This is a genomic window from Gracilibacillus sp. YIM 98692 (assembly GCF_010993965.1).
GTDB lineage: Bacteria > Bacillota > Bacilli > Bacillales > Amphibacillaceae > Gracilibacillus.
The window spans coordinates 62,200-119,870 of the sequence record NZ_WIXM01000006.1; the positions used below are offsets into that span (position 1 = coordinate 62,200).

Consider the following 57,671-nt stretch of genomic DNA (forward strand, 5'->3'; position numbering starts at 1 on the left):
AAATAGGTACATTATCAGAGCCAATCTTCTACTTCTTTTAACAATTCCTGCATGGGTGCATACTGAATTGGAATACTTGGAATGGACTGTAAAAAGTAATCTCCATATTTTTTCGTCATCAATCTGTCATCAAATACAAAAACAACCCCTCTATCGCTTTGCTTTCTAATTAGCCTGCCAAAACCTTGTTTAAATTGTAGTACAGCTTTCGGAAGGGATAATTCCATAAACGGATTCCTACCTTTTGCTTTGAGAAAATCACTCTTTTTTTGGAAAAGTGGATTATTGGGTGATTGAAACGGTAATTTAACAATAACTAAACAAGAAAGATCTTCTCCAGGTATATCAATACCTTCCCAATAAGCATTTGTTCCTAATAAGATAGACTTTTCGAAAGACTGAAAATGTTTAATCAACCTATTCCTGCTGCCTGATGTTACCCCTTGACCTATCACTAAATATTCGGATAATTCTTCTTGTTCTTTTAGAATATAATAGCAATTTCTAAGCATTTCATATGAAGTAAATAGTACGAGAATTTTCCCTTTTAATTGAAATGCTAAAGACAAAATGCTTTCACAAATGGCATATATAAACCAATCATTATTAGGGTAGGAAATTTTAGGTAAATCATTAGGAATCATTAATTTTACATTTTGTTCATATGGGAAATGGTTATCCATCTTATAACATTCTATCTCATCTGTTTCAATCCCTAATTGTTTTATTATATACTGAAATGAATTGTTCATCGTTAAGGTAGCACTCATTAATATGACACTTTCTTTAGTATCAAATAAGTATTTTTTTAATTGTTCGTTTACCGAAAAAGGTTCATGGTATAGATAAACAGCATTCTCTGCACCATATTGATCAATTTCTAGCCATGTAATGGCTTGAGGGTCTGATTGAAGCAGTAATGACCTTAAATCTAACGATAATTGTCTTATTTCAACATAAACTCCCTCAAGTTGATTTTGCAAAAATTTATTCTTATTAATTTCTAAGACCTTAGAAATGCTCAAAATTAGTTGATCAAGAATTAAGATTACTCGTCTTGTCATATCTTTAATTGTAATAATTTGTGCATCGTTTTGTTGGCTGTCCCAAACTTTCTGAAGCCTGCCAATATCATTTAATGACCGATTTTGAACAGAATCACGTCGAACATAATGAAATAATTGACGAAACATCTGATCCAACTCAAATTTCATATCTGCTAACTTTTTGTGACCATTCTCTAGCATAGGTTCATCTAATTCTTTTTCGCTTTGTAAAAATAAAAATAACTTTTCTAATCGTTGTAAAAAAGCAGTGCATTGAAAGTAACTAATCGACCTGCCTAAAAAATTAGTTGCGACAGACTCCAAATGATGCGCTTCATCTATAATTAACTTACTGTAAGAAGGGAGTACTTTGTTTTCATTTATCATATCCATACATAATAATGCGTGATTGGTCACAATAATTTGGGATTGACTAGCTTTTTTCTTCATTCGTTGATAAAAACAATATTCAACCCAAGTTGGGGCTGTATATTCTTGATCCACAACAAGTTGCTGCATCATTTGCTGATCCTTTAATGGTAATTGAATCTCATCTAGGTCCCCAGTATTCGTTTCCGTTAACCAGACTAAAATCATTGCTTTTAGTAGTGTATGGTGATAGCCAGATTGTGTCTCATCTTTAAGATATTGTTCAAATTTAGCTAAGCTTAAGTAATGATTTTTCCCCTTTACAATCGTAGCGGTTATCGGTTTACTAAAAAAACGGTTCAATTTCTTAATATCATTAAATAATAGCTGTTCTTGTAAATTTGTACTAGCTGTGCTAATGACAATTGGACGCTGTGATCCTATCACCTCATATATTACAGGAATTAAATAGGCAATAGTTTTACCTATACCTGTTTCTGCTTCTATCATCGCATGTTTATGTAAACGAAAATGGTCATAAATCTTTTCACTAATAGCTTGTTGCGCTTTTCTTCGTTCATAAGTGCGGAACATTTGGGAAAGGTAACCATTTGATTGATAAAATTGTTCGATATAATCTTGAAATGGCATATGTAACATCGATGAGTGAAAATGTTTTTCTGTCTCGTCCAGTTTTTTAATCATAATACCACGATGATACTGTAAGTCATTTCTTTTCTCTTTTATTTTTAATAATGGTATTAATTGAGAAAAGTCCGATTTTAAATGCTCAGAAAGTGGCATTAATGTTTCTATTACTTCTTTTGATAAACTTTGCCATTTTTTTAATATTAATAAAAATAAATCTGCCGTAACAAGTGCATCAGCAATAGCACGATGAGGATCTTCGTGACTAAGCATGAGATAGTCAGCAATGTCACTTAATTTATAGCTAGGAGCTTTTGGGAAGAAAATTCTAGCTAATTCAACAGTGTCAATAACTGGTGGATTTATTTTATCTTTTCCAATGCGCTCTAATTCTTCATTTAAAAAATTTAAATCGAAGGTAATATTATGCGCTACAATGACTGCGTCTTGTAAAATAGGTAAAAACTCGTTCGTTAACTCTTTTAATGTTGGTTCATTCTCTACATCTTTATTTTGAATGGATGTTAATTGAGATATAAATTCAGGAATACGCTGCTCAGGATTAACTAACCTGCTATATTGTTTCGTAATCTGGTGGTTTTGGATGACTACAAGCCCTATTTCGATAATTCGATCCCCTTTTTTCGGAGCATGACCTGTCGTTTCTATATCTATAATGACATACTTGTCCACTTTTTCACCCCCTGTTATATATGAGGCTTACTATATAAAGAAAACTCTTATCAACAGATTGATAAGAGTGTCGAATTAATAAGTTGATAATGGTGGTTCTTGTTCTAAAATTTGCTTTACGTTATTATCTTCATCCATAATGGCTACTTTTGGTTTAAAATTTACCAGTTCTTCATCTGATACCATTGCATAAGAAACAACGATAATAACATCTTCTGGTTGAACCAATCGAGCTGCAGCACCATTAAGACAAAAAACTTTGCTATTTCTCTTGCCGGGAATAACATATGTTTCCAACCTCGCGCCATTATTATTATTTACAATTTGAACTTTTTCATGTGGAAGAATGCCTACCTTTTCTAAAATAGCTTCATCAATCGTAATACTTCCTACATAATTTAAATTTGCTTCTGTTACTCTTGCACGATGAATTTTAGACTTCATCATAGTACGTAACATATGATTTCCCCCTAAAAATAAGCTTCAGGTATATTTCCATTTTTATCTAATATTATATTATCAATAAGCCTTGCACCTTCAAAATGAACAGCAACAGCAATAATTATTTGTTGATTAATTTCATCAACACGCTCTAATTCCGGGTATGATAATAATTCTACATATTCAATGCTACCATCTGTGTTTTGTTTAATAAATTTAGTAACTTCCTCTATTATCATAACAGGATTTTTATTTCCGTCAATAATAAAATGTTGCGCTTGTTGGAGCGCTTTAAAAATATGAGCTGCTTGGTTCCTTTCGCTCTTTGATAAGTACACATTACGACTACTTTTCGCTAAACCACTGCTCTCTCGCACAGTAGGCACTGGGATAATGGATAATGGAAAATTAAAATCATCCACCATACCTTGTACAACGGCAACTTGTTGGGCATCCTTTAGTCCAAAATAAGCATAATCTGCACGCGTAATATGAAACAATTTAACAAGAACAGTAGCTACACCATCAAAATGACCAGGTCTATTTTTCCCGCATAGTACATCTGTTCTTCGTTTCACTGTTAATTCTATATTTGTTTTTTGGGGGTACATATCATGCACATCAGGGAGAAATAAGTAATCAACACCATGTTCTTGTGCTACAGCCGTGTCGTGTTGTTCATCTCTTGGATATCGATCAAAGTCTTCATTCGGGCCAAATTGTAGTGGATTAACGAATATACTCACAACAACATAATCTGCTTCTTTTTTACATTGATCGATTAGACTGGTATGACCTTCATGTAAATACCCCATAGTCGGAACAAATCCAATTGTTTTACCTGATTTCTTTAGTTCAGATGCAATCCCTTCCATATCTGTTATATTCCTTACTATTTGCATCTATATTACTCCTCCAATTTCAACTCTTTTGCAACAGATTCCTCCAAAGAAAAACTATGTGATGCTTCTGGAAAAGAGCCAGATTTCACTTCGTTTGTATATTCTACTAATGCATTAGAAACAAGATTGTTTAAATCACTATAGGATTTCACAAACGACGGTGTGAAATTAACTCCATATTGTAAAATATCGTGATAAACTAATACTTGTCCATCACAGCCTTTACCAGCACCTATACCAATGGTAGATATGTCTAATTTATTAGTTATATATTCTGCTAACTTATCTGGGACACACTCTAATACAACACTAACCGCACCACTTTTTTCCAACTTATAGGCATCTTCAATAAGTTTCATAGCAGTTTCTTTATCTTTTCCTTGAATACGATAACCACCTAGAACGTGCACAGATTGGGGTGTTAAGCCTAAATGGCCTACAACCGGAACTCCAGCATCCGTTAAGCGCTTCACAAGCTCAAGTGTAATATCTGATGCTCCTTCTACTTTGATTGATTGAGCATTTGTTTGTTGTATCATAAGTTGCGCCGTTTTCATCGCATCTTCTAATGAAATATGATAAGACATAAACGGCATATCTACTACAACAAATGTTTCTTTTGCTCCCCGAGTAACAGCTTTTGCATGATGAATCATATCATCAACGGTAACTTCAATAGTAGAATCATACCCTAATACAACGTTTCCTAATGAGTCTCCTACTAGTATCATATCTACCTTTGCTTTTTCAGCTAATTTAGCACTTGGATAGTCATATGCTGTTAACATCGCTATTTTTTCACCTTGTTTTTTCATTTGCTTTAACTTAACGGTATTTAACATAAATATTTCCCCTTACCAATTAATTTCTGCACTATATACCCTAACAAGCTCTTCCTCATCACTAAAAACCAATAACGCTCCGTCTTCTGTTATACCTTTTATCGTAGCATCAAAAGACTGATTGGACATGGTGATATGAACCTTTTCATTTAATTTATATGCATTTTTGGTCCATTTTTGTTTAATTTGAGAAAAACCATTATCCATATATGTTTTATAAGCTTTTTCAAAGTTATCTAAAATAGCTGTAATTAACTGCTTTCTATCCCACTGTTCACCTGTTTCCATCCGAATGGAAGTTGCCTGATGCAATAATTCTTCAGAAAAACTATGAGCGTCTTGGTTAACATTCATTCCGATACCAATAACCATATACTGAATTCCATCTAATTCTGCTTGCATTTCGGTTAAAATACCACAACATTTTTTACCATTTATAAAAAGGTCATTAGGCCATTTTATTTGAACATTCAAATTTGTCAAAGTGTTTAATGTATCAACAAGTGTAACAGCAGTAAATAAGGTCATCTGTGAGGCATTATACGGAGCCAATTTAGGTCTTAAAATAATACTCATCCAAATGCCATCTGAATGATTGGATTCCCATTTTCTATTTAACCTTCCACGACCAGATGTTTGATTATTGGTGATAACGACTGTTCCGTGTGGTGCATCGTCTTGAGCCAACTGGTGAGCTAAAGTCTGCGTTGATCCTAGCTCTTCCTTATATATAAGATTCTTACCCAACCATTTCGTGTGCAAGTCCCATTGTAATGAACTCTCACTAAGGTGTGATGGTGTCTGTATTAACTTATATCCTTTTTTATGCACTGTTTCAAACTGATATCCATCTTTCTTTAGTTCATTTATGTGTTTCCAAACCGCAGTCCTAGAAATATTTAATATTTTGGATAATTCTGGGCCTGAAATATACTCTTGATCCATTGTGGATAAATATTCAATTAACTGATTACGTGAAGAATGCTTCATTTTTTAACCACTCTCTAATTTTTACTTTGTTATTCGTTACTTGTCGTTCTATGACCGCTCGTTCCACTTGTTGCAAGTATTTTGCTATCCAAGGCCCTTTAGGTTTGTCAGGAAATAATGATAGTAGATCATTTCCGGTGATAGCCAACTCCTGTCGATCTTGAATAGGTAATCGTTCTTTCTCCATTCGCAACTGATCTAAATCAAGCTGATCCTTTATATATATACCATATAGTTTTACAAAGTCTGGCAATAGATATGTGGGTGTTTGGTAGATAGTCCATGTTGATTGATTCGGATATTGTTTTACAGAGTCACTTAAAATCATTGCTTCATTTTTTGTCTTATTAGATAATTTCCACGCTTTTATCCAATTTTGAATCGTAATGGATGGTTGGAAAAGGTGGTATAAAGCAATAAAGGAAGCCATGTTAGGTAATGATTCCCTTTGATTTCTCAAATGTTCTTGAATTATTGTGTCTGTACGAATAATTGGTAAATACTTATATAATTCTGTTCGAAAGAGCATATCTAAGCTATATCCTAAAGATTGACCAGCAAGGGTCTTTTCCCACTCCACCGATATACGTTCTATAGCTATATGCTGTAACAGGGAAGCATGTTGATCTATGGCTTTCTGTGTTTGCGTTTCTATGTAAAAGCCTAATTGACTAGCAAAACGAATAGCACGCATCATGCGTAACGGGTCTTCTTGAAATCTGAGATTAGGGTCCCCTACAGTTCGAATAACACTTTGTGATAAGTCGTGTTGCCCTTGATAAAAATCAACCAATTGTAATTGTTTGTTCATTGCCATTGCATTAATCGTAAAATCTCTTCTCGATAAATCACCTTCAAGATTTCCGATAAACTCTACTTGATCAGGTCTTCGAAAGTCACTATAACCTGTTTCTGTTCTAAATGTGGTTACTTCATATGATTGGTGTTCGCAGCGGACCAAAACAGTTCCATGTTCAACCCCGACAGGTATAACCTTTTTAAAAATATTCATAACTTCTTCTGGCTTGGCAGATGTCGCAATATCGACATCGTGTACAGGTTTATTTAAAAGCATATCCCGAACAGCTCCACCTACAATATATGCTTCAAAGCCTGCCTCTTCTATTTTTTCTATCACCTGAAGTGCTGGTTGAAACAGTTTTTCAGTCATTTCCATCACCTAATACGCTGTGATATAGCTTTTCATATTGATTGAGAATTTTGTCTGAGGAAAATCTTTGTTTAGCATAGACCAACGCATTGTCCGAAAATTCCTTCCATAAAGATTCATTTTGCAGAATTTGTATCGTACGCTTAGTAAACGCTCCTATGTCCCCAACTTCTTCGATATAACCATTTTGCTCGTTTGCAATGACCTCAGGTATTCCACCAGTATTAGCTCCAATACATGGCAAACCACAAGCCATGGCTTCTAATAATACAAGGCCAAAACTTTCTTTTTCAGAAAGCAATAATTTCACATCACTAATCGAAAGTAGTTCTGGTATATTTTTCTGTTTACCAAGAAAATGCACATTAGTATCTATTCCTAACTGTTGTACAAGATTATATACTTGGCCATATTCTGGTCCATCTCCAATCAAAAGCAATCTTGAAGGTACTTCCTTATTGACTTCATAAAAGGTTTTGACAACATCTTGCACCCTTTTGACTTTTCTAAAATTAGAAATATGAATGAGAACCTTTTCGTCATTGCTTATGCCATATTTTTCTTTCACATGACAATCTGTAGATTGATGATAGTCCTTTTCATTAATAAAATTATAAATAACTTCAATTTTACGTTCCACATCTACCATTTCATAAGTTTGATTAGCAAGACTGCGAGAAACTGCTGTCACAGCATCAGAAGCTTCAATGCCAAACTGTATCATTTTCTTTAAAACTAAATCAATCCCTAAAACCGTTATATCAGTGCCATGCAATGTAGTCACAATTTTAACAGGGTGTTTGGCCATCTGCTTGGCTAAAATAGCACATATAGCATGTGGAACCGCATAATGTGCATGCATAATGTCTAATTTTTCTGTATCGATAACTTCCGCAATTTTGGTAGCTAGTGCGAGGTCATAGGGTGGATATTGAAATACCGGATAATGATTCATTTCAACTTCATGAAAGAAAATATTTGGATGAAATTTGTCTAATCTAAAAGGCACACTCGAAGTAATAAAATGTATTTCGTGCCCTTTTTCAGCTAACATTTTCCCCAACTCTGTTGCAATAATCCCAGATCCTCCAACAGAAGGATAACAAGCGATCCCAATTTTCAACATAACATTACCTGCCTATTTATATTTTCTTACTTCATTTTTCTCCAGTCAAAAAAGCCTGCATCAAGGGCTCTTATTAACACTTCTGCGCCACCTAAGTTAGTGACTAACGGAATTTGATACACATCACACAAACGAATAAGTGCACTTATATCTGGTTCATGTGGCTGAGCTGTTAAAGGATCACGGAAAAATATCACTAAATCCATTTCATCGTTAGCAATTTTAGCACCTATTTGTTGATCTCCGCCTAACGGACCTGACTGAAATCTTTCTAATGTTAATCCTGTTGCTTCGGAAATTCGTTTTCCGGTAGTTCCCGTTGCAAAAAGTGTATGATTTTTTAAAATATTCGAATAAGCAACCGTAAAATTGACCATATCTTGTTTCTTTTTATCATGTGCGACTAACGCTATATTCATAATTTCACCTACTCCATGATATTTTCTAGTCCGTATACTAAGATATCTAGTTTCACTGCCTGATCTATTGCTAATTTCACACCAGTCATAAAAGATTCTCTGTGAAATGAATCATGTTTAATCGTTAAGTTTTCACCTGCTGAACCAAATACGACTTCTTGATGAGCTACTAAACCTGGCAATCTCATACTGTGGATTTTCATTCCATCTACATCAGCACCTCGAGCACCATCTAAAGTTTCTTTTTCATCTGGATGGCCTTGTTTCTTCGATTCTCTCACTTCTTTTATAAGTGATGCTGTCTTAACGGCAGTACCTGAAGGTGCATCGAGCTTATTATCATGATGCTTTTCAATAATCTCCACATCTGGAAAATATTTAGCCGCCCATTTTGCAAATTGCATCATTAATACAGCGCCTAATGCAAAGTTTGGTGCAATAATGGTACCTATTCCTTTTTCTTCAGATAAATCCGTTAATTCTTGTAATTGCTCATCAGTAAAGCCAGTAGTACCTACAACAGGTCTAACTCCATATTGAATAGCTGTTTTTGTATGTAAATAACCAACTTCAGGGGTTGTTAAGTCAACTAACACATCTGCTTCAACGGTCTCTAAACATTCCACAATATCATTATAAATTGTCACATCGAAGGGTGGAAGTTCATCAAATTCGCTAATTTTCATTCCTTCATATTTGTGATCTAAACAAGCAACCAAGTCTAAATCTGATTGTTTTTCAATCATTCGTAAGGCTTCACTGCCCATTTTACCTCTTGGTCCTGCTACTATTACTTTTATTTTCTCCATACTTACTCCTCCTCTTGCTGTTTTCTTGTCCAACGGTCTTTGTCTCTTGTCTCAATTTTACTCATCGTCTTCTCAAAAGCTTCACTTAAACTAATATTCTGTGAATTAGCAAAACATATCATGACAAATAATAAATCACCAAGTTCATTTTCGATTGTATTATCATCTTCTGTATTCTTTTTAGGCTTTTCCCCATAAGCATGATTCACTTCTCTAGCTAATTCACCAATCTCTTCTGTAAACCTAGCTAACATACTTAATGGTGAAAAATACCCTTCTTTAAATTGTGATATGTATTCATCTACCCTTTTTTGCATATCTTTCATATCTTCTTTATTATACATCGCTAGTCCCCCTCAAATAAAGTAAAAAGACAGATGCTGAATTAAACACCTGTCTTCACATTATAATTATATTAATCATCATTTGCTAGCAAGAACATGGATGCAAAACGGATGAGCTCTGCTAATGCGACTAATGCAGCAGCTACATAAGTTAGTGCAGCAGCATTCAGCACTTTTTTCGTTTGTTTTTCCTCATTGTTTTTTATAATACCAGAGGAAACTAGCTGAGCCATCGCCCGATTAGATGCATCAAATTCAACAGGTAATGTGATCAATTGAAATAGTACAGCGAATGACATGAATATTACACCGACTAATACTAAATTCATTTGTCCTAATAAAAATCCAGCAATAATGAAAATAAACGACATTTTATCTCCAAGACCTGCTACTGGAACTAAAGCATGTCTAAATCGCAAAAATGCATAAGCTTGTGCATCCTGAATAGCATGGCCAACTTCATGTGCAGCAATCGCTGCTGCTGCTGCAGAATAACCATGATAATTATCACTGGATAGTCTTACAACTTTACTTTTTGGATCATAATGGTCTGAAAGCATCCCTTTTGTTTCTTCGATTCTAACATCAAATAAGCCATTATCATCTAATATTTTCCTTGCTACTTGTGCTCCTGTGACCATATTTGAATTCATAACTTGTGAATATTTTTTATGCGTATTTTTCACTTTGGATTGTGCCCAGAGTGGTATCAAAATTAACAATGCTAAATATACAAGATAACCAAACATTTACATTCCTCCATCATCTTCTCTATATGGTCAATTTTAGTCAAAAATCTCTGATTTGTCAATTTGTATGTTTAGTGGATGATTCCGCTTTATATCTTACCCAAGAAACATAAGATAATGAAAAAATGATAAACAATCCTACTATGGACATAAGCCAAACAAAATAGTTCTCACTATCAGCCGACTGAACTGTCGAAACATGAACATCACTAATCTGTTCATATGCTAAAGGTAGTTTGTCATCGTTTAAATGAATGATATTTTCTTTCATTTCCTTATAGGCTGCTTCTGATACATAACTTTTCAGGACAGGAGCAATAACCTCCCATTGATAATGTATCTCCATTCTATCTTCTTCAGATAATTGATTACTGCCAAGCTTCGTTTCTAAGTTATATTTGAGCTCTTCCAGCCATGCATGAAACATAGGCGCTTGTTCATTCATCACTGCATCATAATATACGACTAATTGTTGCGCATGCTTCATTTTTTTAACTTGAGAACTGCCATTTTCATGTAAAGTCTGATAATTTTTATCTAGATACTTTTCCATATTGGAAATTTGTTCCGGTGCTCGTTCTTCTACAGATGATAGAATACTTTGTTCTCGTTGAAGCAGATACTGTTGTGCAGTATCATATTTTTTCTCTTGCACTAATTTTTCAAATTGATATAAATCAGTATTTGTATTTTCCGCATAGGCCACTTCCTTACCAGCCAAACCATATATAATAAAAATAGAAAATAACAGAATAATAAATATACCTCTCACAAAAAATCCCTTCCTCCATTCATCTTTTAAATAATGTATGAACAGAGCAGACGAGATATGCATATAGTACTTTGGTCATATCAATTTTTTATAAAGTGATAATCCCATCAGTGGGGGGCGCTTTACCACACTGATGGTTAGCGAAACTTATTAGGGTGCTAGCATCCTTTATCCCCCACTTGTACTTTTTTCATTATTCTTAGTCTTGAAGTGGGGTTTTACGGACGATTGTTCACCGTGATAAAGGGTTAAAAAATAGACGATCGCAATACTTGCTATGCTTAACCAGAAGGTAAAATAACCTATGTGATCCGAGTAGGATGTTAACGAACCATAAACAGGCATCATGTCATATACATAGTCAATGATTTCATTATGTAATGTCCATACCGCTGCTATTGCTAAGTGATACCATTTGAATCTATATAACGGACTATACAAACAAGCTTGAAGTGCCATTGCCCCATGCGAGATCATTAACATATAGCCTGCAGGAGATAATTGGCCACTAATTATTAAAGTCAGCAGATTCATGACGACAGCCCAAATTCCGTATTTTATTAACGTAACTGCAGCTAAAGCTTCAATTAATGGTATGTTATTACCTCTTAAGTAAAAAAATAAAAAAATGGTAAAAAATAAGCTCGCGGTAGGACTATCAGGAACAAATGGAATAAAAATAAAAGGTGTATTCTGTAATTGTGACATGTACCAATAATATCCGTATATAGTACCTATTAGGTTGATAAAAAATAAAAGCTTCAATGTATGAGCGTGAAATAAATATGTTCTTAGCAATAGGCTCCCCTACCTTTTATCAATATGAGAAACCCCTCGCCCATATGAGCGAGGGGAGACAAATTATTCTGCTGCTTCTTCATTTACGGATACGATAAATTCAGCTAATTGCTGTAACTCTTCTTCTGTTCCTTCGAATTGATCTGCTGGCATACCAGGATCCCCTTCAATACCATTGACTGCAATATCTTTAATCTCGTCAACCGTATAATCAATGCCGATCAATGTCGGTGCAGCGGCTCCTCCTTCCAATTCGCCGCCGTGACATTGCAAGCAGCTATTTTCATAAGCTGCGTAACCAGGGTCTGATGTATCGATATCCACTTGCGATTCTTCCGGTAACACTGGTTTGTTGTTTTCCGCTTTTGCTTCATAATCAACGTGAGATGCCGCTTCATATGTCAGCCAGAAAGTAGCAATAAACCCTAAAATCATTAAGGATGTGGATATAGGGCGTTTGTGTGGTCTACGGTCTTTTCCTCTGTCTAAGAATGGTGCAAGTAACAAACCACCAAAAGCTAGACCAGGGATAACGATAGCCCCTAAAACAAAGAATGGTCCACTTGCAAATTTGTATTTCAATAATTGATATAAAAATAAGAAATACCAGTCTGGAAGCGGTAAGTATGCTGTATCAGTCGGATCAGCCATTTTCTCTAATGGTGCCGGATGCGCAATGGTAAGGCATAAAAAACCAACCAAGAATACCGCTCCAACTAGCCACTCTTTTAATAAGAAGTTTGGCCAAAACGGCTCTGTTCTGCCAGGATATTCTGAATAATCTTTAGGTATAAATTTCTGTTTGTCAGCAGGTATACGTGAATCACCGACAAACTTCATCCCTTTTCCTCTTTTCACAGCTATCCCTCCTTTATTACTTTATTTTATAGCGGTCCAGAGATACCTTGTTTTCTAATCATAATAAAGTGAGCACCCATTAAAACAAATAATGCTGCAGGTAAGAAGAAAACATGAATTGCAAAGAAACGAGCTAATGTTTGAGCCCCTACAATAGATGGGTCCCCATTTAACAGGGTTTTTGCCATTTCACCAATAAAAGGTATCCCTTCCACAATCTCAAGTGTAACGACTGTTGCGAAATATGCTTTATTATCCCAAGGTAATAAATAGCCAGTTAAACCAAGTGCAAGCATGACAAAGAATATAAGCACACCAACGATCCAGTTTAACTCACGAGGTTTCTTATAAGCACCTTGGAAGAAAACACGTAACGTATGTAAAAATAGCATTACAATGACAACACTGGCTCCCCAGTGGTGCATCCCTCTAACAATTTGTCCATGTGCAACTTCTGATTGCAAATAATAAACAGAACGCCATGCATTTTCAATATCCGGTACATAATACATGGTTAAAAACATTCCCGATAATATTTGTATAACCGTTACAAAGAATGTTAGTCCTCCGAAACAATACACAAACGCAGAAAAATGGTGTGCAGGATTCACATGCTCTGGCACTTCATGATCTGCTACATCTCGCCAAAGTGGTGTAATATCTACACGCTCATCTATCCAGTCATAAATCTTTTGAAGCATTCATCAAACCTCCTCTCTTGGCATCGCATTGCCTAGAAATAATGTTCCATCTCTCACTTCATGTTCGTAAATATCCAACCCAGCGTTCGGTGGTGTATCTGGCACATTCATACCGTCTTTATAATAACGGCCATCATGACAAGGACAATAGAATTGATCAGGATGCGCATCATCCCCAGCCCAGTTCACCTGACAACCTAAGTGCTTACAAACAGGTGAAAGTGCGACAATGTTGTCATTATCATCTTTATAAACCCATGCACTTTTTGTAACTTCTGATGTATACCAAGCATCTACTTGTTCAATCGTCCAATCAAAACGCTGTGGTTCTGTTGTGATCTCAGAAACTTCAACCACAGCTTTCATATCACCAATAGCAGATGCTTGTAGTACTGGGTCTATTGCAAACCGTACCATTGGTGCTAGCATTCCAGCTGCCATAAATCCCCCAACACCTGTTAACGTATAATTCAAAAACTGGCGACGAGACACTTGCTGCTTTTTTTCTGACATGATTTACCCCCCTCTACTTAGACTCCGACTTCATGGTTTTATCATCTCTTATCATACTAGGACATTACTATGATAGCGTAAACTTTTGCTATGGTCAATAAAATCTACTACAAAATAAGTGGTTATATCGACAAGTTACCAAAAAGTTCGGATTAATTCACTAATTTGATGCATTTGATTTTGAATTTCTTCTTTAGCTTGTCTTGATTGATAATCCTCTATCTTAGAGGCTGGTATCCAAATCAGGGTTCCGTCTAAATAGGATTCGACCTTCTTCCATTTTACATCATATGTAAGATAAAAAATATGTGGAAATTCTTTTTGATAGATAGCTTTGACCCATTGATTTAGCTTGGAAACTTCTTCCTCGAAGTTGCTGGATTGCGAATATATATAACCAGGGCTTAAAAATATTCTCCCCATATATTGTCTTTCTAATTCATTTGCTAAAATATGTATCGATTTATTTTGATTAGCTAATCGACTTGCTATTTCTGCATTTTTAAGACTAATTGGTGATAATGGAACACACAATGTATCGACATATTCTTTCGCTTCTTCATAAACCTTAACAGCTTCTTTTTCCCATTTCATACGTTTCCCTCCTAACACATTATATTAAATTTAACATAATAAAAGACGAATTTCATCTACCATTAGATAAAATTCGTCTTTTCAGTATTTAGGTTTTGCTTCTAACCTAATTTTAATCATTTAGAAGCGGAGACTCTGCATATTGTTGTTCTAGTTTTTCTAACTTAACAGCATAAACCTTAAATGCCGCTTGATCGCGATCATCTAAAGCCTTGTTTATTTGTTTCGTTAGCTTTTCTTTTTTAAAATAATAGATGGAATAATCCAACCATTGATCTACTACCTTTTTATCCTGCTTAGATAAAAAATAGTCATCAGGAATGAACGGATTATCTTCTAACACTTTCATAAAGGGAACACTTTGCTTAGAACCTTTAAAATTCAGTTGAATATATATCGGTTCTTGACAATGGAGTCTTATATCATGAAATGATTTATCAGCGTCTGTTGTTACAATATGCTTTTTATAAAAACGAAAAGCTACATCTTTCGAACAATGTGTCGATATAATCATGGCTCTTGGACAAAACCTTGCTTCAAGGACAAAATGAACATGTTCTAAAATCTCTTCATGATTCATTAAATAATTAAGGATCCAAACACTTTCTCTCTTTTTTAACTGATAATGACCTAAAAACCACTGAATGAATTCTTTTTTATCTTCAATTTTAATGGATGTTTCCAATAGTTTTTCCCCTCCGTTTTTAATAGAGAGTATCTTTTTGATTTTTTAAACGTTCTAAAAAGGCTTGGACTTCAAAATCAGATGGCTCCAGTTTTAAATAGGATTGAAAGATATCGATTGCTTTATCTGTCCTCCCTTCTTCAATAAGAAAGTAAGCATAATCTTTTAAGAAGTCTGCATCTGCTCTCATTTTATTATATGCAGATTGATAAGCATTTAATGCCTTCTTAAATAGTTCTTCTTCATTATAAGCTTTTGCTAATTCCCAATAAAAAATCCCATCTAAAGATTCTAACTCTACTTTCTCCGTTAAAACTTGTATAATCCGATCATATGCTTCATGTTGTTTATAAGCTTCCACTAAAAATAATAAAGCTTCCTGATATTCAGTATCTAATGTTAAGGCTTGTTCTGTATATTCAAAGGCTCTTTCATGATTGCCATATTTTAATGATATTTTCCCTGCTTCTAGCCACATCTCTTTATTATAAGGGTCCATTTCCACCCCTGCTTGAGCTGTTTCATATGCTTCCTGAATGAGTCCTTCTTCATAATAGGCTTTAGCTAAATATAAATAAACGGATGGGTATTCTAACTCTTTTTCAATCAATGATTCCCATACTTGAATTGCGATCTCAAAACGTTCTGATTTAAAGGCCATAAATCCATATCGAAATAATGTTTCCGGATCATCAGTTTCCAAACTTTGGAAATGTTCAAAAGCTGCTTCAAATGCTCCATTAATTGCATAACATTCAGCTAACCTTGCACGTATGTTCACTCCGCCGAATTCTTCTGCCTCCTGAAGCACTTTTTCATAATAAATCGTTGCTTTTTGATATTCTCCAATAGAAAAAAGCAGCTCTCCTAAAGCAAAATCAATAATTTTTTCTTCAGGTTCTTTATTCTTTGCCTGTAGCAATTTCTCTTCTGCTACCTCAAATAACCCCTGTGCCTGATAAAGATCTGCTAATTGCAGCAAAGCTTGTAAATAAATTTCACTTGCTTCGTTAATTTCATTTAATACAGTGATAGCTTGTTCATCTTCATGGTCATCTATTAATATATCGGCTAACAGGACTTTAGCATCATCATTACCAGGTTCGATGGAAAGTATTTCTTCTAACAAACGTTTTGCTTCATCCTGTACACCTAGTTCTATATATATATGAGCAATTTCTAGCTTTTCTTGTGTATTTGATTCTTTTGCCAAATCATTCAATATATGAAGTCCTTTTTCTACCTCGCCACTTTGAATCATTTGAATGGCATCTTCTATATTAAGCACTTTATTCAACCTTTCCAACCAGATTATTTGATTTCTCTACCCATATTATCGAATAAAAACCACATAGGCAAACATCTAAGAATATACTTGACTATTTTTACACAGAAGAAAAACCCATAGAATATTCCATGGGCTTCATTTCTATGCATTCGATAAAAGAGATTGTAGATCCGCAAAGAAATTAGGATATGATATAGCAATACATTGATCGTCATGCAGTTCAATGGATTCTTTTGTTAGTAAAGATGCGATTGCAACCATCATCCCAATACGATGATCTCCATATGATTGAGTGGAAGCACCATGTAGTGTGTTACCTCCTTGAATAATCATACCATCCTGTGTTGCTTCAATTTGCACACCTAGCTGTTTTAAAGTATTAACAACTGACTTAATTCTGTCTGTCTCTTTATAACGTAATTCTTCAGCATCTTTTATAATAGTAGTACCTTCTGCTTGTGATGCAAGTAGTGCAATGATTGGAATCTCATCAATAATTCTCGGAATAATATCTCCTTCAATAGTTACTGCCTTAGGAGCAGATGTTCTAACAGTAATATCACCTATCGGTTCACCGCCAATGGTTCTTTTTGTTACCACCGAAATATCAGCGTCCATTAATTTTAATACATCAATAATACCAGTACGAGTAGGATTTAGACCCACATTTTCAATCGTGATATGACTATTTGGCGTAATGGCTGCTGCTACTAAAAAGAAAGCGGCTGACGAGATATCCCCAGGTACTTCAATATCACAAGCTTGCAATGGCTGGTTTCCCTTAATCTTAACAGTGTTACCATCAATCGTTAAGTCTGCACCAAATGCTTTTAACATATTTTCAGTATGGTCACGCGTTTTGGTATCTTCTTGCACGACCGTAGTCCCTTCTGTCATAAGCCCTGCCAAAATCACGCCTGATTTTACTTGTGCACTTTTTACAGGAGTATGATAATGAATAGGTTGCAAATTACCGCCGCGAAGGGATATAGGTAACAACCTTCCTTCCTCTCTGCCATCTATTTTAGCACCCATTTTACGTAAAGGAATGGTTATCCGATCCATTGGCCGCTTAGACAGAGAGTCATCTCCAAATAACGTAAAATGAAATGGTAATCCAGAAAGTATTCCCATTAAGAGTCTTGCTGTTGTCCCTGAATTACCGAGGTTAATAGGTTGCGAAGGCTCTTTTAATCCATCCACACCGTTAGATTCAATCTTAACAGTTTGCCCAGACCTTTCGATAGCTACCCCCATTGCTTGAAAGGCAGCAATTGTTGATAAGCAATCTTCCCCCTCTAAAAAATGCTTGATGGTCGTTTTTCCTTTAGCAAGAGAACCAAACATTACGGCTCGGTGGGAAATAGATTTATCTCCTGGAACAGAGATATGACCAGTTAATGTTGTTTGATCATAAGATAATACTTTTTTAGACAAAACAGACCTCTCCTATTCTTCGATCATAGTATCATAATCATGCTTTTCTAATATTGCCTTACTTAATTCCTGATCGTTTTTGTTTTGGAAACTTAATCTTAAAACACCAGTAATGCCTTCTCTTATTTCTAATATTTCAATATTATTAATGCTGATATCATGGTCTGCCAATAACCCTACAACTTTTAATAATGCACCTGGCTGGTCAAAAATATCCACATAAAGATCATAATACGAAAGGATAGCACCTCTTTTTTTACTATCAAGTCCATCACGGTAGTCCTTTGCTTGCTCAAGATATTGTTGTATTTGTGCTTTTTCGCCTGTATCGATTAGTTGTTTCAGTTCTTGCATTTCTTCTATCCAATCACCTAACAAGCGACTCATCTTCTTTTTATTTTGAAAAAAAATATCTTTCCACATTAAAGGGTTACTAGACGCAATTCTAGTAATATCTCGAAACCCGCCTGCAGCTAGTTTCGGAATATATGCATGCTTTTTTTGCCAATTCCGAGCTTGATGTACTAATGATGATGCAATTAAATGAGGGAAATGAGAAATTACGCTTGTCATCTCATCATGCTCATTGGCATTTAAAACTAAAAATTTAGATTTAGTTGGTGTTAGTACTGCTTGTAACAATTCCCTATCTTCATCAGTAGAAGTACTTGTGGGTGTTAGGACATATATTGCATTCTCAAACAAATAGGATTTTGCTGCTTGTATTCCTTTTTTATGAGAACCTGCCATAGGATGTCCGCCAATAAAGCTTATGTTCTCTGTCTGTAATTGAGCGGCAGCTTCCATGATTGGTGATTTAACAGAAGCAACATCCGTTACAATCAGCTTTTTGTCCAGTTCTATTTCGTTTAATTGATGAATTAGACTAACTGTATGGGAAACTGGTGCTGCTAAAATACATATATCTGCTTTTTTTACAGCACTTGCGAAGTCGTAATATACTTCATCCACAATATCATTCATCTGACAGTAAGCTAACGTACTTTTATTGGAATCATAACCGATTAAGTGGATGTTATTGGTATCTTTTATACTTAAAGCAAGCGAGCCCCCAATTAAGCCGAGACCCGCAACTAAAACCGTTTGTTTCACGATTTATTCTCCTTTTATTTGGTTGCTAAAAACGATGTAATTAACTGTTGTAATTCTTCCATGTGCTCTTTCGAACCAATTGTAATTCGTACCCCTTTAGGATGTTCTATCGCTTCACCTGAACGAACAATATATCCGTGTCTTAATAAATACTCAAACAATTGATCTCCCGAAGTTGGAAGCTTGACAAATAAGAAATTAGCTTGAGAATCATAATATTGCAAACCATTTTCATCACAAAACTTCATAAATGCATGCTTGTTTTGCACCGTTTCCTTGTGTGATTTTTCTATAAACGCTTGATCTTCAAGTGCTTTTACTGCAGAAAGCTGGGAAATAGATGTTGTGTTAAATGGTCCTCTAGTTATATTTAGCAATGTTGCAATTTCTTTTGAAGCTGCTACTCCGTACCCTACACGTAAGTTTGCTAAACCATAAGCCTTGGAAAAGGTTCGCAACACTACTAAATTTTCATATTCCTTAAGTAACGATATACTGTTGGGATTTTTGTCTTGTTCAATATATTCATAATAAGCTTCATCCAATACAACTAACGTACTGGACGAACATTGATCTAAGAATGAAACTAATCTTTCTTTACTAATTAGAGAACCTGTTGGGTTATTTGGAGAACATAACCAAATAACTCTTGTCTCTTTGTTTACTTTCTTAAGCATGGCATCTAAATCATGGTAACCATCTACAAGGGGAACCTCGACAATGTCCGCTCCTTGAATTAGTGCGTTGTGCTTATACTGCGGAAAAGTTGGTGTAGCCATAATCGTATTAGTTCCTTGTTTTAGATAAGTACTGCAAATAAAAGCAATTACTTCATCAGATCCTGCTCCAAAAATCAGCTGATCTTTATCTACTTCCAAAAGAGTAGCGAGCTTCTCACGTAGAGCTGTCGCATATCCATCCGGATATATCTCTAATCCGTCCAACATATTAGGGATAGCTTGTTTCACTTGTTCAGAATATCCAAATGGGTTTTCATTCGATGCTAACTTCACAATTTGGGATAATCCGAACTCTTTTTTCACCTCTTCAATTTGCTTCCCAGGTTTATAAGGTGTCATATTTTGAAAAACTTCTTTTGCTTGCACCTTTCATGCTCCTTCCTCTTACTTCGCTGAATCACTTCTGTTGATCTCTGCTAAATCTGGTCTTAACTGAATAGCATCGTTTAAATAAATATGTTCAATGTTTTCTTGGCTTATATTTGTATTAACAGTCATCATGATTCGAATACATTGTGGCAAACTCCCTGGTACATCAATTTCAGGCATGCACATAACCGGAACGTATTTCCATCCATCTATCATTCGCAATGCCTTAGCAGGAAAAGTAGCATTTAGATCAGGTGTAACTGAAATAAGTACAGAAGCGATTGTTTCAGGATCAATCTGATTCGCCTCTGCCATTATTTCAATCATTTTTTTTGTTTCTTCTATCATTTCCGCCTCATCGTTGTTTCTAACAGTTGTGGCACCTCGTATTCCTCTGATCAATGTTAACCCAACTCTCTTATAAATTTTTCAAGATGATCGGCAATCTCTTGATCTGATATATGAACCATTCTAGGTTCACCAATTTTTTCTAATAAGACCATTTGAATCTTTTCATTCTCTGATTTTTTATCTTTTTTCATTCGTTGAATTAAAGGCTCCACCTTTATATCACGAATCGATAATGGATAATTATTTTTTCTTAGCCAATCATAAAAAGATTGATAAGGAAGCTTATTTCCGTATCTTGATTCACTTAAACGAATAGCAAACAGCATACCTATTGCTACTGCCTCTCCATGTGTAATGCCACCATAACCAAACTCTGATTCTAGTGCATGACCTAGTGTATGACCAAAGTTTAGAAATTTACGAATATTTCCTTCTTTTTCATCTTGTTCTACTATTTTTGCTTTTACTGCTATACCTTTTTGAAGATGATTTAGCGTACGCTCTGCATCTAACTCTTTTGTTAAATCTATTTTTAATACATCTTCCATAAAGCTAGTTTCACTAATAAACCCATGCTTTACTACTTCTGCATAGCCTGACCTTTTCTCTTTATCGGGTAATGAATGTAAAGTGCGAATATCGTAAATGACAGCTTGTGGCGGATAAAAGTTGCCTATCATATTTTTACCCTCTGGATGGTTAATGGCCACCTTTCCTCCTACACTGCTATCATGGGCTAAAATGGTAGTAGGAACTTGGATGAAATCTATTCCACGCATATAGGTCGCTGCAACAAATCCAGCTAAATCACCAATCATTCCACCGCCAAGAGCTATAATAAGAGATTTTCTATCTAACGGATGATTGATGGCATCCGTTAATAATCGGTAGTATTGATCGATGCTTTTAGATGCTTCTCCTGCTGGGACTACGGATACAGAAACTTTGACGTTTTTACCTAGTGCTTTTTTTACCGTATTCGTATACAGATCGTGTACAACAGAGTCTGTAATAATTAGAACATTTTTATATTCTTTAGGAAAATAATCAGTTATTTGTTCAAGTAAACCTTCACCAACAACCACATTATATTGATTGGAACTTGTTTTAATTAGCTGCTTATGCATTAAAAGCACCTAATTTCCTCACGGTATTGATCAATCGCTTCTTTTAATTTAGGGAATTGATCATTTGGGAATTGCTCTAATACAGCTTTCGCTACTTCAAAAGCTACTACGTGCTCCATAACTACTGATGCTGCAGGGACTGCACATGAATCAGAACGTTCAATACTTGCATTAAATGGTTCTTTTGATTCAATGTCCACACTTTGAAGTGGTTTATATAAAGTCGGGATTGGCTTCATAACACCTTTTACAACAACAGGCATGCCTGTTGTCATCCCACCTTCAAACCCGCCTAATCGGTTTGTCTTACGGTAGTAGCCATCCTCTTTTGTCCATGCAATTTCATCATGCACTTGACTGCCGTTTTTACGAGCTGCTTCAAATCCAATTCCGAATTCTACTCCTTTAAATGCATTAATACTTTGAACAGCACCTGCAATTCTACCGTCTAGCTTTCGGTCATAGTGGACATAAGATCCCACTCCTGCTGGCATTCCTTCAATGTATACTTCACATACACCACCAATGGAATCTCCTTCTTTTTTTGCCTCATCTATAGCATTCATCATTTTCTTTCCTGCCTCTTCATCCAACGAACGAACGGGTGAAGCCTCAGATATTTTAATACGCTCATCTATTGATAAGTCTGGACGCTCTTCAGCTTTAATACCAGCAATTTCTTTCACATATCCTATCACTTGGATATCTAATTGCTTTAATAAGGTTTTCGCAACAGCACCTGCTGCTACACGAGCAGTCGTTTCCCTTGCTGATGAACGTTCTAAAATGTTGCGCATATCACGGTGACCATATTTCAATGCACCATTTAAATCAGCATGACCCGGACGAGGCCTTGTCACTACTCGGCGTATTTTTTGATCTTCTGATACTGGATCTTCTCCCATTACATCTAACCAATGCTTAAAATCATCATTATGTACTACTAACGCAATTGGTGATCCCAATGTATAGCCGTGTCGAACACCGCCAACAATATCCACCAAATCTTTTTCAATCTGCATTCTCTTTCCGCGACCATGGCCTTTTTGTCGACGTAATAGTGATTGATTTATATCATCTGTTGATAAAGGCATTCTAGCTGGTAAGCCTTCTACAATTGTCGTTTGTTGTTTACCATGTGATTCTCCTGCTGTTAAATAACGCATAAGTATCCCCCCGTAAATTTTATTTTTTGTACTACTATACCACAGCTTCAAGTAAATGTAATGATAGATTAGAAATTTATTTGGATCTGCTTATCTTTTTATAAAAAAATGTATCTAATACTGTTAAGTCATATTTCTCAGGATGGAAAATTTGTTCTGTGCTGCCAACAAAAAAAATCCCATTAACCGTCATTGCTTCTCTAAATTTTTGATAAATTTGCTCTTTTGCTTGGTCTGTAAAATAAATGAGTACATTTCTACACACAATCAAATCCATTTGTTTAGGAAATTCATCTGCAAGTAAGTTATGTTTTTTAAAGGTTACCATTTTTTTGATTTGTGGGCTTACGAGGTAAGAAGAGCCTTCCTTATGGAAGAATTGGTCTAACATCACCTTCGGAACTTCCTGTAATGCTCTTTCACTATAAATGCCTTGTTTAGCTCGTGCAAGAACATTAGAATCAATATCTGTTGCTAATATTTCTATTTCATTAGAATTCCAAAATTGTTGAGCAATCATCGCTAATGTATAAGGCTCTTCTCCTGTAGAGCAAGCTGCACTCCAGATTTTGATTTTTTTCTTTTGTTTCACTAAATCTGGGAATAGATCCTTTTCCAAAACTTTCCACCTGCTAGGGTTTCGATAAAACTCAGAAACATTAATGGTTACTTTATCCAAAAATTCATGTAACAACTGTTGATCTTTTTCTAAAGCTTTAAAATATTGTGAAAATTCTGTAAAACCACGTTTATTCCGAAGCGATGTTAACCTTCGTTTCATCTGTGCTTCTTTATATAAAGACAAATCCAATCCTATCAAAGAATAAATTTGCTTAATAAATGTCTGATAATCCTCCATCACTTTTCCCCTACAATTCATCTACTTCAATCTTAGGATAACCAGTTATCTACATCTTTCTTATACGAAACTAGCTCCTCTTTATCAAAAAACAGGTTTATTTCTCTTTCGGCACTTTCTGTGGAGTCAGAGCCGTGAATAATATTACGCGACATGACTACACCATAATCTCCACGAATCGTCCCTACTTCTGCTTCTTGAGGGTTTGTTTTACCCATCATTTTCCTCGATGTTTCAATAACCTTTTCCCCTTCCCAAACCATAGCAAAGACAGGGCCTGATGTAATAAAGTTTACAAGATCGTTAAAAAACGGCTTATCTACATGTTCTTCGTAATGTTTTTTAGCAAGGTTTTCTGAGATCGTCATTAATTTAGCAGCAACTAATTTAAACCCTTTTTTTTCGAATCTGCTTACAATATCACCAATTAAATTACGTTGTACCGCATCCGGTTTAATCATTAAAAAAGTCTGTTCCATCATTTATCACCTCATAATTTTTAGATTTTTCGTTTTCCAATATAATTTGCGATATGTTCGAGAGCATGTTTCGCTTTTTGATCTGGCAGTACCTTTAATGAGTCATATGCTTTTTGTAAATATTGGTCACTCACCTTCCTTGCTCTATCTATTGCACTAGAATGAGCGATTCTTTGAATAATAGGCTTTAACGCCTTTTCATCTAATTGATCTAATTCCAAAAATACTTTTGTTAAATCCTGTTTAATGGTATCATCTTCTAATGCATAAAGAGCAGGTAAAGTAATATTTCCTTGCATTAAATCACTGCCGGCAGGCTTACCAAGTTGTTTCTCCGATGCTGTAAAATCTAATATATCATCTATTATTTGGTAGGACATCCCCATATTATACCCATACCTATACAAAGCTTGCTCTGTTTCACGAGAAGCATTTGCTGCAATCGCACCGATCTGACAACTTGAAGAAATTAATAATGCTGTTTTTCGGCGAATTCGACGTAAGTATGTGCGCAGGTTTTGCCTTAAATTATACTTATCTTTGATTTGTTCAATTTCTCCAACTGTTAATTGAATCATCGTTTCAGACAAAACTTGGTGTGCTCTCTCATTTTTGATTTCAGATAATTGTTCCAAGGCACGTGCAAAAATATAATCACCGGTTAACATTGCAACTTGATTATCCCAGCTAGCTTTCACTGTAGGCTTTCCTCTTCGTATGTCAGAATTATCAATCACATCATCATGTACTAAGGAAGCCATATGTATGAGTTCTAATGAGCTAGCTACCTTTTTTATCTGCTCTACTTGATAGTCACCAAACTGTGCTGCTAATAGAACAAAAACAGGCCTCAACCTTTTTCCTCCTGCCTTTAATAATTGTAAAGCAGCTTCCTTCATAACAGGTTGATCTGCGTTTATGGTTTTTTCTAAAGTTGCTTCTATTTGATTTAAGTCTTTTTTAATAAATGCATAAGATTTAGCAAGCTTCATATTGTCACCTTTACTTCTTTCTATCTTTTTACTCCCATATGCATGGCCGCAACACCACCTGTATAACTTTTAACTGTTAAATTTCGGAAGCCAGCCTCTTCAAATAACTTTTTTAACTCCTCTTTTCCAGGGAAGTTTTTGGCAGATTCATGTAACCATACATATTCTTGATAACTTTTCGCGAAAATCTTTCCGAATAATGGCATAATATTTTTAAAATAAAAATAGTAAAGTTGCTTGTATATAGGGAACGTTGGTTGAGATGTTTCTAAGCAAACTACTTTTCCATTTGGTTTTACAACTCTATACATTTCTTTTAGTACTTGAAAGTAGTCTGGTACATTCCGTAATCCAAACCCAATAGTTACATAGTCAAACTGATTATCATCAAACGGAAGTTCCATAGCGTTCCCATTCAGAAAAGTCAGATTACGATAATTATATTGTTGATTTCGTTCTTCTGCTACAGATAACATATTTTTACTAAAATCTAAGCCTATAACTTCTCCATCTTTACCAACCTGACCTGCTAATGAAAAGGACCAGTCGCCAGTTCCGCAACATACATCTAAAGCTTTTGCCCCTTGTTTTACTTCCATTCTCTTCATCACATCATTACGCCATTTCTTATGTCTTTGAAAAGAGATAATAGCATTCATCTCGTCATAATTATTATAAATCTTCTCAAATACTTGATGTACTTTTTCTTCTTTTGATCGATTTCTCATTTTGATAGTCCTTCTTCCATTAATGAACTTGATGATTGAATAAAGTCATATATGTTATACATGTTAAAATCATGAAGAGGTTGTAAATATGCTGGAAGATTTGATGCTAATATTTCTAATTTGCCTGTTATTTTATCGATCCATTCTGTAAAGTGTTTATCAATAAGTTCTATCGTAAGTGGTTGTTTGACATTGTTTAATATTAGTTCATGAAAAAAAGTAAGCTGATTTTGCTGTATGAGATAACGTTCATACTTTAATTTCATTAACATTAACCAATTTTCTATATATTCAAAGTGTTCAGCTTTTTCCATATAATGTGCTACATGTTTTATAATCATTGATTCTACCTTTATAAAGTCCTGAAAAAAATCATTCATTTGCTCATATTCATGGTAATAAACGGATAACTTCAACTTGGTTATATCTTTTATACCTCTTGCTAATGCTGGAATAAAATCTCTATTGCCATGGTGTGCCAATAAATGATAATAAATACCAGAAAAATAGTCTCCTGCTAGAACCGTTAGCTGCTGACCTTTAAAAAGTTTCGTTGAACTATGTTTATATTGCTTGTCTACTCGGTCATGTGTATTTAAAGCAATTTGTACAAGCATAGCAGACAAAAGTAATGATTCTTGTTGATCATTCTCCTCTGTAAGCACATGTAAAGCTAAAACCTTATACTTTTCTATTGTAGGTTGATCCAAGTATAATTCTAAATACTCATAACTCGTATATTGGTTCAACTGTTTTATATATTTATCAATCGTTTCATTATGCCGCATCGGGTATTCACCACAATTCTACATTTATGTACTTTACTATATTAACATAGATTATCATCGGTTTTCATCTAACAAATTTCATTTACCAATATTCTTATAAGTATTTCCATAGTTTTTTATCATATGCAGTGCATTTGTTTACATATTGAAAAAAGGGTGCAATCATGCACCCTTTATAGCCCATATGTAAATATCTTATTTTACGATATCTTTAAGGGCTTTACCCGGTTTAAAAGCAGGAACTTTGCTTGCTGGAATTTCGATTTCATCCCCAGTTTGTGGATTACGCCCTTTACGTGCAGCACGTTCGCGTACTTCAAAATTTCCAAAGCCAATTAGCTGTACCTTTTCACCGTCTTTAAGTGAATCCATGATAGATTCAAAAACTGAATCTACAGCTTTTGTTGCATCTTTTTTAGACAATTCGCTTTTTTCGGCAACTGCATTAATTAGATCTGTTTTGTTCATGATATTCACCTCCTCCCAAAATAAGCTATAAAACTTAAACTTTTAAACACCATTTTTATAGCTAATTGTCATCATAGGTTGATGACAAGGCTTATAATAACTGAGATTCCGTATAAATTCAACAATTATCAGCATTTTCTAGTAGAAAAAATCTCCAATAAACCTAATTACTTGTGAATTAACAAAAATACTAACATACGTTTCCTAGGTATGCAAGTGTTTTCAAACATTGATTTTATAGGGTTTTACGCATGTTAAGTTTAATTATAAAATCCTTATTGGAATTTATTCACTATTATGGACAAGTAATGCTAGTTTTATACAAAATAAAAAAGCGTAATGCCTTGTGCATTATCGCTTTTGAACTAAATATGATGGGATACTTTTTTAAAGTATAATGGCAATAAGTCCTCCTGACCCTTCATTAATGATTCGTTCTAATGTATCTTTTAATTTAAAACGAGCATTCTCTGGCATTAAAGACAGTTTTGCTTGAATCCCCTCACGCACTATAGAGCTTAAGGACCTTCCGAAAATATCTGAATTCCAAATAGATAACGGATCCTCTTCAAAATCCTGCATTAAATAACGCACGAGTTCTTCACTCTGCTTTTCTGTGCCGATAATTGGGGCGAACTCGGATTCAACATCCACACTTATCATATGAATAGATGGAGCAACAGCTTTTAACCGAACTCCAAAACGTGACCCCTGTCTGATAATTTCCGGCTCTTCTAAACTCATATCTGTTAATGCAGGAGATGCAACACCATACCCCGTTTGTCTTACCATTTTTAAAGCATCAGAAACTTGGTCATATTCTTTCTTTGCATTCGTAAATTCCTGCATTAATTGAAGCAGATGATCTTTTCCTCTGATCTCTTCTCCCACAATCTCTTTTAACACTTGGTCATATAATTCATTAGGAGCATGCAGGTCAATATCGGCGACACCCTCCCCCATTTCAATACCGGCAAGTGCCGCTTGTTCAATATAGTCATATTGATCGAATTGTCCGATTACATGATCTACATCTCTTAATCTTTTAATATCCTTGACAGTCTCCTCAATGGCTGATTGATAGCTTTGTCTTAACCAATGCTCTTCATCTAAAACCAATACCCAACTTGGCAAATTAACATTTACCTCTAGTACTGGGAATTCATAAAGAGCCTCTCGTAAAACATTGTTAACATCATGCTCTGACATGCTTTCCACGCTCATTGTTAGGACTGGGATATCAAACTTTTCTTGCAGCTCTTGTCGCAATAATTCTGTATCTTGATGATATGGCTGAACAGAGTTAACGATCATAATAAATGGCTTTCCAACTTCTTTTAATTCTTCCACAATACGCGCTTCTGCTTCTACGTATTCATCTCTTGGAATCTCACCAATAGTCCCATCAGTCGTTACAACAATTCCCATTGTCGAATGTTCTTGAATTACTTTTCTGGTTCCAATTTCTGCAGCATCATGAAAAGGTATAGGCTCTTCATACCATGGAGTATGAATCATTCTAGGTCCATTTTCATCTTCAAACCCTTGCGCTCCATTTACTGTGTAACCAACACAATCAACAAGCCTTACATTAACCTCCAGTCCTTCTTCTACTTCTAAATGCACCGCTTGATTCGGTACAAACTTTGGCTCAGTCGTCATAATCGTTTTCCCTGCTGCGCTTTGAGGTAATTCGTCTTGAGCTCTTAATCGATCACTTTCATCTGGGATGTTTGGTAAAACAGTTTTTTCCATGAATTTTTTAATAAATGTTGACTTTCCTGTCCTAACGGCTCCTACAATTCCAAGATAAATATCTCCATTGGTGCGTTTTGAAATATCCTTAAAGATATCTACTCTTTCCAAGTGATCCCCTCCCGATCTATTAGACCTAATCTACACTCGAATCATTGACAGTTTTATTCTATGATGTTGTCCTATTAAAATATGCTAAATAATTAGCATATATTTTTCTGTTGACTCATGAAAGATAAGGTAGTATTCATTTACTCTTAAAGTTATGAAAGGAGATAATCAAATATTCCATTATTTTTTACATAATAAAAAAACTCATTTTCTAAAAGGTTTGTTACTTTTCAAAATAAAAACCTCATGCACAATAAAACATATACTACGACGTAATCCTATCATGACTTTCTAACATTCTTTCTTAGATGAGTGCTAGTCCGGCGCTGTGGAAAAACACTCGCTTTCCGGGGGCTGTACCTCAGCCAGGGAGCTACTTGAAATAACATCTTTGCTCCCTTGCACCGAGGAAGCCTACTACGAAGCTTTACTAGAAGACGCAGGTGCATCCTGTGGGATCTTCGGAAGCTACTCTTCGAAGCCACTGAAAAAGTGTCCATTTTGAAAATCGCACAACACTCACCCACTATATATAGTTATTCCAGTTTATTAAAGCTTTTATATATAGTAGGTGTTTGAGTTGACTTAAACAATTTAGGGACTTTTTCAGTGACCTCCTACTCTTCCCCCAGGAGTCTCGCACTTTTCCACAGCTTGTGTGAGTTTTCGTATTTAGTAAGAAAAAATTCTAGTAGCTTTTATATATGATGCGTTTGCACAAAAAATTCACCATCCTAACAGCGTAGGAAATATACGTAGAATCCTGCTCAGAACACGAGCTGAAAATCCCGGAGGCAGCGGGGGTCTGCCGAGGAAGTTGAAGCCGCGCCCGTGGAAAGTGAAGTATATTTCCGAAGCGTCATTTAAACTCTCGCCCCACAGTATTGCGCAGTTTTGTTCTACTGTGAAATAAAACAAAGAATGAGAAAAGAGGCAAAAAAATAAGAACTTGTACAGGTACAAGTTCTTATTCATTCAGCTCTGGAGCAAATACTGGCTCATCATTTTTTATTGTATATGGAACAGAATATGCAGGGACTACAGCATGATGATCTGTTATAATAGAGCGAATATCTTCCCCTTCTTTGTATGAATGTTCTTCATTTTCTAATAATGGATATAACTCCATTCGATAATCAATGGTTAACTGACCATCCGTATCTATGTAGATAGGCAAGTTTTTATCTGAATATGGACTCTTGATATATGGATCCTCATCTAAATTTAATTCCTGTTCATCTAGTTTATATACAGAATTTGCAACTTTCTCACCAAATGGTGGGTATACGTGCTCACTTCGATAAACATTTAATCTCTGTTGTACAATTCTTATTTCTTCAGCTATTCTTAAATCAATCACCTTTACAGTAGGATTTGTTTCCACATCGATTAAGACATATTGATAACTCCCGCCATTTTCAAATGCAGTTCCTGGTATAGTCTGTAATAATCCTTGTTGTTTTAATAAAGAAAAGTCAATAATGTACTTTTGGTAGATGGGGGTGTCACTTTCCTTTGTGAAAATAGGTAGCAATCCATTGTTTTGTGCCGCATATTGATCGATTGCTTGTTGTACCATTTGTAATTGTGCATCGTTTGCTATCTGATTTTTACTAAGGTTTTCTGATGGGTACATACATCCTGTTAACAATAATAATATGAATATAGTACCTGTTAAACACTTATGTACCATTTGCTTTCTAATTCCTCCCGCTTATGCTGTTGGCCCACTTAATACAACAAATGCTATAATAATGCCTCCGATTATGAGGGAAATATATGCAAAAAAAGCAACAATAAAGGATAATAACCCTTTTAATTTATATCTGCTTAATAAAATTAACCCGATTGATAAAAGGAGTGCAAACATCCCAATAAAGGATATCCACATCTTCATCATTGGATCCAATTACAGCCATCCTCTCTAAAATTATTAAATTTATTATATCATAAAGCATTTCATTTCCATATGATCACGAAATAAAAGGCCGAAGTAGAAGGGGCAAAGTCTACTTCGGATTGACTAAATAAATACCCAGTGACACCCTGAAAGTGAATGCTTGTGCGATTTATCATATGCGAAGCAATCTATTATTGCATCCTCAAGTGCCTATAACAGTTACTTTTTAAAGAATTTATTTAATGTATTCATATCTGCTGGCATATTATTTTTTGTAATGGCTTGAACAATCTTATCTTCCTTTTCTTTTGAAACTGGCTTTCCTGCCATTTGTGCAAGCTGTCTCACCAATTTTCTAACAGTAATTTCATTAGAAAAATCAGCATTTTGAACCGATTGAGCAACTTTTAGAATTTCGTCTGGATTTATATTAGAATTTTTACTAATTTGCTCAAACATCTTCTGTTTTTTATCACTCAACTTCATTCCTCCTTACAACATCATTCAATGGTATTGTATGCAAGGAAGAAGGAAACAGTTAATGTGAATATTTATCAACTAAAACAGAAATAATGTCTTCTACTTCATTAGTTCGAGTCCGTGCCATTAAATGATCAACGACATCCTTAGGGGTTTTATGGTTAAAAATCACATCAAATATGCCATTGGTGATAGGCATTTCAACTTGTTGTTGTTCGGAAAGCTGATGAACAGCCTCTGTTGTTTTTATTCCTTCAACGATCATCCCCATTTGATCTAAAACTTGGTCTAAGGCATAACCTTGCCCTAATAAGTTACCTGCACGCCAATTTCTGCTATGTACACTAGTACATGTTACGATCAAGTCACCAACACCAGAGAGACCAATAAATGTTAATGGGTTTGCACCTAATACCGTTGCCAAACGACTTATTTCTGCTAACCCGCGAGTAATCAGAGCTGCTTTTGCATTATCACCATATCCTAAACCATCAGATATGCCAGCACCCAGTGCTATGATATTCTTTAATGCACCACCTAGTTCTACTCCAACAACATCATTACTTGTGTATACGCGAAAGTATTGGTTCATAAATAAATCCTGTGCAAATTGCGCATGTTCTTCATGAAGAGCACCTGCCGTCAATGTTGTCGGGTGTTTTAAACTAACCTCTTCTGCATGACTAGGACCTGATAAAGCAACGATACCCTCTAATAATGAATCGTCTAATTCTTCCTGTATCATCTCTGAAACGCGATAATGTGTATTTGGTTCAATACCCTTTGTACCGTGTATAATCATCATACTTTTATCTAAGACATGATTTAACCGTTGGCAAGTTTCACGAATAGCCTTTGTTGGCACTACTATGATAATCGCATCGACATTTGAAATAGCTTTCTCTAATTCATCGAATATTTGTAAATCCTTTGGCAATATAATATCAGGTAGGTATTTTTCATTTTTACCTGTAGTTATCATTAACTCTTTTTGCTGCTTATTGTGAGTCCATAAACGTACGTCATGTTTGTTATCAGCTAAGACCATCGCAAGCGCTGTTCCCCAACTGCCTGCACCCAATACTGCCAATTTTGCCATACTTGTTCTCCCCTCTAACTTCGCTTTCGAGCATAAATTTTAATAGGTGTACCCTCAAACCCAAAGGCTTCTCTTATTTTATTTTCCAAAAATCTTTCATATGAAAAATGCATTAAATCAGGATCATTAACAAATACAACAAAGGTCGGAGGTTTTACGGCTACCTGAGTGGCATATAAAACCTTCAGTCTTCTGCCGTTTTTAGTTGGTGTTGGATTAATAGCTAATGCGTCCATGATTACATCGTTAAGTACATTTGTCTCTACACGTTTTGTATGATTTTCACTAGCCTCAATGACTTTAGGTAAAAGTGTATGAATTCGCTTTTTTGTGGTTGCAGATAAGTAAACAATAGGAGCATAGTCCAGAAATTGAAAATGCATTCTAACCTTCTCTTCAAATTCTTTTATAGCATGTTCGTGTTGTTTAATTGTATCCCATTTATTCACAACAATAAGAACCGCTTTCCCTGCTTCGTGTGCATAACCTGCAATTTTTTTATCTTGTTCAATAATACCAGTATCTGCATCGATAAGTGTTAGAACGACATCTGACCGTTCAATTGCTTTTAGTGCCCTTAGTATACTGTATTTTTCTGTAGTTTCATAGATTTTTCCTCTTTTTCTCATTCCTGCTGTATCAATAATGACAAAATCACGATCATCCTTAGAAAAATTGGTGTCAATTGCATCCCTCGTTGTTCCGGCGATATCACTGACAATCACTCTTTCTTCATTCAACATGGCATTGACTAATGATGATTTTCCAACATTTGGTCGTCCAATTAAACTAAAATATATGGTATCTTCCTCTATAGGATTTGGATCTGTTTCTGGAAATAAATCCACTACCTGGTCTAATAAATCTCCTAAACCAAGACCATGTGTTCCAGATATCGGATATGGTTCACCAAATCCTAAAGCATAGAATTCATAGATCTCTTCTCGCATCTCTGGATTATCTACTTTATTCACGCCTAATACTACTGGTTTATTCGATTTGTACAAAATTTTTGATACTTCTTCGTCAGCTGCGGTGATTCCTTCTCTTCCATTGACGAGAAAAATGATAACATCAGCTTCTCTAATAGCAACCTCTGCTTGTTCTCGCATTTGTATTAGAAGTGGTTCATCCCCAATTTCAATACCACCAGTATCAATTAAATTAAATGTGTTGTTTAACCATTCTGCTTTCGCATATATTCTATCTCTTGTTACCCCTGGAATATCTTCCACAATCGATATACGTTCTCCTACTAATCGATTAAAAATGGTTGATTTTCCAACATTCGGCCTTCCAACGATAGCAACAACAGAATTTCTCATGAAGGCACATCCTTCCTCATATATTTCATGTTTGATTTACTTAACTAAGTTACCATAAAGTATGTAAAATAGACAAGTTCCGCCTTATATTTAAAGTTAACACAAATATAATCATGTTAACAAAAGAACCCTTCAGTGTATCCATTTTTTCTTCACTTCTACCCATTTCACTAAGTTTTCCACTCGTATAAGAAAAAGTCTCCAAACATAATGTAACACTAATAAAATGAGAACTAACGTATACAACAGAAAAAATCGATCACTATTAATACCATATAGTAAATAATAGCTACTGCATATAGCATTATATAAAATTTGACCTAAAGACATCCCAATACTCCAAATCACAACCTGTTTGGCAAAAGATTTAGATGCAAGTTTTAACACCAGATAACCGATCAACACGCCAAAAAAATAAAACAGCGCTTCACTTACAATCGGACTGGTTAATTTCCATAAAAAATAAATAACGAATAAATAGCAAATGAAAAAAATATAGACGTATTGTTTGATCGGAAATCTATAATATACAAGTAAAACAATAGACAAACCAAGTAAAAACAGTGTAGAAATATTAATAGGTATTTCAAAAACGATTAATTGATAGGGACTGGTTGTAATTAAGGTTAAGATGGTGAGTCCATAAATCGTTCTTGTATACGATTTATCCATGTAAAAAGTGACGACACACCATAGTATCCATAATAACCATATATAAATATATCCACTCATTGTCATCACCTTTACCATTATGGACACTATAACAAATCTTAAACTTACAAATAGCGAAATAAAGAAAAAGGTGTTGCATGTTAAAATAACATGCAACACCTTAATGATTAAAGAAGAGTTAGTTTGAAGTATACCGTACATTTACATATTAATTTTTATACTTATCAAGTTTATTTCCAATCATATCTCCTAATTGAAATCCAGATTGATCCTCATCATTTTCATATTGTTTGATTTCTTCTTGTTGTTTCTGTCCTTGTAATTCCTTGATACTCAGTGAAATTCTCTTTTCAGATTCATTCACATCTAATACTTTCACTTCCACTTTTTGTCCAACTTCTAACACTTCACCAGGTGTTCCGATATGTTCTGCTGCAATCTGTGAAATATGAACAAGACCTTCTACTCCAGGTAATACCTCTACAAAAGCACCAAAGCTTACTAGACGTTTAACCGTTCCTTCTAAAATATCATTTGGACTAATTTTTTCTTCTATATTATCCCAAGGTCCAGGTAAAGTCGCTTTATGTGATAGAGAAACACGTTCATTTTCCTTATCAACAGAAAGTACTTTTACTTGGATAGTATCCCCTTCTGTGACAACTTCTGAAGCTTTTTCAACATGAGTATGAGCCAACTGAGATATATGTACTAAGCCATCTAAACCACCTATATCTACAAATACACCAAAGTCTGTTATTCGTTGAACAGTACCTTCGATTTCTTGTCCTTCTTCTAAACGGTCTAAGATCTCTTGTTTCTTCTTCAGTGCCTCATCTTCTAAAACAGCTCGATGAGATAAAATAATACGGTTTTGGTCTTTATCTAACTCTACTATCTTTAAAGTTAATGGCTTGTCCTGGTAATCAGCAAAATCTTCCACATAATGTGTTTCTACTAAAGAAGCTGGAATAAATCCTCTAACTCCAACATCTACTACCAAGCCACCTTTTACTACATCTTTAACTGTGGCTTCAAACACTTCATTATTATCAAATTTCTCTTGTAGGTTTTCCCATGCTCGTTCTGCCATCACTGCTTTCTTCGATAGGACTACCTCTTCATCTTCCAGCTTTTTCACTTGTAGATCTAGCTCATCACCTTCTTGTACTACATCTTTAGCGGTTTCAATTCTGAGCGGGGAAAGTTCACTAATAGGAACAATTCCTTCCACTTTGTAGCCGATGTCCACAAGAGCGTGTTTCTCTTCAACCTTAACCACTTTCCCTTTTACAATATCTCCTACGGAAAGCTCCTTAATCTCAGAAACTTCTTGATTCATTTCTTCCATGACAAAGACCTCCTTCAAATTCCAACACAAAAAACAAAAATGTGCTTTTTTCTAACTTCTAACATTTAAGCAAATTTGTCAAGTTATAAACAATGAAGTTAGAAATTTTCTTTGATATTTTTGATTTCATCCATAATTCTGTCAGTCACTTCTTGTGCTGATAACTTTTCGTTTCTTATCGAATTCATATCAATCGGTTTGCCATATACAACATATAATGGTTCTTTACTTCTATAGTCGCCAATAATGGCACAAGGAACAACCTTTGCTTTTGATCTTAAAGCAAAGAAGCCAGCACCTGCTAAACCTTTTTTTAGCTCTCCCGTTTTACTCCTTGTCCCTTCAGGGAACAGGCCTAGCACCTTCCCTTCCTTTAGAACATCCAGGCCCTTTCTTAAGGCATTTCGGTCCTTCATTCCTCTCTTAATTGGGAATGCATGAACATTTCTCAATATAAATCCAAAAATTTTATTTTCAAACAATTCCTCTTTAGCCATAAAATGTATATCTCTTGGACAGGTCATACCTACTATAGGAGGATCATAATTCGAAATATGATTAGAGCAAATGATAACAGGTCCTGTTTGGGGAATATTTTCTTTTCCAACTACTTTAACACGATATTTTGGCTTCAACCATGACTTTACAATAAATTTCGCAAAAGTATAAAAACTCATTATGCTTTCTCCTTATATTGTTTTACTAATTGTAAGATGCGTTGTGTCACTTCATCTATATCAAGCGAAGTCGTATCAATCTCGATAGCATCATCGGCTTTTTTAAGCGGAGATACTTTTCTCTCTGAATCCATCTTATCACGTAACTCAATGTCTTTCCTTAATTGATCCAAATCTGACGGAATTCCTTTTTGAAGATTTTCTTGATGCCTTCTCATAGCCCTTTCTTCTACGCTTGCTATAAGGAACACTTTAATCTCCGCATCCGGCAAAACAGAAGTGCCAATATCTCTTCCGTCCATTACAACGCCTCGGTTCGCAGCTAACACTTGTTGGCGATGAACCAATTCCTTTCGAACAGAAGAGATAGAAGCTATTTTTGAAACATGATTCGTGACATCAGTTGACCTTATTTCTTCAGTAATATTTTTTTTGTTTACATAAACTTGTTGATTTTGATCAAGTGATATCGTAATACTATGCAGTAATTCGATAATTGAAGATTCGTCATTTATATCCAGTCCCTCTTGTAACGCCTGATAAGTAAGTGAACGATACATCGCACCCGTATCAATATAAATATACGCTAATGCTTTTGCAACTCTCTTAGCTACTGTACTTTTTCCAGCAGCAGCAGGGCCATCGATTGCTATGGCTAATGGTAAATCTGACATTTAAAGCTTCCTTTCCATATTCTTTTTTCATATAGCAAAAATCATGTTTTAAGATACTTTGCATCGACTAAAGTTATCTCTACATCATTATCTCAAAAAAAGAAGAGAAGGAAAAGTGCTTTCCTTCTCTTTAATCATATTTCATTTCAGCTTTTTTTAGTTTCTCAACCCGTTCTTCTCGTCCATCTTCAGCGTTAATAAATATTTTGTACGTATCTTGATTTAATTGTCCTAAAAATGCGTAAGCAAGTATTTCCTCACCTAAATCATTTTCGATAACAGCTAAGTGGTGCTCTTGTATTTTTAAGTTAGGGTTTACCTTTTCTTTTGCTTCCTCTTCACTTAAACTTGCATCTGCGATGGTTCTATCATGATGGTTCTCGAAGAAATCCTTTGCAACAAATCCAATTACTTCACCATCATCTAAAGCTACTTTTACCTGGATTGCATCAGGATATATTAAAACATCATCTGAACTTGGAACAAAGTGAAACACACCCACATTGTCATATTGATTACTTTCCAACAATTCTACTTCATCAAAATTATGCTCATGTAAATATTCTTGTGCTTTATTCATCCCTTCGTGCAGGCTTATTTTTTTATCATTCACTTCTCTGCTGATCATGATTTGAATCGGATAACCTCCCTGCTGAGTTAAATCTACATATCCAGAACGGTTATCTCCATGATATGAACCACTATACAAAGGTACATCAGCACCTTCTCCAGTAGAAGCAATGTTAAACTCTGTATCATTTTCTACTTTAAGCAGTTCTTTCATTTTTTCTTCTGCTTCGTTTTCGCTTATTTTTTCTTCACCTAATGAGCTATACGAATCTTTCTTACTTGATGTTCCCATTAAGCTAGCATTTAATTGCCCTTCAGAGTATCCTTCCACCGTTTTTTCTACTGTTTGAAATCCGTCTATAATGGTATTATCGGCTTGCTCCTCATTATCAACAAGGGCTAATTGAACATCCATCCAACGTAAATTATCAGTAAGTACCATATTTTGAACTTTTCGCAATTCTGATTCAATCTCACCTGACATTTGATACAGGGAGTCCAAAGTTTCTACTTCTTCTTCACTTAAAGGTTTTTGTTCTAAGTCGCGAATAGCTGTTCTATAACTAAAATCACCCATTTGTGATAAAAACTCTTCTGTTTTATTAAATGGCATCAAAACAAGTGGCAGCTGACCAACATCACCATGTGCCAAAGAGGTTAAGCGCCAAATCTCAGCAAGTTGTGGTGACAATTGCTCTCTAGTATTCATCGCTAATGTAGAACCAATTTTATCATGTAACAAATCCATGTGATAAGCTAAATCATGGAAAGACCGTTGATAGCTATTTTCCGCTTGAATTAAAATAGCATTTTTTTCTTGATGTTCTTTATACCCCCACACTGCAACACCAATTACAGCAATACTTAAAAGAGTTATTAGTGTCCATCGAAGCATCAAATACACCTCCTAGATTACTTACAGAATATATGTTTACCAATCCTTTTTATTTGCGGTCTTGACCAGATCCAATCAGAGGTGGCTGTGTCTGGATTAAAGTAATATAAAGCTTCTCCGGTTGGATCCATACCATTTATAGCATCTAAAACAGCCCTTCTGGCTGAATCATCAGGTGTTAACCAAATCTGACCATCACTGACTGCTGTGAACGCTCTAGGCTCAAATATGACTCCCGAAGCCGTATTTGGAAAAGTCGGGCTTTCGACACGATTTAAAATGACAGCCGCAACGGCAACCTTTCCTTCATATGGCTCCCCTCTTGCTTCACCATGAACTGCATTTGCCATGATTTTTATATCATTTTGAGAAAAACCTGCTGGAATGTTAACAGCTGTCGGTTCTATCGGTTCACCTGTCTCATTACCAGGTGTATCATTCGGGTTAGCACCCTGATTTTCTGCTTGATTATTCGGTTGATCAGTTTGTTGTTGATTATCCATGCCACCATAATGGGTAAAGTCATTACCTTGTTGTATTTGTTCTTTCACATACGCTTTATCATACTCACTAGCTTGGACTAATTTATCTTTCGTTTGTCTCCCAGCAAGACCATCTACTTCTAATCCAAACTCATATTGAAAGTTCCGTAAAGCCCAATACGTTCCCCAGCCAAAGACACCATCTATGTTTCCGTTATAGAATCCTAAATACTGTAATCTAGCTTGTAATTCTATAACATCTTCTCCAACAGCTCCGTGCTGAATAACTTGATCAGTAAAGCCTTGGATTTCTTTATGATCGGGACCAACGTAACTCATTGTTGTGAAAATGACGATAAACAGGACAACGAGCTTTGCATTTTTCACTATATTACCCTCCATCTTTTTATGATTCTTTGTGTAAAGATAGCTTTTATAAATGGAATAAAATTTATACATAAAAAAAGGATAAGGATGCTTGAAACATACCTTATCCTGATAATCGGGTGGTATTTACTTCAGATAATTCATTCGCAACCTTCACTTTACGCAGTCCTAATATCCAAAGCATAATCATAAACGGAACGAGTCCATATACCCAAAAGTTTGTAATAGATGCTATAATAAAATCGTAGGTGCCATGTAATACAAAGGGAAGGCATAATGCCAAGATGATATTAAAACGTTTAAGCTTGTCTTTACTGTTACATTTAGCTTTTCCTAAATAATATCCCATAATAACCCCAAACAAAGCATGAGAGGATACAGGAAAAATAGCTCGGCTGAAGGCAAATTCAATACCATGTGCAAACAAATATAAAATATTTTCAACAGTTGCGAAACCGAGACTTATGGAAACTCCATATACGATACCGTCATACACAGTTGTAAATTTAGAATACTTATAAGTTGTAAATATAAATATAAACCACTTAAAAAATTCTTCTAATAATCCATATATAAAATAGGATTCATAGAATGCCGATTGAGCAACGCCTTCTTCTTGAAAAGCATATTGAATGAACATTATTGGAAAACAAGTAATGCCCCATAAATAAAAGTACGTATAATGGCATGAATGGGCTCTAGTTCATATTCGTCCTTTAAGTAAAAAAAGGATAATAATGCAAAAGCTGGGGCTATAGATACAGAAAACAAAGCAAACAATAAATCACCCTCTTTCCCACTGGTCAGTTAGTTCAAATATGACTGGTCAGTCAAAAATGAATAAAATAAAAAAGTAATAGGTAGGTGCTAATATGAAAAAAATATTAATTGTACATACAGGTGGTACGATATCGATGGAAGAAGATCCATCCGGTCATGTTGTAGAAACCAAAAAACACCCATTATCTCATGTTGAAAGTCATATTTCCTGTCAAATCGAACAAGAGAATCTCTTTCATATACCATCACCGCATATGACTCCAAGCCATATGTTGGAATTGTCACAATTTATTAAAAGAAAGATTGCAAGTGAACAATATACTGGTATTGTCATTACTCACGGCACTGATACATTAGAGGAAACAGCATATTTTGTTGATCTATGTGTAAATACTGCTACTCCGATCATATTTACAGGTGCAATGCGATCAAGTAACGAAATTGGGGCAGATGGTCTATATAATTTAATCTGTTCTGTTTGTGTAGCAACTCATCATTCTGCACCAAACCGCGGAGTTTTAGTCGTGATGAATGATGAAATTCATACAGCGCAATACGTAACCAAAACATCAACTAGCAGTGTGGCGACATTCCAAAGTCCCCAATTTGGACCGATAGGCATAGTAACGAAGAAGGATGTCATCTTCTATGCAACTTTACCACAAACAGAATGTTACTCCATTGACTCCTTAGAAAAAGAAGTCATATTGTTAAAGACATTCTCAGGTATGCCTTCTTTCCTTCTTGATAACGTGCAAACGAACAGTGTAGACGGCGTCGTCATAGAAGGTTTTGGCCAGGGGAATGTCCCTCCATCCATTGTACCTTCGATTGAATCCCTTATCTATCAAGGGGTACCGATTGTTTTAGTATCTAGGTCTTACCAAGGTATGGTACAACCCAATTATGATTATCAAGGTGGCGGGAAATCACTAGAACAACTTGGAGTTATATTTGCAAACCAAATAAATGGACCTAAAGCAAGATTGAAATTACAAGTACTTCTAGAAAATGAATATACCAACCAACAATTAAAAGAAGTACTTTCTGCTTATTAACTAATACGTACTGATTTTATCACACCTTTTATAGAAATTAAATTCTATAAAAGGATGTTTCTCTTTTTTCATAAGTGGAAATTATTCAATAAAGAAAAACTTTGCTTATCGCTATGGGACTATGCTAAAATTTTATACTCATGTGCAAAAAGGCTATCACTGACTTTCTATGTCAGTGATAGCCTTTTTGTCGTTTATATTGCAACAGATTCTTTTTCTTTTATCGAGTCCGCGATATAACGTCCATGAAACCTTCCATTTTCTATAAATATTTCATTATTATCATAACCAGCTGCGATAACACCAGCAATATAAATATTAGAAACGTTTGTTTCCATTGAGTCTTTATCAAAGTGAGGCCTACCCGTTTCTTTATCGATCGTAACACCCATTTTCTTTAAAAATGATTGATTCGGTTGATATCCAGTCATGGCAAAAACATAGTCATTCGAAATGGAATGCTCTGTTTGTTCAACCTCATAGATAACTTCTGTTTCGGTAATCTCTTTTACTTCAGCATTAAATATCATATTGATTTTTCGATGACGAACTAACGACTCAAATTCTGGCAAAATCCATGGTTTTACACTAGATGAATAATCGCTCCCTCTATAAAGAACGGTTACACGAGCACCTGCTCTTTCCAATTCTAATGTTGCATCTACAGCTGAATTTTTACCACCTATAACGACAACATCTCTATTATAGAAAGGGTGTGCTTCTTTAAAATAATGAAAGACTTTATCTAATTCTTCTCCATTTATTCCCATCATATTTGGCTGACCGTAATAGCCAGTCGCTACTATCACATAATCAGCTTGATAACTTTTCTTTATTTGACGTTGATTGATGGTTTCCATGACAAAATGGTTTGTTTCTTTATGAACATCTACCACTTCCTCATAGCTGTTAATTCTTAAATCCTTCTTTTTAGCCACAGTACGATAGTAAGACAATGCTTGATTTCTGACTGGTTTTGGTTTTTCTGTTACAAAAGCTACGTCTCCAATCTCTAATTTATCACTTGAGCTGAAAAAAGTTTGATGAGTCGGGTATTGATAAATCGAATGTACAATATTTCCTTTCTCTATAATAAGTGGATCAATTCCAATATTTTGTAATTGAATGGCAGCAGACATTCCACAGGGGCCCGCACCAATTATAATCGCTTTTTCCTGTTGAACCATTTATGACACTCCTTGCTAAAATTGAAAATAAGGTATATTTAGCTTTCACACATGCTTTGTTCCTAACCATGTACATATTAACATTTTTCTAGTCAAAATGTGAAAAACTTGCTCAATCTTACTAGTATTACCAACTGAACAAAAAAGTGACATAGGACAACTTATCACGCCATAAAATGCACTGATGCTAATTTTGGATGAAAGGAGTTAAAATGATATGACCTATACACCGTTTAAAACATACTATCCTTATGTAAGTCCGTTTGATCCTTGTCCACCAATTTATAAGAAGACCTATTCCACTCCACCAAATTTATATATACCATTTCAAGGCTATCAATCCGAGCAATTCACTTCACCAAAAGAAGCCCTGTATAAAGGAACTTTATGGGTATGTCTATATGACCCTTATCCTCACCGAAGGGATGATGCGTAATGGATAAGCAAAAGCAGTTACCTGAATCATATTACCAACTGCTTGAACAGATTCAAGCAATCGATTTTGTGTTGGTGGATCTTACGCTTTATTTAGATACACATCCTGATGACATGCAGGCAATCGAACAATTTAATCAAGCTGCCTATCAAAGCAAGCAATTAAAAAAACAATTTGAACATCATTTTGGGCCACTTGATCAGTTTGGTAAAAGCTATTCCAGCTACCCATTCGATTGGAAAGATGCACCATGGCCATGGCAAGTCTAAGGAGGGGAAAACTTTATGTGGTATTATGAAAAAAAGTTACAGTATCCTGTAAAGGTCAGTACGTGTAATCCTAGGTTAGCAAAATATTTGATTGAACAGTATGGCGGAGCCGACGGTGAATTATCAGCGGCTCTGAGGTATTTAAATCAACGCTATACGATACCTGACAAAGTAGTAGGACTATTAAATGATATTGGAACAGAAGAGTTTGCACATTTAGAGATGATTGCTACTATGATTTATAAATTAACCAAAGACGCTACCCCGCAACAACTAGAAGAAGCTGGATTAGGACCTCATTTTGTTAATCATGATCATGCTCTATTCTATCATAATGCTGCTGGTTCTCCATGGACTGCAACATATATCCAAGCCAAAGGAGATCCTATTGCTGATTTATATGAAGACATTGCAGCAGAAGAAAAAGCAAGAGCAACTTATCAATGGATTATTGATTTATCAGACGATCCTTATTTAAACGATTCCCTTCGATTCCTTCGGGAGCGAGAGATTGTTCATTCCCAGCGCTTCCATGAAGCAGTGGAAATATTAAAAGATGAGAGAGAGCAGAAAAAAGTTTTTTAAAGGGAAGCCCTCAAATGAAGAATCACTCTATTGTATCCATAAAGGTCTCATTCATTTGTTTTTGATCTTCAGGTATAATAAGTTCCATTCCAACAACTAATGTACGATTTTCTAATTGATTTGCCTCCACAATCCAGTTCGCTTTTGTAGGATCACTATAATATTGTTCTGCAATTGAAAACAACGTATCCTCCTTTTTCACTGTATGATATAGAGTAGACATAGATTGTTGTCCAACTGTTACGTTTGAAGATTGTTTGATCCTAACTTGCTGACCAATTGTTTCTTGTTCTGCACTTGTAATACCAACTGAGTTTAAGTATTCCTTACCCCATATTTTAAATGTCATTATTAAAACCGTCATCAATATAAATAGAAATAAAAGTATGCGAATAAAAGGAAAAGAAATTTTCCTTTTATTCTTTTTTCTTTGATGAACAGCACTTCTAGGAGGTAACTTACCTTTATTTATTTGTGTATCAGACGTGGATACGAAATCTTGATCAAGAGGTAATACTTGTTTTTCTTTCATTCCATATCCTCCCTGTTCTAATTAACATAGCTAATGTTGCATTATTAAAAAAATGTACAAAAATGACGACGAATAAATTGTTTGTCCATTCAAATAGTATACCTAACCCAAAACTTATTACTAAAATCGATAAAAATAACCATAATTTTCTTAAATATCTAAAATGAATAAGAGCAAAAACAATGCTTGCTAAAAATATGCCAAAAGTCGATTGGATGATTCCACGAAATAATACTTCCTCTATTATAGCTACAAATAAACATAAAAAAACAATTTCTAAATAAGAACCTTCAGAAAACAGTTTATGATTAATCCCTCCATCATCCCAGTAACGTCTAGGGAAATAATACATAAACAGTAAATCTAAAATTACAATAAGGACCACCGAAGAACCACCATATAGAAAGATGGTTCTCCAATCCCATTGAAAAAAAACATAGAGATCAGAAAATGAGTTTAAAAAAAGAAAACCCAAAATACATGAAATAACCAGTAAAATAAATTGTGAGATCCAGACTTGTTGCTTTAATTGCTGACTTGTAAACAGATCAATAATTGATGTATTATCTTTCATATCATTCACCTTGTAATAATAAGTGAGCCAATTTATCTTTCCAATTCCACTTTTGTTCTTTTCTTAAACGTTTTTCCAATGCTACTTCTGCCCAATCAAAGTCACAATGATCACAGCACATATGAATGGGTGTTCGTACATTAGGTTGAAAATACTTATACAACTCTTTTCGTCTACATCCACTTGTCTGTACCCATTGCAACATTTCTTGTATTTTTCTCTTTTTAAGTACCGTTCTTTGATATATAACGGTTTCCAGTCTTTTCAAAACATCTTCTTGTTCAAACATAGAAGTTTGGCAGATATGTTGTTGAATAAGGCCTATTTTTTCTAATTGAAATTGTAGAAAACGCCATTTCGTCTCTGCGTTATCTGATACTTGCAGGAAAAAGGTTTCTAATTCTTTTACATCCATGATACTTTGTGTAAATAAATAATTTAACACATATCTAATTAACGAGAAGTCTGGCAATTCTGAATCAATTAATCTTCTTGGTATGACAATGTCAGAATCTTGATAATAAAGCACACTGATACATGGTTGACCGTCTCTTCCTGCGCGTCCCACTTCCTGTATAAAGGATTCAATTTGTGTAGGCATATGGTAATGGATCACTAGTCGAACATCTGATTTATCAATTCCCATTCCAAAAGCACTTGTGCAGCAAATCACATCTAATTGATTAGCCATAAATTGCTGTTGAATAAGCAGCCTGTCATCAGTATCCAGGTCACCGTGATAATAGGCTATCCGAAGGGATGAGAGTTTTTGTTGTAATTCGTAGCAAACACTTTCAGCTTCTTTCTTGCTTGAGAAATATATCATTGTTGGTACTGGATATTGTTGTAGTAATTCACTTATACCACTTGTTTTTTCAGCAATATGAACTACTTTGTTTACAACAAAACTTATATTAGGTTTATCCATTGCGTGAATATGAGTAGATACTTCTTTTAACTCAAGTGTGTCCATGATGTCTTTTTGTACCTCTCTTGTTGCTGTTGCTGTTAGAGCTAGAACTGGTGGCTGTTGTAATTTCTCATAAACTTCTTTTAAACGTAAATAGTCCGGCCTAAATTCATGGCCCCATTGTGATATACAGTGAGCTTCATCTACTACGAATAAGGAAATATTTGCTTGAGACAACTTTTCTATTAATAATTGATTTTGTAACATTTCGGGAGATACATAAATTAAATCGTATGAGTTTAAACGTTTCAGCACGGTTTTCTTTGTATGTATCGAAAGCATACTATTAATGGCTATCACATTCTTCATTCCCAATGCTTTCATCTTTTTCACTTGATCTACCATTAAAGAAAGGAGTGGAGAAACGACAATGACCGTTCCTTTTTGTATCATAGCAGGTAATTGATAACAAATAGATTTGCCAGAACCTGTTGGCAACACGGCAAAAACATTCTTTTGATTTAAAACACTTTGAATGATTTCTTTTTGTCCATCTCTAAAAGATGTATACCCAAAATATTGTTGTAATGCGGCTTCTAGATTTTTGGTAGCCATTATATATATTTCCTTTCTTACTATTGATACTTTAAAGCTAAAGCCAATTTAATCTGAAAATAGCTAATTTCCTCAGGTAAGGATTGTTTTATCTCTTTTAATTTATTTGTTTGCAGATTGGAGGTTGTGTTGATAATACTTTGCCTTGTCATTTCAGAAACAAAAACAGACCAATCCACCTCTCTATCAACATATGCTATTTCTACGATATGATCTTGAATAGTATTTACCCTTAATTGACGCATCACAGCAATTTGATTGATGGTATAGCCTTTTTTTAATAGCAAGAATGTATTCTTAGCTGATGCCGTTAACCTCGTCGCTTTTTCTCTTTGAGGCATTAACAACTTTAGTACCCGGTAATTCGCTCCCTTTTTTAATTGCATATATATAAAATAAACAATATTCATAAACACACAATAGGTGTCATGTTTAGATAAATGATATTGTTGTGCTAATTGCTCATACGTAGACCCTATTTTTTGAACAGATGTTAATCTATCCAAAAACATATGGATATGTGAGGTTGAAAAGTTGTCCAGTAACATTAATAGTTCCTTATATAATTGGTTTAATAGAGTTGCCGGTTCATCTGGAATGTTTCGCCATATATTTTTAACATGCTTCTGTATTTCCTGTTCGTCTATGATAGGAATAAAAGAACGTTGATCGGCGGCTATGTGTGTACAAGTCTGAATAAAAAGAATAAGGGAATTGGCAAAAATAAGTACTTCCTTACTATGATCCATTCCCTGAAAATGGTACTGTAAAAAGTCTTTTTGATGGTGTGCTAGAATTTCGTTTCCCTCACTTGTAACTAGTACATATCCATTTTTATTAAAATCTATGTAATCTAACTGATCTAATTTATCTACTTCTATTTGAAAATCACTGCGTTTTAACGCAGGATAAATGCCAAAATACTCCGTTAATTGGTAAGCAAAACTGTCCTGAATCGTTTGTGTTGACTTTTTTCCTGTCAGTAAATGATATATGTTATAGACGGTTCTTTCTCCATTTAATTTAGAAATACAATTTAATAGTATGAAAGTAAACATATAATCTTCCTTTCCTATCACACCATTTATTTTAACAAGAATAAAGTAAAATAGATACTTATTTTCTTTATATTCAGTTGTAGTGTTTCGCATTGATTTGATAAAATATATATAAAACCATTTATAGAAAGAGGCGTTTTGATGCCATTATATACATGGATTGATCAAGAGACATGCATTGCATGTGGAGTTTGCGGTGCTACAAGCCCCAATGTATATGATTATGATGAAGAAGGAATAGCATACTCCAAAGTAGATAACAACAATGGTACAAAACCAATAGCTAAAAGGGATGAAGAGGATGTTTTAGATGCAACAGACAACTGTCCTACAGAATCTGTAAAAATATCTAAATGCCCACGTTAAATGAGCGAACACTTGCAGTATCACGGGTGTTCGCTCTTTATTTATCATTAATGCAGGCAGCTTTCCAAAGGGCAGTTACTTTAATAAAAAAATTTCAATGCACAATAGCTATACCCTGCGACATAAAGAAGCTTAATGTAATATGATTGGGTTCATTTGTTTTGGGATCTCTACAGGCGTAGAAAGGTCGTATTTCCCTGCCTGTTGTATACCTATTTCAAAATCTACTTGTTCGTAACCAAAGCTTTTTGCAGACATTAAAATTGCTTCTACCATATTAATGGTTTGCTGATTATCTTGAATACTAGATGAGTCAATGTGTATATTTACCATCTCCCCTTCTCTTTCTACATTTAAATCAGCATCTAAAGGAATGGTTGCTTGAATAGTGGATACCTCCTCATGTGTTTTCATTTCTGTTAATGCATCTTCCAAGCTGTTCAGGTTTTCAGAAGATATAGGCACCAACCAAGTAGGTGAATCAACTTGATATTGATATATTTTATAAGCGACATTCTGCATTAGTTGAACATCTAATTCCATATTACCATTATTATCGGATAATGCTTCCACAAACGGATGGGGGCCGCTTAACGTGATCTGTTCTATACCATACGGCGCAAACATTAAGGATATTATTTTTTGATACATTGGAGCTGTCAATTGATTATCCGTACCATAATTTTGGTTATCCATATGAATATTCACATGAGATTCAGCTAAACGAATATCAAAATCCAACAACCTTATCTGAGGATCTTGCAATCCATTTTCATCGATATCGATAAATCTTCTTAAATCTTGAAAGAAATAATCAAATTCGCCTCCGCCACTTGGATCCATGATTGTTATGGGGATAAAGTATGGTGCGTTATTAATTTTCCATGCAGTATAAACTTCAAAAAGCTCAGGATGACCCTCATCTTCTAAATGATAAGTTTCTGATCTTATTTCATCATCTTGATCTAAAGTAGAGAATTCTGCTTGCTCTTCTTCTGCTGTATCATCTGCTTGCCTTTCACTTTCCTGAATGGCCATATTATGATTAGCATCATTACTATTTTCAGATCTTGTTTCATCTGAAGCCATATCATTCGTTTGAAAGTCGATACTTCTTACAATTAGAAAAATAAGCACTATAGAACAAGCGGTCGCAGCTGCTGGTATCCAGAGTTTCCATTTCTTCCTTTTAGTTGTTTGATGATGCAACTCTTCTTGAACACGTTGATAAACATGATGTTTAGATCGTTTATCTTCTATTTTAGGTAATTTCTGTAACATATCTTCTACTGACTTATTCTTTTTGGGATCTCTCGGCATCGTTTCCATCCTCCTTCCGTGTGGAAACATCCATACACTTTTGCAACTCTTTAATGGCACGATGTTGGGTTGTTTTAACTTTACTTGTCGTCCAATTTAAAACCTCTGCCGTTTCTTTAATATTAAAGCCTTGCAAATATCGCAATATCACAACCTGTTTTTGATTGGGGGTACAGTTATCCAGACAATGGTACACTTGTTGCATTTGATCATCTAACACAGCGACCTCTTCTGGGATTGGTTGATTTGCTTTTAATTTTTCCCCTTCATCCTCCCAGTTAAAAAACTCTAAAAAACGATTGCGTTTCCTTTTCACCTTTCGAAAGTGATCAAACGTTACATGTCTTGCTATGGAAAACAGCCACGTTTTTTCTGTACTGTCCCCTTTAAAGAATTCGTAGGATTTCAGCACCCGAATATAGACATCTTGTAAAAGATCTTCTGTTTGCTCTTTATTTTTTACCATATAAAAAATAAAATGATATAAATCCTGATGATATTTGTCGTATAAATGATCAAAAGTGGTCTTCACTTCAAGACCCCCTTCAGTATTATTTGTCGTATAAAGTAAATAAAAGTTTCACCTTATGTATCATAAAGAGAAACTTCCATCAGCAGGAGTTTTCTTCATGGTTAGCGTTACTTATCAGGGTGCTAGCGTCCGTTATCCCCACTTATCCTCTTTTCATTATTCTAAGTCTTGAAGGGGCTTACGGACGATTGTTCACCGTGATAAAAATACCACAGTATGTATAACTGTGGTATTTTTATCAAGTGTTACTTTCATCAGTGGTTTTCTTTATCCCCACTGATGGTTAGCTATACTTATCAGGGTGCTATCGCCCGTTATCCCCCATCGATTCTTTTTCATTACTCTAAGTCTTGAAGGGGGGGACGGACGATTGTTCGTCGTGATAAAAGAGTGAAAAGATGTAAGTACACGTCGGGTAAAGAATGATCATAAAAAGGACATTACCTATGGCATGAAAGGTGTCGAATGGTAATCCAGCCATATAATAAGGAAGAAAAGCGCCGGAAAAACTGAAGGTTCCGACTGTTAATAATAAACCATATAAGTAGGCACTAATAAAGCCGAAAATTATCGACATCGCAAACCGAATTTTTTCGTGCTTTATTTTGCCTATCCATCCAGATAAAACACCTATTAACCCCCATGCCAAAGTTTGCCATATTGTCCAGAATCCTAACCCCAATACTAAATTGCTTACAAAAGTCGTTACAACAGCTAATAATACGGCATATATCGGACCTAAATAACCGCCACAAATGATTAGCAGACTAGTAACAGGCTGAACATTTGGAATCCATTGAAAAGCGATCCGACCAACTACTGCTAATGCAGCCATAAGAGATATAATCGTTAATTTTCGCGTTTGCATTATTAATTAACCGTTTGTAGTTCAAATATTACATGGTCATCATCTTCTAATTGATACTCATTTGCTCCCACATTGGGCATTTCATTATTTACTTCATACATCCAGTATAAGTTTTCCTCTGGATTCTGCTCATACCCCTCTATACTGGTTATAAATCCGTCATTTGTAACTTCCACATCATATTGATTCTTTAAGACATCCAAAAGAATGGAATTTTTCTCCACTTGTAACTCTTCATTCACTAATAACTCTTCTTCACTATTAATTGCAATTTCCATCAGAATAGAAATTGGGTTATCATTTTCAGTTTGAGGTGAATCTTGTGTACAAGCAGTACTAAATAAAAGTAAAAGAAATCCTAAAGTAACAGACTGAAAAGCTTTTTTCATTGGTTACCTCCATCTATTATTCGTGATTTACTTCAAACTTATAGCCAACTCCCCAAACAGTGACAATCATTTTTGCAGCATTTGAGGACACTTTGCTTAATTTTTCTCTCAATCTCTTTACATGTGTATCAACTGTACGTAAGTCACCAAAGAATTCATACTTCCATACTTCTTTTAATAAAGCTTCTCTTTCAAAAACTTTATCAGGCGATTTAGCGAGGAATAATAATAATTCATATTCCTTCGGTGTTAATCCTACTTCTTTATTATCTGCCAAAACACGGTGTGCATCATTATCAATTATTAAATGAGGAAATTCCAAAATATCTTTCGGTTTACTAGTTGAATTCATCACTTGACTAGAATTGGCCCTTCTTAACAATGCTTTTACTCTTAAAACAACTTCACGTGGACTAAATGGCTTGACAATGTAGTCATCCGTACCTGCTTCAAAACCATGAATTCTGCTTACCTCTTCTCCTTTAGCTGTAAGCATAATGATAGGTGTTGATTTTTTGGTACGTATTTCCTTACATACCTCCATACCATCTTTCCCAGGCATCATTAAATCTAATATAATCAGTTCATATTCATTTAATAGCGCTTGTTGTAAACCTAATTCCCCATCTGATGCTTCATCAACCTCAAAACCTTCCCTTTCTAAATACATGCGTAATAAACGTCGTATACGATCTTCATCATCAACTACTAGGATTTTCATTGCTTCATGATCTTGCATGTGCATTACCTCCATCAATTATCGTATCCAAATAAGTCCTGTAGATTATGCATAGGAATGTAAGCCAGCTAAAACTAGGTTTACAACGATAAGGTTGAACATAATAATAGCAAAACCTACTACTGCTAACCACGCTGATTTTTCACCATGCCAGCCTCTGGAAAGTCTTAAATGAAGAAAAATAGCATAAAAGAAAAATGTAATTAATGCCCAAACTTCTTTCGGATCCCATCCCCAATATCGATTCCATGCTTCTTGCGCCCAAATAGAAGCAAAAATCAGTCCACCTAAGGAGAATACAGGAAATCCAATAGCAACAGATCGATAACATACTTCATCCAACAATTCTGGATTCGCTTTATTCACAAATGGTTGAATGGAAGCAGCAACCCGTTTACGAAGGATAAGTCTAACAATCCAATAAAAAATCAATCCGACAAGCAACGACCAAACAAGTGTATTCCACTTTCTAGGCGCTTCTGCACCATGCATCCACGTTGGTGTATCAAAAAGTGCACCCATTCTGTTTTCCGTGACTTGCTCTCCACCTGCCGGTCCAAATATTGGAGGTAAATGATACTCTAAATTTATCACTTCATCATTCGGCTGGTGCTCAAAAGTTACGGAATAATCCAAGGCCGAAAATAGCGTAGTTACTACAATAAAAGCTAAAGTGGCAAACAATGAATACATAATAAACTCCAGCCATCTTGTTTTTGCAGAACTTTTCGATTGATCTACTTGACGTATTAAATAAATAATACCTGCAACAAAGCTTACAGCAAGTATAGCTTCTCCTAATGCGACCGTCGTGACATGTATATAAAGCCAGTGACTTTTTAAAGATGGTACTAAAGGTGAAAGTTCACTAGGGTACATACTTGCATACGCAATCACTAACAACGCAATGGGTAAAGCAAACAAACCTAGTAATTCAATACGATAAATTGCATATAATATAATAAATGCCAAAACCAGCATCATACCGAAAAATGTAACAAACTCAAACATATTACTTACCGGAATATGTCCACTTGCTATCCATCTCGTAACAAAATACCCAAGTTGTGAAATAAATCCTATTATCGTTGTTGATAAGGCCAATACATGCAGTTTAGTAAATTGCTTTTCTCTTTTCTTATCTTTTATCGTTGCAGCAAATAAAACAGTTGCTATTAAATATATGATAAATGAAGCATATAAAAAACTAGAGCTCCAATCTGTTAAGCTAGTCATTATGAACCTCCTATCGCCTCCAACTGAGAATTACTCATGTTGTTTTTCTTCTTGATCTTGAGGCATTGTAAAGTTGGTATGCTTGATTATTTTTTCGATTTCTTTATTTAGACCAAACCAATTTTTATTTGTATGACCAGCCATCCATAATTTATTATCAGTTGGATGCAGCCAAATCCGCCTGTGCTGCCAATACATCCCTTGGATAAGACCAATCATGAAAATAAATGCACCTACTCCGAGGATAGGTAACGTTAAGTCTTTCCGGATTTTTAACCCACTTACATCTCTTACATCAAAGCCTGTTAACCCTAACTTATAATCATTTTCTTGTGTAGGATCAATATTATGTCCAATGGCTAAAAAACTAATCTCTGGTTGTTCAGTTTCTGGCGGATAGACAAAAAATACAAATCCTGGATTTCTAGGATAATTTGTTTTGGACCTTGGCTCACCGTCATCCAGTTCATAATCTGGATAATACTGATCTAGTTTAATACGAAAACCATTATCAAATGTATATTCTCTAGAAGGGTTGGTTAAATCCACTGTGAATTGTACAATTGATTCTTCAGCATCATCGCCTGATTCATGTAATTTAAAAGACATACTTTGAAATTCATTTAATTGATAACTATCTTGATATAATGCTAACCGATTTATTTTAAGCGGTTGATTCACAATAATATTACCACTCTTCACTTCTTCTAATTCAGGTTCTGAACCAGTTATATCATCTGATATATCACGATAAATAGTGGCACTAGTTTCAAAGTGTTTAGCAATTGGAGCATTTTGTTGTGCTAGAATTTCAGCGAATTTTTGGTCTTCTTCGTCATCACCATATGTTTCAAAAATAAATTCTTCGTTTTCTATGTAGTAGGTTTGCTCTGTACTTGGTATGACCTTTGTTTCCCCTTCACGAACCCAAACAAAATCATCAATATACATAAAAGGTACAAAACGTAATAAAGTTCCGATTAGAAAGATAATTAAACCACAATGGTTCACATATGGTCCCCAACGCGAAAACCTTCCTTTTTCTGCAAGAAAATGCCCATCTTTTTCTATTATCTTATATCTATATTTACGTAAATTACTTAAAAGTTGTTTTTTGTCTTCCTTTGTATAATCTGCATAACTTGCAAACAATTTTTGCCGTTTTAAAAAGTTAGGATGCCTTTTTGGATTTTGATATTTTAATGCTTTATATAGTGGAACTCCTCTGTCAATACTAACGATGAATATAGACATCCCTATAAGTGCTATTAACACCATATACCACCAGGAACCATATAACTGATGAAAACCGAACTGATAGTAAATTTGCCCCATCAACCCATACTGCTCGCGATAATGAGCTTCTGGTGATACGGTTTGTGGTATATACATCTCTTGCGGATAGATAGTACCAATCGCTGATGCAACTAATGCTATCGCAATCAATGTTACACCGACCTTAACAGAGGAAAAGAAGTTCCATATTTTATCAATAATGGAACGATTCCTTGTTTTAGAGCGAATGGATGTCCCATCATATCTCATATTTAACAATTGACTATTCTCTGCTTGATCATGAGGCTTCCCACACTTTTTACAAATGGTTGTCCCTTCTTTATTTTCATATCCACACGCATCACATTTAAATGATCTCATTGTTACCCCTCATTAATTAACTAGGTTCTATTTGCTGTAAATATCCTTCCAATTTTTCTAAAGTTAACTCCCCTAATACTCTTTCTACCACAACCCCATTTTCATCTATAAAAAAGGAAGTTGGTAATGGTTTAATACCATAAGCATCGAGCACCTGACTATTTTTATCATGTAAAACAGGAAAAGTTAGATTATAATCTTCCACAAAATTATGAACGACTAATTCAGTAGCATCAACACTAACTGCTACAATTTCTACACCTCTATCCTGATATTGGGAATAAAGTGACTCCATATAAGGCATTTCTCTTTCACATGGCTCACAGTAAGTTGCCCAAAAATTCAGCATAACACCTTTTCCTTCGAAGTCAGACAAGCGTACGGTTTGCTCTCCACTTCCATTTAGGTGTTTTAATTGAAAATCAGGGGCCTCATCCCCGACATCAACCGCTGCTTCATCCGCTGAGAGGTTGGACACAACTGCAAATATAAGCGCTGCAAATAGCAGCATAATGATTATTGTTCGAAATATCAAACGCCTGCGTTTTTTAATTTGTTTTTTTTGCTTGCCTAGTTCAACCTTGTTCATATTGCGACACTCCCACGAATCATTATATCATTTAACAGCTGTTACAGTTGTGACAGTTGTTTAACAATTTTTTTGTGCTAAAACCTTCAGTTGTTTAACCTCATGAGGTGTTAAAGCGCGGGATTCACCAGGTTGTAAACCAGCTAAGGTTAAGAATCCAAACCTTTCTCTTTTAAGCTTGTCCACCTCACACCCAATAGCTTCAAACATACGTCGAATTTGACGGTTTTTTCCTTGATGTAAAATAACTTTCACAATCGCTGTATTTTTTTTCTTATCTGTAGATAATACTTTAACATGTTTCGCTTTTAATTTTTCCCCATCTGATGTAATACCTTTTTTAAGATTTTTCAATTCCTCATTTGATGGAATTTTTTTTGTTTTCACAACATATTCTTTTTCAATTTGATATCGAGGGTGAAGCAATAGGTTTGTAAACTCCCCATCATTCGTCAAAATAATCAATCCAGATGTATCATAATCCAGCCTACCTACAGGATAAATACGTTTGTCTAATTCTTCAAAGAAATCTGTTACGGTTTTTCGGTTTTTATCATCTGAAACACTGGATATAACCCCACGTGGCTTATATAGTAAGAAATAAACTGGTTCTTCTTTTTCCACTGGTACACCATTTACTTCAATTTCATCTTGACTTGTCACTTTTGTCCCTAACTCTTTTACTACTTTTCCATTCACACGTACTTTACCATCTTCGATCAGATTTTCGGCCTTTCTTCTTGATGTAATACCGCTATTTGCAATAACTTTTTGTAATCGTTCACTCATGGTTGCTTACTCACTCTTTCTTTTAGTTATATTTCGAATCGCTTGGATTACTGTCCAAATAAAAGCAGTAGCGTTAACCACTCAAGTTAACGCTACTACAAAAACATCCAAGACACAACTATTACGGATACTATTATACCAATTAAATCTGCAATCAGTCCAACTTTTAATGCATCTCCCATTTTCTTAATACCAACAGCTCCAAAATACACGGTTAATATATATAAGGTTGTATCTGTACTTCCTTGCATGGTTGAAGCCAATCTGCCAAGAAAAGAATCAGGTCCGTAAAGTTGAATCATTTCTGATGTCACACTCAATGCAGCTGTACCAGATATAGGTCGAATGAGTGCTAACGGTGCTAATTCTGCCGGGAAACCAAGCGAGGATAGAATCGGTTTGATTAATTCTATAAAAGCATCTAAAGCCCCAGAACTTCTAAGGATTGAAATGGCCACCATCATCCCTAATAAAAACGGCAATAGAGAAACCGCCATCTTCAATCCTTCTTTACCACCTTCGACGAATACTTCGTATGCAGGCACTCTCTTGACAACCGCTACCATAAGGACAAAACAAATGATACATGGGACAAGCCAAATGCTAATCATTGTCATCCATTGAATCAATGTCTCATCTTCTCCCTTCTTCGACGAAGTAAACGATCTACGAGAATAGCCGATATGGTAGTAACGAGAGTTGCAACTAAAGTGCTGCTTACGATCTCTGTAGGCGCCTGGGAACCATATTCCATTCGTATAGCAATAACAGTTGTCGGCACAATGGTAATACTTGAGGTATTGATAACTAAAAAAGTAATCATGGAGTTACTCGCCTTTTCAGAGCCACTTAATTTTTTCATTTCTTCCATTGCTTTAATACCCATTGGAGTAGCAGCATTTCCAAGACCAAATAAGTTAGCACTAAAATTGGCTAAAATGTAACCCATAGCAGGATGATTGTCTGGTATCTCTGGAAAGACTTTTTTGACAACTGGTTTAAAAAGGGTTGAGAGTCCTCTTAAAATTCCAGCTTTTTCTGCAATTCTCATCATCCCTAACCAAAATACAAGAACACTCGTAAGACTAATAACAAGCGTAACTGCTTCATCTGCACCTTCAAATAGGGCTTTATTTACCTCTTCCATGGTTCCATTTATCATGGCATAAACAATCCCTATTATGGCCATTAATGCCCAAATTACATTAATCACTTGGATCACCTAAAACTTGTTGGAATAACCTTGTCACACTTGTCCAAAAACCATTACCTGCTTCTGTATAAGAGTTGTTAATCTTAGCATGTATATTCGTTTCTGCTATCTTTTCTCCATTTAGATAAAAAAATTTTTTCCCAATATGATGGTCATGATTTTCTACATTTTTATAGAGGTATGTCTTTGCTTGAATCGCTTGTTTTTCTTCTTCAGT

65 protein-coding genes and 1 pseudogene (1 of these 66 running past the window's edge) are annotated in these 57,671 nt (G+C 35.0%); 5 read left to right on the forward strand and 61 right to left on the reverse strand.

Annotated elements, in window-relative coordinates; all coding sequences use genetic code 11:
* Nucleotides 1–14: 14 nt before the first annotated feature.
* The 44 genes and pseudogenes from dinG to prsW form a co-directional block, all read right to left on the reverse strand.
* A complete protein-coding gene (gene dinG, locus GHD00_RS08010) occupies nt 15–2,756 on the reverse strand; it encodes an ATP-dependent DNA helicase DinG (RefSeq protein WP_163537633.1) in 2,742 nt (913 codons plus the stop codon).
* A gap of 75 nt (nt 2,757–2,831) precedes the next feature.
* A complete protein-coding gene (panD, locus tag GHD00_RS08015; protein WP_163537634.1) occupies nt 2,832–3,215 on the reverse strand; it encodes an aspartate 1-decarboxylase in 384 nt (127 codons plus the stop codon).
* A gap of 11 nt (nt 3,216–3,226) precedes the next feature.
* Complete coding sequence (panC, locus tag GHD00_RS08020) at nt 3,227–4,099, reverse strand: pantoate--beta-alanine ligase (RefSeq protein ID WP_163537635.1); 873 nt, start codon at nt 4,097–4,099, stop codon at nt 3,227–3,229.
* Between the two features lie 5 nt (nt 4,100–4,104).
* Nucleotides 4,105–4,941: a 3-methyl-2-oxobutanoate hydroxymethyltransferase gene (panB, locus tag GHD00_RS08025; protein WP_163537636.1), complete on the reverse strand. Its 837-nt coding sequence runs from the start codon at nt 4,939–4,941 to the stop codon at nt 4,105–4,107.
* A gap of 12 nt (nt 4,942–4,953) precedes the next feature.
* The gene (locus GHD00_RS08030) at nt 4,954–5,931 is read right to left on the reverse strand and encodes a biotin--[acetyl-CoA-carboxylase] ligase (RefSeq protein WP_163537637.1); all 978 of its coding nucleotides are present in this window, start codon (nt 5,929–5,931) and stop codon (nt 4,954–4,956) included.
* On the reverse strand, nt 5,912–7,102 hold the full coding sequence (locus GHD00_RS08035; protein ID WP_163537638.1) for a CCA tRNA nucleotidyltransferase: 1,191 nt from the start codon (nt 7,100–7,102) through the stop codon (nt 5,912–5,914). Before GHD00_RS08035 ends, GHD00_RS08030 begins: the two co-directional genes overlap by 20 nt.
* Entirely contained in the window at nt 7,095–8,228 is a 1,134-nt protein-coding gene (gene bshA, locus GHD00_RS08040) for an N-acetyl-alpha-D-glucosaminyl L-malate synthase BshA (protein ID WP_163537639.1), read from the reverse strand. Before bshA ends, GHD00_RS08035 begins: the two co-directional genes overlap by 8 nt.
* 26 nt (nt 8,229–8,254) lie before the next feature.
* The gene (gene mgsA / locus GHD00_RS08045) at nt 8,255–8,647 is read right to left on the reverse strand and encodes a methylglyoxal synthase (protein WP_163537640.1); all 393 of its coding nucleotides are present in this window, start codon (nt 8,645–8,647) and stop codon (nt 8,255–8,257) included.
* 8 nt (nt 8,648–8,655) lie between these two features.
* Entirely contained in the window at nt 8,656–9,456 is an 801-nt protein-coding gene (dapB, locus tag GHD00_RS08050) for a 4-hydroxy-tetrahydrodipicolinate reductase (RefSeq protein WP_163537641.1), read from the reverse strand.
* A gap of 2 nt (nt 9,457–9,458) precedes the next feature.
* Nucleotides 9,459–9,800, reverse strand: a complete 342-nt coding sequence (locus GHD00_RS08055) for a nucleotide pyrophosphohydrolase (RefSeq protein ID WP_163537642.1) — start codon at nt 9,798–9,800, stop codon at nt 9,459–9,461.
* Between the two features lie 71 nt (nt 9,801–9,871).
* Nucleotides 9,872–10,549, reverse strand: coding sequence for a zinc metallopeptidase (locus GHD00_RS08060; protein ID WP_163537643.1), 678 nt, complete (start codon nt 10,547–10,549; stop codon nt 9,872–9,874).
* Nucleotides 10,550–10,607: 58 nt separating this feature from the next.
* Nucleotides 10,608–11,321: a sporulation protein YpjB gene (locus GHD00_RS08065; protein ID WP_163537644.1), complete on the reverse strand. Its 714-nt coding sequence runs from the start codon at nt 11,319–11,321 to the stop codon at nt 10,608–10,610.
* Nucleotides 11,322–11,489: 168 nt separating this feature from the next.
* Entirely contained in the window at nt 11,490–12,119 is a 630-nt protein-coding gene (lhaT, locus tag GHD00_RS08070) for a lipoprotein heptaprenylglyceryl N-acetyltransferase LhaT (protein WP_163537645.1), read from the reverse strand.
* Nucleotides 12,120–12,182: 63 nt separating this feature from the next.
* Nucleotides 12,183–12,977, reverse strand: coding sequence for a menaquinol-cytochrome c reductase cytochrome b/c subunit (locus tag GHD00_RS08075; protein ID WP_163537646.1), 795 nt, complete (start codon nt 12,975–12,977; stop codon nt 12,183–12,185).
* Nucleotides 12,978–13,003: 26 nt separating this feature from the next.
* Nucleotides 13,004–13,678, reverse strand: a complete 675-nt coding sequence (gene qcrB / locus GHD00_RS08080; RefSeq protein WP_163537647.1) for a menaquinol-cytochrome c reductase cytochrome b subunit — start codon at nt 13,676–13,678, stop codon at nt 13,004–13,006.
* A gap of 3 nt (nt 13,679–13,681) precedes the next feature.
* Nucleotides 13,682–14,191, reverse strand: a complete 510-nt coding sequence (locus GHD00_RS08085) for a QcrA and Rieske domain-containing protein (protein WP_163537648.1) — start codon at nt 14,189–14,191, stop codon at nt 13,682–13,684.
* Between the two features lie 135 nt (nt 14,192–14,326).
* Entirely contained in the window at nt 14,327–14,785 is a 459-nt protein-coding gene (locus GHD00_RS08090; RefSeq protein ID WP_163537649.1) for a DUF2487 family protein, read from the reverse strand.
* A 112-nt stretch (nt 14,786–14,897) separates the two neighbouring features.
* Nucleotides 14,898–15,470 (reverse strand): ReoY family proteolytic degradation factor, encoded by a 573-nt coding sequence (locus GHD00_RS08095; protein ID WP_163537650.1) that lies wholly within the window; start codon nt 15,468–15,470, stop codon nt 14,898–14,900.
* A 19-nt stretch (nt 15,471–15,489) separates the two neighbouring features.
* Nucleotides 15,490–16,758 (reverse strand): tetratricopeptide repeat protein, encoded by a 1,269-nt coding sequence (locus GHD00_RS08100; protein WP_163537651.1) that lies wholly within the window; start codon nt 16,756–16,758, stop codon nt 15,490–15,492.
* A 141-nt stretch (nt 16,759–16,899) separates the two neighbouring features.
* Nucleotides 16,900–18,195, reverse strand: coding sequence for a 3-phosphoshikimate 1-carboxyvinyltransferase (gene aroA / locus GHD00_RS08105; protein WP_163537652.1), 1,296 nt, complete (start codon nt 18,193–18,195; stop codon nt 16,900–16,902).
* Nucleotides 18,196–18,207: 12 nt separating this feature from the next.
* Nucleotides 18,208–19,308 carry a prephenate dehydrogenase gene (locus GHD00_RS08110; RefSeq protein ID WP_205600731.1) on the reverse strand — a complete coding sequence of 367 codons (1,101 nt, stop codon included), beginning with the start codon at nt 19,306–19,308 and terminating at the stop codon, nt 18,208–18,210.
* A 14-nt stretch (nt 19,309–19,322) separates the two neighbouring features.
* Nucleotides 19,323–20,414, reverse strand: coding sequence for a histidinol-phosphate transaminase (gene hisC, locus GHD00_RS08115; protein ID WP_163537653.1), 1,092 nt, complete (start codon nt 20,412–20,414; stop codon nt 19,323–19,325).
* Between the two features lie 18 nt (nt 20,415–20,432).
* Entirely contained in the window at nt 20,433–20,819 is a 387-nt protein-coding gene (aroH, locus tag GHD00_RS08120; protein ID WP_163537654.1) for a chorismate mutase, read from the reverse strand.
* A 2-nt stretch (nt 20,820–20,821) separates the two neighbouring features.
* Nucleotides 20,822–21,895, reverse strand: coding sequence for a 3-dehydroquinate synthase (gene aroB, locus GHD00_RS08125; protein ID WP_163537655.1), 1,074 nt, complete (start codon nt 21,893–21,895; stop codon nt 20,822–20,824).
* Complete coding sequence (gene aroC / locus GHD00_RS08130; RefSeq protein WP_163537656.1) at nt 21,895–23,061, reverse strand: chorismate synthase; 1,167 nt, start codon at nt 23,059–23,061, stop codon at nt 21,895–21,897. The genes aroB and aroC overlap by 1 nt, the downstream gene beginning before the upstream one ends.
* Before the next feature lie 76 nt (nt 23,062–23,137).
* Entirely contained in the window at nt 23,138–23,920 is a 783-nt protein-coding gene (locus tag GHD00_RS08135) for a CheR family methyltransferase (RefSeq protein ID WP_163537657.1), read from the reverse strand.
* Nucleotides 23,921–23,952: 32 nt separating this feature from the next.
* The gene (ndk, locus tag GHD00_RS08140) at nt 23,953–24,399 is read right to left on the reverse strand and encodes a nucleoside-diphosphate kinase (RefSeq protein ID WP_163537776.1); all 447 of its coding nucleotides are present in this window, start codon (nt 24,397–24,399) and stop codon (nt 23,953–23,955) included.
* A gap of 20 nt (nt 24,400–24,419) precedes the next feature.
* On the reverse strand, nt 24,420–25,391 hold the full coding sequence (gene hepT / locus GHD00_RS08145) for a heptaprenyl diphosphate synthase component II (protein ID WP_163537658.1): 972 nt from the start codon (nt 25,389–25,391) through the stop codon (nt 24,420–24,422).
* Between the two features lie 20 nt (nt 25,392–25,411).
* Nucleotides 25,412–26,119 (reverse strand): demethylmenaquinone methyltransferase, encoded by a 708-nt coding sequence (locus GHD00_RS08150; protein WP_163537659.1) that lies wholly within the window; start codon nt 26,117–26,119, stop codon nt 25,412–25,414.
* On the reverse strand, nt 26,116–26,907 hold the full coding sequence (locus GHD00_RS08155; protein WP_163537660.1) for a heptaprenyl diphosphate synthase component 1: 792 nt from the start codon (nt 26,905–26,907) through the stop codon (nt 26,116–26,118). Before GHD00_RS08155 ends, GHD00_RS08150 begins: the two co-directional genes overlap by 4 nt.
* Before the next feature lie 195 nt (nt 26,908–27,102).
* On the reverse strand, nt 27,103–27,375 hold the full coding sequence (locus tag GHD00_RS08160) for an HU family DNA-binding protein (protein ID WP_163537661.1): 273 nt from the start codon (nt 27,373–27,375) through the stop codon (nt 27,103–27,105).
* Nucleotides 27,376–27,762: 387 nt separating this feature from the next.
* Nucleotides 27,763–29,241 (reverse strand): stage IV sporulation protein A, encoded by a 1,479-nt coding sequence (gene spoIVA, locus GHD00_RS08165; RefSeq protein WP_163537662.1) that lies wholly within the window; start codon nt 29,239–29,241, stop codon nt 27,763–27,765.
* Nucleotides 29,242–30,208: 967 nt separating this feature from the next.
* Nucleotides 30,209–30,934, reverse strand: a complete 726-nt coding sequence (locus GHD00_RS08170; protein WP_163537663.1) for a hypothetical protein — start codon at nt 30,932–30,934, stop codon at nt 30,209–30,211.
* Between the two features lie 21 nt (nt 30,935–30,955).
* The gene (locus tag GHD00_RS08175; RefSeq protein WP_163537777.1) at nt 30,956–31,141 is read right to left on the reverse strand and encodes a DUF2768 family protein; all 186 of its coding nucleotides are present in this window, start codon (nt 31,139–31,141) and stop codon (nt 30,956–30,958) included.
* Nucleotides 31,142–31,360: 219 nt separating this feature from the next.
* Nucleotides 31,361–31,621 carry a stage VI sporulation protein F gene (locus GHD00_RS08180; RefSeq protein WP_163537664.1) on the reverse strand — a complete coding sequence of 87 codons (261 nt, stop codon included), beginning with the start codon at nt 31,619–31,621 and terminating at the stop codon, nt 31,361–31,363.
* 58 nt (nt 31,622–31,679) lie between these two features.
* Complete coding sequence (locus GHD00_RS08185) at nt 31,680–32,720, reverse strand: NAD(P)H-dependent glycerol-3-phosphate dehydrogenase (protein WP_163537665.1); 1,041 nt, start codon at nt 32,718–32,720, stop codon at nt 31,680–31,682.
* 14 nt (nt 32,721–32,734) lie between these two features.
* Complete coding sequence (gene der / locus GHD00_RS08190) at nt 32,735–34,045, reverse strand: ribosome biogenesis GTPase Der (RefSeq protein ID WP_163537666.1); 1,311 nt, start codon at nt 34,043–34,045, stop codon at nt 32,735–32,737.
* Between the two features lie 132 nt (nt 34,046–34,177).
* Complete coding sequence (locus GHD00_RS08195) at nt 34,178–34,777, reverse strand: YphA family membrane protein (protein WP_163537667.1); 600 nt, start codon at nt 34,775–34,777, stop codon at nt 34,178–34,180.
* Nucleotides 34,778–34,925: 148 nt separating this feature from the next.
* The gene (gene rpsA / locus GHD00_RS08200; protein WP_163537668.1) at nt 34,926–36,068 is read right to left on the reverse strand and encodes a 30S ribosomal protein S1; all 1,143 of its coding nucleotides are present in this window, start codon (nt 36,066–36,068) and stop codon (nt 34,926–34,928) included.
* A 98-nt stretch (nt 36,069–36,166) separates the two neighbouring features.
* A complete protein-coding gene (locus GHD00_RS08205) occupies nt 36,167–36,745 on the reverse strand; it encodes a lysophospholipid acyltransferase family protein (RefSeq protein ID WP_163537669.1) in 579 nt (192 codons plus the stop codon).
* Complete coding sequence (cmk, locus tag GHD00_RS08210; protein ID WP_163537670.1) at nt 36,745–37,419, reverse strand: (d)CMP kinase; 675 nt, start codon at nt 37,417–37,419, stop codon at nt 36,745–36,747. Before cmk ends, GHD00_RS08205 begins: the two co-directional genes overlap by 1 nt.
* Nucleotides 37,420–37,549: 130 nt before the next feature.
* Nucleotides 37,550–38,884: a germination protein YpeB gene (gene ypeB / locus GHD00_RS08215; RefSeq protein ID WP_163537671.1), complete on the reverse strand. Its 1,335-nt coding sequence runs from the start codon at nt 38,882–38,884 to the stop codon at nt 37,550–37,552.
* A gap of 17 nt (nt 38,885–38,901) precedes the next feature.
* Entirely contained in the window at nt 38,902–39,705 is an 804-nt protein-coding gene (gene sleB, locus GHD00_RS08220) for a spore cortex-lytic enzyme (RefSeq protein WP_163537778.1), read from the reverse strand.
* 151 nt (nt 39,706–39,856) lie between these two features.
* Nucleotides 39,857–40,533, reverse strand: a pseudogene (gene prsW / locus GHD00_RS08225) (glutamic-type intramembrane protease PrsW).
* A 92-nt stretch (nt 40,534–40,625) separates the two neighbouring features.
* Between prsW and GHD00_RS08230 the strand changes: the two are divergent.
* Nucleotides 40,626–41,591 (forward strand): asparaginase, encoded by a 966-nt coding sequence (locus GHD00_RS08230; protein WP_163537672.1) that lies wholly within the window; start codon nt 40,626–40,628, stop codon nt 41,589–41,591.
* Nucleotides 41,592–41,785: 194 nt separating this feature from the next.
* On the opposite strand, the gene GHD00_RS08235 is transcribed toward GHD00_RS08230, so the two are convergent.
* On the reverse strand, nt 41,786–42,778 hold the full coding sequence (locus tag GHD00_RS08235) for a YpdA family putative bacillithiol disulfide reductase (RefSeq protein WP_163537673.1): 993 nt from the start codon (nt 42,776–42,778) through the stop codon (nt 41,786–41,788).
* A gap of 217 nt (nt 42,779–42,995) precedes the next feature.
* On the opposite strand from GHD00_RS08235, the gene GHD00_RS08240 reads away from it, so the two are divergent.
* The 3 genes from GHD00_RS08240 to GHD00_RS08250 are packed head-to-tail and all read left to right on the forward strand — an operon-like array spanning nt 42,996 to nt 44,068.
* On the forward strand, nt 42,996–43,214 hold the full coding sequence (locus GHD00_RS08240) for a spore coat associated protein CotJA (RefSeq protein WP_163537674.1): 219 nt from the start codon (nt 42,996–42,998) through the stop codon (nt 43,212–43,214).
* Nucleotides 43,214–43,483, forward strand: coding sequence for a spore coat protein CotJB (locus tag GHD00_RS08245; protein ID WP_163537675.1), 270 nt, complete (start codon nt 43,214–43,216; stop codon nt 43,481–43,483). The genes GHD00_RS08240 and GHD00_RS08245 overlap by 1 nt, the downstream gene beginning before the upstream one ends.
* A gap of 15 nt (nt 43,484–43,498) precedes the next feature.
* Nucleotides 43,499–44,068 (forward strand): manganese catalase family protein, encoded by a 570-nt coding sequence (locus GHD00_RS08250; RefSeq protein WP_163537676.1) that lies wholly within the window; start codon nt 43,499–43,501, stop codon nt 44,066–44,068.
* Between the two features lie 22 nt (nt 44,069–44,090).
* Here the strand turns inward: GHD00_RS08250 and GHD00_RS08255 are convergent, their stop codons facing one another.
* Genes GHD00_RS08255 through GHD00_RS08270 form a run of 4 tightly spaced genes read right to left on the reverse strand, consistent with a single transcriptional unit; the run spans nt 44,091 to nt 47,757 of the window.
* Complete coding sequence (locus tag GHD00_RS08255; protein WP_163537677.1) at nt 44,091–44,600, reverse strand: LysM peptidoglycan-binding domain-containing protein; 510 nt, start codon at nt 44,598–44,600, stop codon at nt 44,091–44,093.
* A complete protein-coding gene (locus tag GHD00_RS08260) occupies nt 44,572–45,174 on the reverse strand; it encodes a CPBP family intramembrane glutamic endopeptidase (RefSeq protein WP_163537678.1) in 603 nt (200 codons plus the stop codon). Before GHD00_RS08260 ends, GHD00_RS08255 begins: the two co-directional genes overlap by 29 nt.
* A gap of 1 nt (nt 45,175) precedes the next feature.
* Nucleotides 45,176–46,699 carry a RecQ family ATP-dependent DNA helicase gene (locus GHD00_RS08265; RefSeq protein ID WP_163537679.1) on the reverse strand — a complete coding sequence of 508 codons (1,524 nt, stop codon included), beginning with the start codon at nt 46,697–46,699 and terminating at the stop codon, nt 45,176–45,178.
* 20 nt (nt 46,700–46,719) lie between these two features.
* Nucleotides 46,720–47,757 (reverse strand): YpbB family protein, encoded by a 1,038-nt coding sequence (locus GHD00_RS08270; protein ID WP_163537680.1) that lies wholly within the window; start codon nt 47,755–47,757, stop codon nt 46,720–46,722.
* 141 nt (nt 47,758–47,898) lie between these two features.
* Between GHD00_RS08270 and GHD00_RS08275 the strand changes: the two genes are divergently transcribed.
* A complete protein-coding gene (locus tag GHD00_RS08275) occupies nt 47,899–48,123 on the forward strand; it encodes a ferredoxin (RefSeq protein WP_163537681.1) in 225 nt (74 codons plus the stop codon).
* A gap of 132 nt (nt 48,124–48,255) precedes the next feature.
* Here the strand turns inward: GHD00_RS08275 and GHD00_RS08280 are convergent, their stop codons facing one another.
* From GHD00_RS08280 to GHD00_RS08335, 12 genes are all read right to left on the reverse strand, one after another.
* A complete protein-coding gene (locus tag GHD00_RS08280; RefSeq protein WP_163537682.1) occupies nt 48,256–49,443 on the reverse strand; it encodes a hypothetical protein in 1,188 nt (395 codons plus the stop codon).
* The gene (locus GHD00_RS08285) at nt 49,418–49,975 is read right to left on the reverse strand and encodes an RNA polymerase sigma factor SigX (RefSeq protein ID WP_163537683.1); all 558 of its coding nucleotides are present in this window, start codon (nt 49,973–49,975) and stop codon (nt 49,418–49,420) included. Before GHD00_RS08285 ends, GHD00_RS08280 begins: the two co-directional genes overlap by 26 nt.
* Nucleotides 49,976–50,318: 343 nt before the next feature.
* Entirely contained in the window at nt 50,319–50,843 is a 525-nt protein-coding gene (locus tag GHD00_RS08290; RefSeq protein WP_163537684.1) for an ECF transporter S component, read from the reverse strand.
* A 2-nt stretch (nt 50,844–50,845) separates the two neighbouring features.
* Entirely contained in the window at nt 50,846–51,232 is a 387-nt protein-coding gene (locus GHD00_RS08295) for a DUF4430 domain-containing protein (RefSeq protein WP_205600732.1), read from the reverse strand.
* 16 nt (nt 51,233–51,248) lie between these two features.
* On the reverse strand, nt 51,249–51,971 hold the full coding sequence (locus GHD00_RS08300; protein ID WP_163537685.1) for a response regulator transcription factor: 723 nt from the start codon (nt 51,969–51,971) through the stop codon (nt 51,249–51,251).
* Between the two features lie 45 nt (nt 51,972–52,016).
* Nucleotides 52,017–53,207: a c-type cytochrome biogenesis protein CcsB gene (gene ccsB / locus GHD00_RS08305; RefSeq protein WP_163537686.1), complete on the reverse strand. Its 1,191-nt coding sequence runs from the start codon at nt 53,205–53,207 to the stop codon at nt 52,017–52,019.
* Nucleotides 53,208–53,237: 30 nt separating this feature from the next.
* Nucleotides 53,238–54,863 carry a cytochrome c biogenesis protein ResB gene (resB, locus tag GHD00_RS08310; RefSeq protein ID WP_163537687.1) on the reverse strand — a complete coding sequence of 542 codons (1,626 nt, stop codon included), beginning with the start codon at nt 54,861–54,863 and terminating at the stop codon, nt 53,238–53,240.
* Nucleotides 54,864–54,879: 16 nt separating this feature from the next.
* The gene (resA, locus tag GHD00_RS08315; protein WP_163537688.1) at nt 54,880–55,452 is read right to left on the reverse strand and encodes a thiol-disulfide oxidoreductase ResA; all 573 of its coding nucleotides are present in this window, start codon (nt 55,450–55,452) and stop codon (nt 54,880–54,882) included.
* 60 nt (nt 55,453–55,512) lie between these two features.
* On the reverse strand, nt 55,513–56,241 hold the full coding sequence (locus GHD00_RS08320) for a pseudouridine synthase (protein WP_163537689.1): 729 nt from the start codon (nt 56,239–56,241) through the stop codon (nt 55,513–55,515).
* 95 nt (nt 56,242–56,336) lie between these two features.
* The gene (locus GHD00_RS08325; protein WP_163537780.1) at nt 56,337–56,852 is read right to left on the reverse strand and encodes a spore maturation protein; all 516 of its coding nucleotides are present in this window, start codon (nt 56,850–56,852) and stop codon (nt 56,337–56,339) included.
* A gap of 14 nt (nt 56,853–56,866) precedes the next feature.
* A complete protein-coding gene (locus GHD00_RS08330; protein ID WP_163537690.1) occupies nt 56,867–57,454 on the reverse strand; it encodes a nucleoside recognition domain-containing protein in 588 nt (195 codons plus the stop codon).
* Nucleotides 57,447–57,671 carry the final stretch of a D-alanyl-D-alanine carboxypeptidase family protein gene (locus tag GHD00_RS08335; RefSeq protein WP_163537691.1) on the reverse strand. 903 nt of this gene lie beyond the right edge of the window, so 225 of the gene's 1,128 nt are visible here — the last part of the coding sequence; its start codon lies beyond the right edge, outside the window; its stop codon occupies nt 57,447–57,449. Before GHD00_RS08335 ends, GHD00_RS08330 begins: the two co-directional genes overlap by 8 nt.

What these genes read in the sequence shown, in the direction of transcription:
- GHD00_RS08265 (WP_163537679.1), bottom strand. Translation starts at nt 46,699, where the DNA reads ATGGCTACCAAAAATCTAGAAGCCGCATTACAACAATATTTTGGGTAT.
- GHD00_RS08175 (WP_163537777.1), bottom strand. Translation starts at nt 31,141, where the DNA reads ATGATGAAGATGTGGATATCCTTTATTGGGATGTTTGCACTCCTTTTA.
- dapB (WP_163537641.1), bottom strand. Translation starts at nt 9,456, where the DNA reads ATGGAGAAAATAAAAGTAATAGTAGCAGGACCAAGAGGTAAAATGGGC.
- GHD00_RS08155 (WP_163537660.1), bottom strand. Translation starts at nt 26,907, where the DNA reads ATGCGGCATAATGAAACGATTGATAAATATATAAAACAGTTGAACCAA.
- GHD00_RS08255 (WP_163537677.1), bottom strand. Translation starts at nt 44,600, where the DNA reads ATGAAAGAAAAACAAGTATTACCTCTTGATCAAGATTTCGTATCCACG.
- aroC (WP_163537656.1), bottom strand. Translation starts at nt 23,061, where the DNA reads ATGCGTTATTTAACAGCAGGAGAATCACATGGTAAACAACAAACGACA.
- GHD00_RS08280 (WP_163537682.1), bottom strand. Translation starts at nt 49,443, where the DNA reads ATGCCGAGAGATCCCAAAAAGAATAAGTCAGTAGAAGATATGTTACAG.
- GHD00_RS08295 (WP_205600732.1), bottom strand. Translation starts at nt 51,232, where the DNA reads ATGAAAAAAGCTTTTCAGTCTGTTACTTTAGGATTTCTTTTACTTTTA.
- resB (WP_163537687.1), bottom strand. Translation starts at nt 54,863, where the DNA reads ATGAGATCATTTAAATGTGATGCGTGTGGATATGAAAATAAAGAAGGG.
- aroB (WP_163537655.1), bottom strand. Translation starts at nt 21,895, where the DNA reads ATGCATAAGCAGCTAATTAAAACAAGTTCCAATCAATATAATGTGGTT.
- resA (WP_163537688.1), bottom strand. Translation starts at nt 55,452, where the DNA reads ATGAACAAGGTTGAACTAGGCAAGCAAAAAAAACAAATTAAAAAACGC.
- GHD00_RS08240 (WP_163537674.1), top strand. Translation starts at nt 42,996, where the DNA reads ATGACCTATACACCGTTTAAAACATACTATCCTTATGTAAGTCCGTTT.
- ndk (WP_163537776.1), bottom strand. Translation starts at nt 24,399, where the DNA reads ATGGAACAGACTTTTTTAATGATTAAACCGGATGCGGTACAACGTAAT.
- GHD00_RS08030 (WP_163537637.1), bottom strand. Translation starts at nt 5,931, where the DNA reads ATGAAGCATTCTTCACGTAATCAGTTAATTGAATATTTATCCACAATG.
- ypeB (WP_163537671.1), bottom strand. Translation starts at nt 38,884, where the DNA reads ATGCTTCGATGGACACTAATAACTCTTTTAAGTATTGCTGTAATTGGT.
- GHD00_RS08245 (WP_163537675.1), top strand. Translation starts at nt 43,214, where the DNA reads ATGGATAAGCAAAAGCAGTTACCTGAATCATATTACCAACTGCTTGAA.
- GHD00_RS08270 (WP_163537680.1), bottom strand. Translation starts at nt 47,757, where the DNA reads ATGTTTACTTTCATACTATTAAATTGTATTTCTAAATTAAATGGAGAA.
- GHD00_RS08055 (WP_163537642.1), bottom strand. Translation starts at nt 9,800, where the DNA reads ATGTATAATAAAGAAGATATGAAAGATATGCAAAAAAGGGTAGATGAA.
- GHD00_RS08260 (WP_163537678.1), bottom strand. Translation starts at nt 45,174, where the DNA reads ATGAAAGATAATACATCAATTATTGATCTGTTTACAAGTCAGCAATTA.
- mgsA (WP_163537640.1), bottom strand. Translation starts at nt 8,647, where the DNA reads ATGAATATAGCGTTAGTCGCACATGATAAAAAGAAACAAGATATGGTC.
- qcrB (WP_163537647.1), bottom strand. Translation starts at nt 13,678, where the DNA reads ATGCTTCAAAAGATTTATGACTGGATAGATGAGCGTGTAGATATTACA.
- panD (WP_163537634.1), bottom strand. Translation starts at nt 3,215, where the DNA reads ATGTTACGTACTATGATGAAGTCTAAAATTCATCGTGCAAGAGTAACA.
- GHD00_RS08235 (WP_163537673.1), bottom strand. Translation starts at nt 42,778, where the DNA reads ATGGTTCAACAGGAAAAAGCGATTATAATTGGTGCGGGCCCCTGTGGA.
- cmk (WP_163537670.1), bottom strand. Translation starts at nt 37,419, where the DNA reads ATGTCAGATTTACCATTAGCCATAGCAATCGATGGCCCTGCTGCTGCT.
- GHD00_RS08195 (WP_163537667.1), bottom strand. Translation starts at nt 34,777, where the DNA reads ATGAGTGGATATATTTATATATGGTTATTATGGATACTATGGTGTGTC.
- der (WP_163537666.1), bottom strand. Translation starts at nt 34,045, where the DNA reads ATGAGAAATTCTGTTGTTGCTATCGTTGGAAGGCCGAATGTTGGAAAA.
- GHD00_RS08185 (WP_163537665.1), bottom strand. Translation starts at nt 32,720, where the DNA reads ATGGCAAAATTGGCAGTATTGGGTGCAGGCAGTTGGGGAACAGCGCTT.
- GHD00_RS08320 (WP_163537689.1), bottom strand. Translation starts at nt 56,241, where the DNA reads ATGAGTGAACGATTACAAAAAGTTATTGCAAATAGCGGTATTACATCA.
- hepT (WP_163537658.1), bottom strand. Translation starts at nt 25,391, where the DNA reads ATGAAGCTTGCTAAATCTTATGCATTTATTAAAAAAGACTTAAATCAA.
- GHD00_RS08300 (WP_163537685.1), bottom strand. Translation starts at nt 51,971, where the DNA reads ATGCAAGATCATGAAGCAATGAAAATCCTAGTAGTTGATGATGAAGAT.
- GHD00_RS08325 (WP_163537780.1), bottom strand. Translation starts at nt 56,852, where the DNA reads ATGATTAGCATTTGGCTTGTCCCATGTATCATTTGTTTTGTCCTTATG.
- GHD00_RS08090 (WP_163537649.1), bottom strand. Translation starts at nt 14,785, where the DNA reads ATGAAATGGGAAAAAGAAGCTGTTAAGGTTTATGAAGAAGCGAAAGAA.
- sleB (WP_163537778.1), bottom strand. Translation starts at nt 39,705, where the DNA reads ATGAGTTACGTTGGTCCCGATCATAAAGAAATCCAAGGCTTTACTGAT.
- GHD00_RS08170 (WP_163537663.1), bottom strand. Translation starts at nt 30,934, where the DNA reads ATGGTACATAAGTGTTTAACAGGTACTATATTCATATTATTATTGTTA.
- GHD00_RS08290 (WP_163537684.1), bottom strand. Translation starts at nt 50,843, where the DNA reads ATGCAAACGCGAAAATTAACGATTATATCTCTTATGGCTGCATTAGCA.
- GHD00_RS08275 (WP_163537681.1), top strand. Translation starts at nt 47,899, where the DNA reads ATGCCATTATATACATGGATTGATCAAGAGACATGCATTGCATGTGGA.
- panC (WP_163537635.1), bottom strand. Translation starts at nt 4,099, where the DNA reads ATGCAAATAGTAAGGAATATAACAGATATGGAAGGGATTGCATCTGAA.
- bshA (WP_163537639.1), bottom strand. Translation starts at nt 8,228, where the DNA reads ATGTTGAAAATTGGGATCGCTTGTTATCCTTCTGTTGGAGGATCTGGG.
- GHD00_RS08205 (WP_163537669.1), bottom strand. Translation starts at nt 36,745, where the DNA reads ATGAGTTTTTATACTTTTGCGAAATTTATTGTAAAGTCATGGTTGAAG.
- GHD00_RS08060 (WP_163537643.1), bottom strand. Translation starts at nt 10,549, where the DNA reads ATGTTTGGTTATCTTGTATATTTAGCATTGTTAATTTTGATACCACTC.
- ccsB (WP_163537686.1), bottom strand. Translation starts at nt 53,207, where the DNA reads ATGACTAGCTTAACAGATTGGAGCTCTAGTTTTTTATATGCTTCATTT.
- GHD00_RS08035 (WP_163537638.1), bottom strand. Translation starts at nt 7,102, where the DNA reads ATGACTGAAAAACTGTTTCAACCAGCACTTCAGGTGATAGAAAAAATA.
- rpsA (WP_163537668.1), bottom strand. Translation starts at nt 36,068, where the DNA reads ATGGAAGAAATGAATCAAGAAGTTTCTGAGATTAAGGAGCTTTCCGTA.
- GHD00_RS08135 (WP_163537657.1), bottom strand. Translation starts at nt 23,920, where the DNA reads ATGGAGGATTATCAGACATTTATTAAGCAAATTTATTCTTTGATAGGA.
- GHD00_RS08250 (WP_163537676.1), top strand. Translation starts at nt 43,499, where the DNA reads ATGTGGTATTATGAAAAAAAGTTACAGTATCCTGTAAAGGTCAGTACG.
- GHD00_RS08085 (WP_163537648.1), bottom strand. Translation starts at nt 14,191, where the DNA reads ATGTCAGAAAAAAAGCAGCAAGTGTCTCGTCGCCAGTTTTTGAATTAT.
- GHD00_RS08150 (WP_163537659.1), bottom strand. Translation starts at nt 26,119, where the DNA reads ATGAGAAATCGATCAAAAGAAGAAAAAGTACATCAAGTATTTGAGAAG.
- GHD00_RS08230 (WP_163537672.1), top strand. Translation starts at nt 40,626, where the DNA reads ATGAAAAAAATATTAATTGTACATACAGGTGGTACGATATCGATGGAA.
- panB (WP_163537636.1), bottom strand. Translation starts at nt 4,941, where the DNA reads ATGTTAAATACCGTTAAGTTAAAGCAAATGAAAAAACAAGGTGAAAAA.
- GHD00_RS08160 (WP_163537661.1), bottom strand. Translation starts at nt 27,375, where the DNA reads ATGAACAAAACAGATCTAATTAATGCAGTTGCCGAAAAAAGCGAATTG.